The organism is Shewanella waksmanii ATCC BAA-643 (genome assembly GCF_000518805.1).
GTDB lineage: Bacteria > Pseudomonadota > Gammaproteobacteria > Enterobacterales > Shewanellaceae > Shewanella > Shewanella waksmanii.
Genome location: NZ_JAEH01000039.1, coordinates 1 through 57,671 on the forward strand (window position 1 = coordinate 1; position 57,671 = coordinate 57,671).

Annotated in this window: 46 protein-coding genes; 24 read left to right on the forward strand and 22 right to left on the reverse strand. The window is 45.9% G+C overall.

From position 1 onward, the window contains the following. The 3 genes from L865_RS23905 to ubiA all read left to right on the forward strand — a co-directional run. Positions 1-141, forward strand: a 141-nt coding sequence (locus tag L865_RS23905) for an IS3 family transposase (protein ID WP_037471254.1), incomplete at its 5' end; no start/stop codon positions are given. 525 nt (positions 142-666) lie between these two features. Continuing rightward, on the forward strand, positions 667-2,832 hold the full coding sequence (uvrD, locus tag L865_RS0114540) for a DNA helicase II (RefSeq protein ID WP_028773899.1): 2,166 nt from the start codon (positions 667-669) through the stop codon (positions 2,830-2,832). 115 nt (positions 2,833-2,947) lie between these two features. Continuing rightward, positions 2,948-3,808 carry a 4-hydroxybenzoate octaprenyltransferase gene (gene ubiA, locus L865_RS0114545; RefSeq protein ID WP_028773900.1) on the forward strand — a complete coding sequence of 287 codons (861 nt, stop codon included), beginning with the start codon at positions 2,948-2,950 and terminating at the stop codon, positions 3,806-3,808. 333 nt (positions 3,809-4,141) lie between these two features. On the opposite strand, the gene L865_RS0114550 is transcribed toward ubiA, so the two are convergent. The 10 genes from L865_RS0114550 to L865_RS0114595 form a co-directional block, all read right to left on the reverse strand. Further along, positions 4,142-5,314, reverse strand: coding sequence for a lipase family protein (locus tag L865_RS0114550; RefSeq protein WP_028773901.1), 1,173 nt, complete (start codon positions 5,312-5,314; stop codon positions 4,142-4,144). 30 nt (positions 5,315-5,344) lie between these two features. Continuing rightward, positions 5,345-5,935 (reverse strand): DUF6795 domain-containing protein, encoded by a 591-nt coding sequence (locus tag L865_RS23910; protein ID WP_084632548.1) that lies wholly within the window; start codon positions 5,933-5,935, stop codon positions 5,345-5,347. A gap of 420 nt (positions 5,936-6,355) precedes the next feature. Beyond that, complete coding sequence (locus tag L865_RS0114560; protein WP_157577591.1) at positions 6,356-6,871, reverse strand: DUF6795 domain-containing protein; 516 nt, start codon at positions 6,869-6,871, stop codon at positions 6,356-6,358. A 343-nt stretch (positions 6,872-7,214) separates the two neighbouring features. Continuing rightward, positions 7,215-9,635 (reverse strand): family 20 glycosylhydrolase, encoded by a 2,421-nt coding sequence (locus L865_RS0114565; RefSeq protein ID WP_028773903.1) that lies wholly within the window; start codon positions 9,633-9,635, stop codon positions 7,215-7,217. 38 nt (positions 9,636-9,673) lie between these two features. Further along, positions 9,674-10,597 carry a sugar kinase gene (locus tag L865_RS0114570; RefSeq protein ID WP_028773904.1) on the reverse strand — a complete coding sequence of 308 codons (924 nt, stop codon included), beginning with the start codon at positions 10,595-10,597 and terminating at the stop codon, positions 9,674-9,676. After that, on the reverse strand, positions 10,594-12,051 hold the full coding sequence (locus tag L865_RS0114575; protein WP_028773905.1) for a sodium:solute symporter family protein: 1,458 nt from the start codon (positions 12,049-12,051) through the stop codon (positions 10,594-10,596). The genes L865_RS0114570 and L865_RS0114575 overlap by 4 nt, the downstream gene beginning before the upstream one ends. 64 nt (positions 12,052-12,115) lie before the next feature. Further along, on the reverse strand, positions 12,116-12,502 hold the full coding sequence (locus L865_RS0114580; protein ID WP_028773906.1) for a RidA family protein: 387 nt from the start codon (positions 12,500-12,502) through the stop codon (positions 12,116-12,118). After that, positions 12,499-14,022, reverse strand: a complete 1,524-nt coding sequence (locus L865_RS0114585) for an N-acyl-D-amino-acid deacylase family protein (RefSeq protein WP_028773907.1) — start codon at positions 14,020-14,022, stop codon at positions 12,499-12,501. The genes L865_RS0114580 and L865_RS0114585 overlap by 4 nt, the downstream gene beginning before the upstream one ends. 4 nt (positions 14,023-14,026) lie before the next feature. After that, positions 14,027-14,902, reverse strand: a complete 876-nt coding sequence (locus L865_RS0114590; RefSeq protein ID WP_245608448.1) for a MurR/RpiR family transcriptional regulator — start codon at positions 14,900-14,902, stop codon at positions 14,027-14,029. Beyond that, a complete protein-coding gene (locus tag L865_RS0114595) occupies positions 14,902-16,170 on the reverse strand; it encodes an amino acid deaminase (RefSeq protein ID WP_051484628.1) in 1,269 nt (422 codons plus the stop codon). The genes L865_RS0114590 and L865_RS0114595 overlap by 1 nt, the downstream gene beginning before the upstream one ends. A gap of 225 nt (positions 16,171-16,395) precedes the next feature. Here L865_RS0114595 and L865_RS0114600 point away from each other — a divergent pair, with 225 nt between their 5' ends. From L865_RS0114600 to arrB, 3 genes are all read left to right on the forward strand, one after another. Further along, a complete protein-coding gene (locus L865_RS0114600) occupies positions 16,396-17,310 on the forward strand; it encodes an SMP-30/gluconolactonase/LRE family protein (protein ID WP_037471256.1) in 915 nt (304 codons plus the stop codon). Between the two features lie 440 nt (positions 17,311-17,750). Next, entirely contained in the window at positions 17,751-20,312 is a 2,562-nt protein-coding gene (gene arrA / locus L865_RS0114605; protein WP_028773911.1) for an arsenate respiratory reductase molybdopterin-containing subunit ArrA, read from the forward strand. Positions 20,313-20,323: 11 nt separating this feature from the next. Continuing rightward, positions 20,324-21,028: an arsenate respiratory reductase iron-sulfur subunit ArrB gene (gene arrB / locus L865_RS0114610; RefSeq protein ID WP_028773912.1), complete on the forward strand. Its 705-nt coding sequence runs from the start codon at positions 20,324-20,326 to the stop codon at positions 21,026-21,028. Between the two features lie 55 nt (positions 21,029-21,083). Here the strand turns inward: arrB and L865_RS0114615 are convergent, their stop codons facing one another. Continuing rightward, positions 21,084-21,440: a metalloregulator ArsR/SmtB family transcription factor gene (locus L865_RS0114615; protein ID WP_028773913.1), complete on the reverse strand. Its 357-nt coding sequence runs from the start codon at positions 21,438-21,440 to the stop codon at positions 21,084-21,086. A gap of 155 nt (positions 21,441-21,595) precedes the next feature. Then, positions 21,596-22,171 (reverse strand): nucleoside triphosphate pyrophosphohydrolase family protein, encoded by a 576-nt coding sequence (locus L865_RS0114620; protein ID WP_028773914.1) that lies wholly within the window; start codon positions 22,169-22,171, stop codon positions 21,596-21,598. Between the two features lie 299 nt (positions 22,172-22,470). On the opposite strand from L865_RS0114620, the gene nhaC reads away from it, so the two are divergent. Continuing rightward, positions 22,471-23,997 carry a Na+/H+ antiporter NhaC gene (gene nhaC / locus L865_RS0114625; protein ID WP_028773915.1) on the forward strand — a complete coding sequence of 509 codons (1,527 nt, stop codon included), beginning with the start codon at positions 22,471-22,473 and terminating at the stop codon, positions 23,995-23,997. Positions 23,998-24,025: 28 nt separating this feature from the next. Here the strand turns inward: nhaC and L865_RS0114630 are convergent, their stop codons facing one another. From L865_RS0114630 to L865_RS0114645, 3 genes are all read right to left on the reverse strand, one after another. Continuing rightward, positions 24,026-25,735 (reverse strand): winged helix-turn-helix domain-containing protein, encoded by a 1,710-nt coding sequence (locus L865_RS0114630; RefSeq protein ID WP_157577593.1) that lies wholly within the window; start codon positions 25,733-25,735, stop codon positions 24,026-24,028. A gap of 347 nt (positions 25,736-26,082) precedes the next feature. Beyond that, complete coding sequence (locus tag L865_RS0114640) at positions 26,083-26,940, reverse strand: delta-class carbonic anhydrase (RefSeq protein WP_028773917.1); 858 nt, start codon at positions 26,938-26,940, stop codon at positions 26,083-26,085. A gap of 1,104 nt (positions 26,941-28,044) precedes the next feature. Next, positions 28,045-30,102 carry a S9 family peptidase gene (locus L865_RS0114645; RefSeq protein WP_211237702.1) on the reverse strand — a complete coding sequence of 686 codons (2,058 nt, stop codon included), beginning with the start codon at positions 30,100-30,102 and terminating at the stop codon, positions 28,045-28,047. A gap of 181 nt (positions 30,103-30,283) precedes the next feature. Between L865_RS0114645 and L865_RS0114650 the strand changes: the two genes are divergently transcribed. Both L865_RS0114650 and L865_RS0114655 read left to right on the forward strand, forming a co-directional pair. Continuing rightward, positions 30,284-30,799, forward strand: a complete 516-nt coding sequence (locus L865_RS0114650) for a DUF2975 domain-containing protein (RefSeq protein ID WP_028773919.1) — start codon at positions 30,284-30,286, stop codon at positions 30,797-30,799. 2 nt (positions 30,800-30,801) lie between these two features. Next, positions 30,802-31,023 (forward strand): helix-turn-helix domain-containing protein, encoded by a 222-nt coding sequence (locus tag L865_RS0114655; protein ID WP_028773920.1) that lies wholly within the window; start codon positions 30,802-30,804, stop codon positions 31,021-31,023. A 131-nt stretch (positions 31,024-31,154) separates the two neighbouring features. Here L865_RS0114655 and L865_RS26030 read toward each other — a convergent pair whose 3' ends face one another. The 5 genes from L865_RS26030 to L865_RS23925 all read right to left on the reverse strand — a co-directional run bounded on the left by L865_RS26030 (position 31,155) and on the right by L865_RS23925 (position 38,654). Beyond that, entirely contained in the window at positions 31,155-34,319 is a 3,165-nt protein-coding gene (locus L865_RS26030) for a S8 family serine peptidase (protein ID WP_169732702.1), read from the reverse strand. Continuing rightward, a complete protein-coding gene (locus tag L865_RS24605) occupies positions 34,277-35,017 on the reverse strand; it encodes a S8 family serine peptidase (RefSeq protein WP_051484630.1) in 741 nt (246 codons plus the stop codon). The genes L865_RS26030 and L865_RS24605 overlap by 43 nt, the downstream gene beginning before the upstream one ends. Before the next feature lie 612 nt (positions 35,018-35,629). Next, positions 35,630-36,229 carry a TlpA family protein disulfide reductase gene (locus L865_RS0114665; RefSeq protein WP_028773921.1) on the reverse strand — a complete coding sequence of 200 codons (600 nt, stop codon included), beginning with the start codon at positions 36,227-36,229 and terminating at the stop codon, positions 35,630-35,632. Then, positions 36,222-36,650, reverse strand: a complete 429-nt coding sequence (locus tag L865_RS23920) for a cytochrome c-type biogenesis protein (protein WP_051484631.1) — start codon at positions 36,648-36,650, stop codon at positions 36,222-36,224. Before L865_RS23920 ends, L865_RS0114665 begins: the two co-directional genes overlap by 8 nt. Further along, entirely contained in the window at positions 36,651-38,654 is a 2,004-nt protein-coding gene (locus L865_RS23925; RefSeq protein WP_051484632.1) for a heme lyase CcmF/NrfE family subunit, read from the reverse strand. It lies immediately after the preceding gene. 490 nt (positions 38,655-39,144) lie between these two features. Between L865_RS23925 and L865_RS0114680 the strand changes: the two genes are divergently transcribed. The 11 genes from L865_RS0114680 (at position 39,145) to L865_RS0114730 (ending at position 50,191) form a co-directional block, all read left to right on the forward strand. Further along, positions 39,145-41,184, forward strand: coding sequence for a cytochrome c3 family protein (locus tag L865_RS0114680; protein WP_028773922.1), 2,040 nt, complete (start codon positions 39,145-39,147; stop codon positions 41,182-41,184). Positions 41,185-41,262: 78 nt separating this feature from the next. Next, complete coding sequence (locus L865_RS0114685; protein WP_028773923.1) at positions 41,263-41,691, forward strand: rhodanese-like domain-containing protein; 429 nt, start codon at positions 41,263-41,265, stop codon at positions 41,689-41,691. A 61-nt stretch (positions 41,692-41,752) separates the two neighbouring features. Further along, entirely contained in the window at positions 41,753-42,535 is a 783-nt protein-coding gene (bamJ, locus tag L865_RS0114690) for a BamJ family beta-barrel-assembly machinery protein (RefSeq protein WP_028773924.1), read from the forward strand. Between the two features lie 27 nt (positions 42,536-42,562). Continuing rightward, complete coding sequence (locus L865_RS0114695; protein ID WP_028773925.1) at positions 42,563-43,276, forward strand: tetratricopeptide repeat protein; 714 nt, start codon at positions 42,563-42,565, stop codon at positions 43,274-43,276. A 62-nt stretch (positions 43,277-43,338) separates the two neighbouring features. Beyond that, the gene (locus L865_RS0114700; RefSeq protein ID WP_028773926.1) at positions 43,339-44,046 is read left to right on the forward strand and encodes a 4Fe-4S dicluster domain-containing protein; all 708 of its coding nucleotides are present in this window, start codon (positions 43,339-43,341) and stop codon (positions 44,044-44,046) included. A gap of 2 nt (positions 44,047-44,048) precedes the next feature. Continuing rightward, positions 44,049-44,996 carry an NrfD/PsrC family molybdoenzyme membrane anchor subunit gene (nrfD, locus tag L865_RS0114705; RefSeq protein WP_028773927.1) on the forward strand — a complete coding sequence of 316 codons (948 nt, stop codon included), beginning with the start codon at positions 44,049-44,051 and terminating at the stop codon, positions 44,994-44,996. 68 nt (positions 44,997-45,064) lie between these two features. Continuing rightward, on the forward strand, positions 45,065-45,550 hold the full coding sequence (locus tag L865_RS0114710; protein ID WP_028773928.1) for a nitrous oxide reductase accessory protein NosL: 486 nt from the start codon (positions 45,065-45,067) through the stop codon (positions 45,548-45,550). A gap of 2 nt (positions 45,551-45,552) precedes the next feature. Then, complete coding sequence (nosD, locus tag L865_RS0114715; protein WP_084632551.1) at positions 45,553-46,884, forward strand: nitrous oxide reductase family maturation protein NosD; 1,332 nt, start codon at positions 45,553-45,555, stop codon at positions 46,882-46,884. Further along, entirely contained in the window at positions 46,884-47,834 is a 951-nt protein-coding gene (locus L865_RS23930) for an ABC transporter ATP-binding protein (RefSeq protein WP_051484633.1), read from the forward strand. The genes nosD and L865_RS23930 overlap by 1 nt, the downstream gene beginning before the upstream one ends. Before the next feature lies 1 nt (position 47,835). After that, positions 47,836-48,681 carry an ABC transporter permease gene (locus tag L865_RS0114725; RefSeq protein WP_028773930.1) on the forward strand — a complete coding sequence of 282 codons (846 nt, stop codon included), beginning with the start codon at positions 47,836-47,838 and terminating at the stop codon, positions 48,679-48,681. 220 nt (positions 48,682-48,901) lie between these two features. Then, a complete protein-coding gene (locus L865_RS0114730; RefSeq protein WP_028773931.1) occupies positions 48,902-50,191 on the forward strand; it encodes a winged helix-turn-helix domain-containing protein in 1,290 nt (429 codons plus the stop codon). A 63-nt stretch (positions 50,192-50,254) separates the two neighbouring features. On the opposite strand, the gene fre is transcribed toward L865_RS0114730, so the two are convergent. Both fre and ubiD read right to left on the reverse strand, forming a co-directional pair. Further along, positions 50,255-50,953: an NAD(P)H-flavin reductase gene (gene fre, locus L865_RS0114735; RefSeq protein WP_028773932.1), complete on the reverse strand. Its 699-nt coding sequence runs from the start codon at positions 50,951-50,953 to the stop codon at positions 50,255-50,257. 88 nt (positions 50,954-51,041) lie between these two features. Next, the gene (gene ubiD / locus L865_RS0114740) at positions 51,042-52,523 is read right to left on the reverse strand and encodes a 4-hydroxy-3-polyprenylbenzoate decarboxylase (RefSeq protein WP_028773933.1); all 1,482 of its coding nucleotides are present in this window, start codon (positions 52,521-52,523) and stop codon (positions 51,042-51,044) included. A 179-nt stretch (positions 52,524-52,702) separates the two neighbouring features. Here ubiD and L865_RS0114745 point away from each other — a divergent pair, with 179 nt between their 5' ends. The 4 genes from L865_RS0114745 to L865_RS0114760 all read left to right on the forward strand — a co-directional run bounded on the left by L865_RS0114745 (position 52,703) and on the right by L865_RS0114760 (position 57,487). Next, the gene (locus tag L865_RS0114745) at positions 52,703-53,209 is read left to right on the forward strand and encodes a hypothetical protein (protein WP_028773934.1); all 507 of its coding nucleotides are present in this window, start codon (positions 52,703-52,705) and stop codon (positions 53,207-53,209) included. Between the two features lie 378 nt (positions 53,210-53,587). After that, a complete protein-coding gene (locus L865_RS0114750; protein ID WP_028773935.1) occupies positions 53,588-54,844 on the forward strand; it encodes an HlyD family secretion protein in 1,257 nt (418 codons plus the stop codon). Then, positions 54,844-57,009 carry a peptidase domain-containing ABC transporter gene (locus L865_RS0114755; protein ID WP_028773936.1) on the forward strand — a complete coding sequence of 722 codons (2,166 nt, stop codon included), beginning with the start codon at positions 54,844-54,846 and terminating at the stop codon, positions 57,007-57,009. Before L865_RS0114750 ends, L865_RS0114755 begins: the two co-directional genes overlap by 1 nt. A 289-nt stretch (positions 57,010-57,298) precedes the next feature. Further along, entirely contained in the window at positions 57,299-57,487 is a 189-nt protein-coding gene (locus L865_RS0114760; RefSeq protein ID WP_028773937.1) for a class IIb bacteriocin, lactobin A/cerein 7B family, read from the forward strand. Positions 57,488-57,671 lie beyond the last annotated feature (184 nt).

Consider the following 57,671-nt stretch of genomic DNA (forward strand, 5'->3'; position numbering starts at 1 on the left):
AAAACCAGAGATGAAGCACGCTCAGAAATATTTAACTATATCGAATATTTCTATAATCCAGTGCGCCATCATGGTAGTAATAACGGACTGTCACCAATGAAGTTCGAAAAGCAGTATTTTGAGAAACTAGAAAGTGTCTAGATAACTAGGGGCTTACCAGTGATTTGAGTTAAGATTATTGCAGTCAAATGTGCAGGTGTCGTCATCCCTGAGTTTGACTGACCAGCTAATAATAAATCTTGATTCGCTTCGGACATACCCAGAAGTGACCTCATCTCGGTGTAGTCTGCGTGTATGTTTCTACTAGCTAATTTATAATAGTGAAAGGATATGTGGGGTCAGAGCAAACTAAATTTATGACTTGTACTGTTCTCAATGATAAAGCCTAGTTCGAAGAGACAAATAATCCAGTGTAGATGCGGCTGAGGGTATCGAAAACATGGATGTTTTCGTTAAGCGGCCATGGATGGCGCAAAGCGTCCCGAAATAGCATCTGCACATAAAGCCTGCTGCAGGCAATGGATATCAATCAAGGCGTTAGCCTTCGACACAGGTCCCCACCAGACGTGAAACCGTAACCATCCATCATCCCTTGGATAACCCAACTCTCTATCATCTCAACCACGGCTCCTGTTATACTGCTCGCTGAATTTTTTGGAGGCAGGAATGGACGTATCTTCTTTACTCGACGGCTTAAACGATAAACAGCGCGAAGCCGTTGGCGCACCTCAATCTAGCATGTTGGTACTGGCCGGCGCAGGCAGTGGTAAAACCCGCGTGCTAACCCACCGTATTGCGTGGTTAATGCAGGTTGAACAGCAAAGTCCATATTCTATTTTAGCGGTGACCTTTACCAATAAAGCTGCGGCAGAAATGCGTGAGCGGGTAGAGAAGGTCAGTGGCAGCAATATGGGGCGTATGTGGATAGGCACGTTCCACGGCTTAGCCCATCGTTTATTGCGCACCCATTACCAAGATGCCAACCTGCCACAGAGTTTCCAAATTCTAGATTCAGACGATCAATTACGTCTGATCAAGCGCATTCTAAAAAGCCTTAATTTGGATGAAAAGCAATATCCGCCACGTCAGGCGCAAGGCTATATCAATGGTAAGAAAGACCAAGGTTTACGTCCCAAGCATATCGACGCTGGCGGCTTTCCCATTGAGCAAAACCTATTGCAAATTTATACGGTATATCAAGAGTCTTGCGATCGAGCAGGCTTAGTCGACTTTGCCGAAATCTTGCTGCGCGCCCATGAGCTTTGGCTCAATAAACCCCATGTATTGCAGCATTATCAAGACCGATTTAAGAATATTTTGGTGGACGAGTTTCAAGACACCAATGCGATTCAGTATGCCTGGATTCGTGTGCTGGCTGGTAATAGCGCCAATGTGATGATAGTGGGTGATGATGATCAGTCTATTTACGGGTGGCGCGGCGCACAGGTAGAGAACCTGCACAAGTTTTTAGATGACTTCCCCCATGCTGAAACCATTCGATTAGAGCAAAACTATCGCTCTAGTGGCAACATCCTTAATGCGTCCAATGAATTGATTGCTAACAACCCTGACCGTATGGGCAAAAAGCTGTGGACCGAAGACAAAGACGGTGAACAGATAGGGCTGTATTGCGCTTTTAACGAGATGGATGAAGCGCGCTTTATTGTCGGCCGTATTACTGACTGGCAGGACATGGGCGGCGATTTGAGTGATTGCGCCATCTTGTACCGCTCAAACGCCCAGTCCCGTGTGTTGGAAGAAGCCTTGCTGCATAAAGGGTTGGCCTATCGTATTTATGGTGGCTTGCGATTTTTCGAACGCCAAGAGATTAAAGATGCCATGGGTTACATGCGTCTTATCAGCAATAAAAATGATGATGCCGCCTTTGAGCGGGTGGTCAATACGCCAGCCCGTGGTATCGGCGGCCGTACCTTAGATATATTGCGCTCTACCGCGCGTCAGCAAGAGCTGACATTGTGGCAAACCTGCCTGCGTGCACTGGATGAAAAACTGCTCAGTGGTCGTGCTGCTAATGCTATCCGCGGCTTTATGGACTTGATTGTGACCATGCAGCAAGAAACCGAAGACCAGTCGCTGCACCGCATGACAGATCATGTGATTCAAACTTCTGGCTTAAAGGCGATGTATGAAGCCGAAAAAGGCGAGAAAGCCCGCGCCCGAGTGGAAAACTTGGACGAGCTAGTGACCGCAGCGCGTACCTTTGTGATGCCGGAAGATTTAGAGGATATGGGCGAGCTTAATGCGTTTCTATCCCATGCCGCATTAGAGGCGGGCGAAGGCCAAGCCGATGCCTTTACCGATGCCGTACAACTGATGACCCTGCACTCAGCGAAAGGCCTAGAATTCCCTATGGTGTTTATGGCCGGCGTCGAAGAGGGGATTTTCCCAAGCCAAATGGCGATGGATGAAGGTGACCGTCTCGATGAAGAACGGCGCTTGTGTTACGTGGGCATGACCCGTGCGATGAAGCAGCTGTACATCACTTATGCTGAGTCACGCCGCATTTATGGCCGTGAAAACTTTGCAAGACCATCGCGATTTATCAATGAGATCCCCAGTGACTACGTGCAAGAAATTCGCATGAAAGCGAGCGTATCGGCGCCATCGCAGTCGCAGCGCTTTGGTCAAAGCCAAGGGCCTGCCAACGACACCGGCTTTAGTTTGGGGCAGCAGGTGATGCACCCTAAATTTGGTGAAGGCAAGGTCACTAACTTTGAAGGCAGTGGCGCCCAAGCACGAGTGCAAGTGGACTTTTTAGATGTCGGTAGCAAGTGGCTGGTGGTGGCATATGCCCGACTGGCAGCGTGTTAATTGGCTGATGCCAGGCATTGGTGCATTAAAGCAGTTGAATGTCCGCCAAGGTCAGTCATAATGCCTGCTGACAACAAAAATAATAAAGGCCGCAGCAGTATTAGGAGTGCCTAAATTGAATCTCAAAGTTAAGTTAGATATCTACTTGCGTTTAGCGCGCATGGACCGGCCGATCGGCACCTTATTGCTAATGTGGCCATGTTTAATGGCATTGGTATTAGCCGCTGGTGGGATGCCTGATATCAAGGTATTGGTCATCTTCATTATTGGTGTGGTGGTGATGCGTGCGTGTGGTTGCATCATTAATGATTACGCTGATAGAAACCTCGATGCCCATGTTGAGCGCACTAAATCAAGGCCGCTGGCAAGCGGCGAAGTGTCGGTCAAAGAGGCGTTAACCCTATTTGTGGTACTGGCGTTATTTGCCTTTGGCTTAGTGCTAATGCTTAACCCGCTGGTGGTTAAGCTGTCGGTGGTCGGGATAATTCTTACCATTATTTATCCATTTACTAAGCGCTTTACCAATATGCCGCAAATGTTTTTAGGCATAGTATGGAGCTGGTCTATCCCTATGGCCTATGCTGCGCAAACCGGTGAAGTGCCTGCTGAAGCTTGGTGGTTGTTTATGGCTAACTGGTGCTGGACAGTCGCATACGACACTATGTATGCCATGGTGGATAGGGATGATGATCTCAAGGTTGGCATTAAATCGACCGCGATTTTATTTGGCCAATATGACCGTCATATTATCGGGCTGTTTCAATTAGCTGCGCTGGGGTGTTTCATTACTGCAGGCTGGGCGGCTGACCGCGGCTTAATGTATGGTTTAGGTATTGCCACCTTTATCGGCTTTAGCCTGTACCAGCAACGACTTATCAATGGCCGTGAACGCGCGCCGTGCTTTAAAGCGTTTTTAAATAATAACTGGGCAGGGTTTGCCCTGTTTGTGGCCTTAGGTGTCGATTACCTTGTGTAATTGACAGTATCTAACAAAAACGCCTCTTATGAGGCGTTTTTTGTATTTGCAGTTTATCGCCAAGGTATTATACCAATCAGTATAAACATTTAGTCACTCAGCGAGAGTTTAGCGGTTCTGAGGCAAGGCAACGAGTGAAGAGCATAGTTATTCTACGGTTAAGCTCGTTAACACAGCATCAGAATCGCTAAAACTCGCCATTCTGGCGCGTTTTAGGCTACCTACTTCTACGTTGAATAACCTCACAAGGGAGCAACCATTGTTTCAGTTATTCGCCTTGAATTAGTTTGCCAAAAGCGCTCTGAGTAGATCAAATTCTTATACTGATTGGTATTACTGCTTATGCACCCACTTGAGCGCTTCACGCACGCCCGCATATAAACGCTTGAGCATCTTGTTAAAGATGGCGCGAATCGTGTGGTAAGTCAGATCGGCAACTAGGGTAACTGCAGAGCCCGCAAATGCCAGCATATGGCCTAATAGTCCTTTAACTTGATCGGCGGCTTTGGTGGCGGTTTTGGCAATGGTTTCTAAGGTGCGGGCAACTAAATCATAAAAAGTTGCACCGGCACTAATGGTAGCTTGCACCGCTACTGCTGCGTAATAGCCCGTTTCACGCAGCAAGGTTATCAATGCGGCACTGAGGCGTTCACTCCAATAGTCGCTGTAACTCGCTTGATTGCGGTTTTCATATTTTAAGCGTACCGGCTGTAAATACTCATTGGATTTACGTTGCAAGCTAGACCAGTCTTCACAGTTTGCGCTTACAAGGTAACCTGGGTTACCACCTTCTAATGGGCTCATGCCATGTGCCTCCATACTCAACCCTTGCGAACGATCAAGACGATATTCAAAGCCTTTGTAGGGTGAGTGGAAAAATGGCCACAGTGGCACTTTGGGTACTAGGTCAGCACCATGAGTACAACGGTAGTTGTTTGGCACTTTAGTGGTGTTTTTTAATGCGAAACCGAGCTGACCAACCCGCGGGGCACCAAAAGTGTATAGATTGACATTCTTTGTGTAGCGGCTCGATATCCAATCGGCTGTGAGCGTTGCTAATGCGCCACCTAAGCTATGGCCCACGCAGTGCACAGTACCTGTTGAATTATTGGTTTGCCATTGATTCAAAAACTGCTGAAATTGCGGCTTGAGTGATGAAAAAGCTCGCTGAAATCCACCATGTACCGGCTGGTTGTTATCGGCAGTATGGAGAGCAAGCTGCAAGTTGGTCCCCCAATCTGCAAGGGAGGGGAGGTGAGTACCGCGAATAGTTATTATCGCATCACCTTCGTGCTTGCCTTTGCCAATCCCCATAGCGGAAAACCCAGTTTCTTTATTAATGAAGTAGCCGCCAGTCTTTCCCATTACCTTATTTTCAAAAGAAAAAAACTGTTGAGTATAACGGGTTCCAAAGCCTTGAGTATTCAAAAGGCCTGTACCTGGTTTGACAAAAACATATGCACTTTGTGCTAGCTCTGAAGCTAATCTCGGTGAAAGGGCTGACATTGAACATTCCTTGTTATTGATTGCTAGTAGTTATAATTCACCATACTTTTCACGTTTTTCGGCCTCTAAAGCTTCGAGGCTCGGCCAGCGGCAGATGCTGTCAATCTCAAATCTAATTGCACCTTTATACTGTTCGTCTATGATTTGGTGGTAAATGACATCGTCCGACAAATCGCAATGTAATTGAGAGAGTCTTTCAATAAAAAAACTATTTTGTTTGATCCCTGTAGAGTTGGTGGACCATAGATATACTTCTTTATATTCAGGGTAGTTATCATCATATATTTGAATTACTTGCTGAATAATATTGGTACTGAATGCGTGAGTAGGATGTTTGGATTGTATGACTATGTCAGAGAAACTAAATTGACCCTTGTCGTCTGTCACTGTCTCATCCCACACGCCTTCTTCAGTCACATTGAGGTACAGATACCCACGACGCAATTTGAGTCCGGCCATTGGCTTGCCGTGAAGCACTATACTGCCTGACACAGCAGGGAATACTTCGACATCGACCGCTTTTTTAAACATTGACAGCATAGTTGAATCCTTGGTGAAAGCATGGCTCGCCAGCAGTAAAAAAAGTGCGGCGCCAAGCCCTAACAATCCTTTGTATCGCATAATATGACGACTCTTACTTAGGTAGCCTGCGACGATGTTGCTTTTAAAAATGCTCGCACCCACACACGGTGGCTTTTAGTAACGACTGCTATTGGCAACGACAGCCTTTTACAACGAACACTTTTTGTAATTAACACTTTGCAACAGGCCAAAACGGTAAAGATATTGATGCTGTTATGGCAAAAATATGCTCAATATTTTGCGTGAACAATTAATTTAAGTAAATAATTCTTTGGTATAAATAATCAACATTTACTTTTAACTATTATGTTCAACCCTGTTGGTCGATATATATTATTAGCTTGATTTTTTATTCGTTATTAACGTATTTGCAATCAATGTCATTAATGTGTCAATAACAATGTGTTTATATCGTTGATGCTTGTTTCAATTAAAGATATTCAAAAAAATTTAAAAGTATCAAACTTGCACCACAGCATTAGCGCGTTGCTGATTGGCTTCTTGTATGGTGAACATTGGCCAATGGCACAGGCTATCAACCACCAGTATTTGGCCGTCATCGCCGATGATATTGTGCCGCTGCTGTTGCTGATTTAAGTCACCATCGAGCATACCTAAACGTTGCTGGAAATGACTGATATGCGATCGCCCGATAGACTTAGCTGACCACAAATAACGGTCGTGGTACTCAATAAAGCGATTGTCGGCCACTTCAATAATTTGATGCGTGATGGCGTTATCAAGTTGATGAGCAGGCAGTACCGATTGGATGCAGTGTTCACTAAAGTAAAAACGGCCATTGATGTCGGTAGTGGTTTGCTCCCACACACCTTCTTTGGCTACACTGACATGGTAAAAACCACGGCGGATCTGTAAACCTTTGACGGGCTGATTGTGCAGGCATAAACGCCCAGCAGTGGCGGGAAATATTTCGACCTTGGTGCGCTTACTAAATAAGCTCAATAGTTTTCTCATAATAGATTTCAACTCAAGCATAGCGATGAATATTATTTCCATATTGATTTGGTCAGGATCAAATATGGGTCGCTATTTATCTCAATCTGAATATAAAAAGTAAATGATGAATTGGTCTATTGTTTATCAACGTTTTGATTGATGTGCTATGGGGTGTATTTAATCTAAATGCTGTTGTTTGGGGTGTAGTTAACGACTAGCTTTCGCTATTAAATAGCAGTTTTATAGGCAGAGGTGACAATAAAATAATGGCTTAGAATCTATTGCTAAAAGCATAAAGTCAGCAACTTTTCAGCGCTGACTTTGCTTATTAGTTTGTTAGGCCTAGTGGCTAGCAAAATCGCTAGCGGCAATAGCTAACTAGACGTCTTAAAGTATGGGCTGCGGCTATCACGTGTGGCTCTTGTTGTTGCAATAACTGCAGTAATTGGATGTCGATAGCGTCCGCTTGGGGCGAGCTTAGTGGTGGATGCTGGCACTGACTAGTGAGTCGCAAACCTATGTCAGTCACTTGACTCATTTGATTGGCTACCTCGTTAATATCTCCTAGGCGTGGGTGTTCAGCAATCAGCGTCAGCAGTGGTTGCTGATTAGCTTGCCATTGAAACAGTAACTGCTCCATGGCTGCCAGCGCCTGTTTAAGTGGTGCGTCTGCTTGTTGCAACTGCTGCTCAATGGCGATTAGGGGCAAGCTCTCTACTGCGAGGTAGTCAACAAAGTGATCTAGCGGTGCCTGCTGATGATACAAGTCTCGCTGATAGTTAATATGGTGGCGAGTATAGTAATGAGCAGGCTCTAGTGCTTGTGCCAAAATGTGTAATGGCTGGGCGTCGGCTGGCGTTGATTTTTCGCCAAGTAGTGCTTGCCAGCCCGCTTGCTGCAGCGCCTGATGCTGCAAACCAATAACCTCAGCGCCATAATGTTCCATGTCGGCAAGGCGCTGATACATGGCGGCTTCATCGGTTTGGTCTTTAGCTGACCAGAACCGCTCTGCAATGACATATAAACGTGGCCAGATGCGCACATCAATGTTGTTGGCGGTAATGAGCTCAGCCCATATGGTTGCTTCTCCGCCAAGGGTATTGGTGAGGCTTAAAGGGTGAGTGGCAGGGGCTAAGTGCAGCTTGTCTTGCGCCAGTTGATTAGCATCTTTTTCGGCTGTCAGTTGTCCATTGATGGGGTAGTAACTGTTACCGATAAAAGCAAAACCAGTGGCGTTTTGATGGTCAGCTAAATCCAACTCAAAAGCCACCGGCCCCATCCAAGTGTCGAGTGTCAACGCCACATTTGTACCTTGCTGGCTGACACTCACTTGGCGGCTAAACTTGTCATTAAGACGCACATAGGCACTCGGGCTATCGGCGGCTATCAGTAGCCCAACGCTTACCGCGCTGCCCTTTAACCTTGGGATAGTAAGCTGCCAATATTGCGCTTGCTGTTGCGGCGCAAATTTAGGCATGGCGAACGGGGTGCGTGGTGTCAATTCATTACGATAATGGTAACTAGAGTACTGCGGCTGATCGATGTAAAAGCCCGTTGATAATAATCCGGGGTGACCCGCAGCGGTGATCTTGGCTAATGAGTCCATGCCTCGCCAGGATTGTACCAGCGTATCTTTAGGTAACTGCGGGTGAAATACTTCATCCCAACCCATCATTTTGCGTTGATGTTTCGCTAAAATTTTGCTGATACGCTGGTTAAAATAGGCATGCAAATCTTCGCCTTCTTCGAAGTCATTGTCATGCATAAACGCAACAATGTTAGGGTTATTCAACCACTGTGTGGGTGGTACTTCATCGCCGCCTATATGCAGATAGGGATCGGGAAATATTGCCGCTAGTTCTGCGACGAGTTTATCGACAAATTGATAAACATCCGGGTTGGTGGGGTCAAGGATAGGTTCAAACACCCCCCAATGGCGCTCCATCTCGTAGGGGCCCGGTTGGCTCATTAGTTCTGGATAGGCCACGGCAATAGCTGAAGCATGGCCAGGAACATCCATTTCAGGTACGACTCTAATACCATGCGCGGCTGCGTAGGCGACAATCTCTTGCAGTTGCTGCTGACTATAAAACTCACCGTCGGCTGCGAGTTGTGTCAGTTTAGGGTAGTGTCTTGATTCAAATCGCCAGCCTTGGTCGTCGGTTAAGTGCCAATGTAATACGTTAAGTTTGGCTGAGGCCATACCGTCAATTTGACGCTTAATAGTGTCGATAGGCATAAAATGACGGGCACTATCTATCAGTAATCCGCGCCAAGGATAGCGAGGTGCATCTTCTATCTGCAACCCTTGAATTGTCATGAGGTTACGCTGGGGATACAGCCATTGACTGAGTGTGCTTAGGCCATGGTTGACTCCGAGCTCATTGGCAGCGCTTATTTGGATTTGTTGTTGGTTAATGTTAAGCGTGTAGCTTTCGTCATCGCCGAGTTTCACCGGCCGATGAGCCTGACTTGTCTGTTGAGTTATCAGCAGTTGTGCTTGGTCTTTCGCAACCTGTGTCAATTGCACAGGGCGCTGCAATGCCGCTGACAGTTGCTTGGTGAGTTTGAGCGTTAACGCTTGTTGTTGCTGTGCAGATAAGCCCACGCTTGCCCAGTTGATGGTATCGCCGAGTTTTAGCTGTGCTGTGGTGACTGTCATCGATTTTGGTTGCGGCATCAAGCTTGCTGCGGGAGATATCTCTGCAGGCATCGCAGCTGCATGGATTGGCAGTGCCAGTATTGAAACTAGTACGCCAATAGTGAATATTGCTAGGTTCATGAGTAACTCTCTTGTACGTCGTTTAATGGGGATAAGCATTAGGAATTTACCGTCATGAGATCTTGCATGGCGGCACTGGGGATTATCGCGCCAGGGTATTGAATCACTCTGCCAGCCAAGCGGTGGGCAAATTGCGCCGCTTGCTGCACAGGCAGTTGCTTGAGGCGTTGACTAAGGTAACCGGCGGCGAAAGCATCTCCAGCAGCGCAGGTATCCACCACGTCACTCATCTTGTCAGTGGCAATGGTTTCTTGGCCGTTGGCGGTAATGACCACACAGGGCTCACCGCCTTGCTTGATCACCACTTCAGGGATCTGCATTGCCTGAGTGCGGGCGATGATCTGCGCTAGGTTTTGCTCGCCATATAGCAAATACTCATCTTGATCGGTTAACAGGGCGATATCAGTCAATTGCATGATTTGATGGTAATAATGCCGCACATGACTATGCTGCCATAATACCGGGCGATAGTTGTTGTCGAAGACGAGCTTGCCACCTTGTTGTTTAAAGTCGGCGATACAACTTAATAAACGGTTTTTAGCCAGATCGTTCAGGATCGCTAAACTGATCCCGCTTAAGTAAAGGTAGTCAATCTGGCCGCTGCGCAAGCACTGCTCAAGAGGGGTATCGGCTTCGTTAAAATAAGCGGTGGCAGCGCTATCGGCACGCTGGTAGCTAAACTGGCGTTCGCCATGGGTATCAAGTTGGATTTGATAGCGGCCGGGCTTTTTATCGCTTAAGCGGGTGACCAGTTGTGTGTCTAAACCTTCATGGCACCAAGCGTTCAGTAATCGTTGGCTGTCATCATCAGTACCTAGTGCAGTCGCATAGGCGACATTGATGTTATTAGCGCTTACTCGGCGTAAGTAAACGGCGCTATTTAGGGTGTCGCCGCCATAGCTAAACAATCCACAAGGTTCGCCTTCTAACATGCACTCGCCAAAGAACACAATTTGAGTCATGACGCCTGTTCCTGTTCCATTTGCTCTCGTTGCTGGCTGAGAATGGCCAAGGCTTGTGCTTGGCTGACACCGCAAGCTGGCGTACATAGGCTGACGATGATGCCGCCGAGTAATGCTGCTATAAGCGATGGTAAAATTGGGTTGCCCCAGAAGCTAAGCCAATGTGGAATTTGGGTAACCACAATGGCGGTTAGGCTGCCCAAAATGAGGCTGGCCATGGCTCCTTGCCAATTAAAGCGCTGCCAGAAACGGCCAAGAATAGAGCAGCTACATAAGCCTGACATGAGTACCGCAATCATGGTGGTGATATAACTGATAATGTTATCTGAGCTCAGGGCCAGTAGTAGGGCCAAAGCAATGGTCATCGCTAATGCGATGCGTGAAAGTAACACCACCTGATTGGGGGTAGGCATTTGCCCTCTACCTAAATAGTACAGATCTCGCAGTACCACGCTCACCGCGGCAATGGCATCTGAGCTGGCGCTGGACATGGTGGCAGAGATACCTGCGATCACAATTAACGCACCTAGCCACAATGGCATGATGTTGAGCGCAATATGCGGGAAAGCGAAAGAGGCGTTGTTAAGTTCAGGGCTGGTGGCAAATGCCGCCATGCCGATAATGGCCGGAATGAAAGAGAAAAACAGGTACAAAATGCCGGAATAGGTAAAGGATTTTCGAATAGAGCTGACATCGCGACCCGAATAAATACGTTGTCTAAATGAAGGAGTAGCTAATACGCCAACCATCACAGCAGCGGCTAACGACAGCGCCGGAATGATGCCGATTTTTTCGGTGGCAAATAGTGACAAATTCTCTAATGGCTGCGCGGCAAGCATGGGCTGCCAGCCGCCAATAAAGTGAATGGAAAACAGTGCCATGAGGATAAAGCCTGAAAACAAAATTAGCGCTTGAATGGCATCGGTCCACACCACTGCGGTGTAACCACCAATAATCACATATAGAGTAAAACTGAGGGCGACAATGACCTTGGCCCAGCCAATGTCGATATCCATCAGCCACGCGAGATACATGCCGCCGCCAATAATATGCGCGCCCAACCAGCCGATACTGGCAATAAAAATGATCACAGCAATGAGATTTTTGATCTGCACTTTGGCGCCCACATAGTAGGCAAGCTCCTCGCTCATGGTCATAAACTTTAGTTGGCGTATTGGTGCAAAAAGCCAAGCCAACAATAAGATACCTACTGCGCCGCCCAAACCATATAAAGTGCCAGCCCAGCCATTGTTATAGGCAAACCCGACCGCCCCCATGGATGAACCTGTGCCCACCATGGTTGCCACTGTGGTGCCTAGCGTTAGTAGTAGAGGTAAATTGCGCCCGCCCAATAAAAATTGCTCGCCACCGCGCTGTTTGCGAGTGACAAACCAACCGATGAAAATCATCACCGCGATATAGGCAGCGAATGACCAGATAAACATGATTTCCATACTTGATTACCTTTAGGTTTTCTTATTGTTGATGGATAAAGTTATTGGACGAACATAGTGGTCATTACGCCTGCTTAAAGCAGCGCACGTCGACTTCGACCTTACAATCGACCACTAAATCAGCCACCATGCAGATCCGTGCGGGTGGGTTATCACCGAAAAATTGCTTAAACACTTTATTGAACGATTGGAAATAACGGGCGTCAGTTAACACCACGGTAACGTGCACCACATCTTCTGCGCTATAGCCCGCTTCGCGCATGATTTCAAAACAGTTTTCAATGGCAATAGTGGACTGTTCAATAATGCCACCTTCAACCACTTCGCCATCACGCATTGGGGTTTGTCCAGAAACCATTAACCAGCCACCGGCTTCCACTGCGCGAGAAAAGGGCAGATGCTGTCCGCCTGTGCCAACGCCACCTTCGGTGCCAAAACGGGTAATTGTCATTGTGTACTCCTTGATGCTTGTGAGCGCGGCAAAATGGCAGCGCTGTCATTTTTTGGGTTAGTAAAAGATCGTGTTAGTAGTTGTCCCGCCCCCACTTGCAATGCACCTTGTGCTTGCTGGTAGCTTAGCTGGCCATTGACCCAGACTTGCTCGATACCGGTCGCCGCCTGTTTGGGGTTTTCGTAGCTGGCGCTGTCGTTGACGGTTTCGGGATTGAACAGCACTAAGTCAGCAAAATAACCCGCGGCAATCTTGCCTCGTTGAGCCAAGTTAAACTGGCTGGCGGCTAGGCCGGTCATTTTGTAGATGGCTTCAGATAGTCCGAAACACTGCTTTTCGCGCACATAGTGACCCAATACGCGTGGAAAGGTGCCCCAAAGACGCGGATGAGGGTGCGGATCGCAGGGCAACCCATCTGAGCCAACCATAGTGGTTGGTTGCGACAAAATATGGCTGACATCGTCATCACTCATGCAGTGGTAAACCGCACCTGCAGGCTGCAATCGTTTTGCACTCTCGGTGAGTGATAATTGCCAAGTGTGGGCGATATCGGCGAGGTTTTGCCCGGCCATTTCTGGGTGTGGGGTTGACCATGTGATGAAGATGTCAAAATCGTCAGTCACTTGATTGAGATCTAAGGTGCTTGAACTGGCAGTATAAGGATAACAGTCACAGCTCACCTGCTGGTGTTGCTGCGCGTGGGCCAAATGCGCCACGATTTCTGGTGCACGTCCCCAGTTATCGACACCAGCACATTTAAGGTGCGAAATGACCACCGGCACCTGGGCGGCTTTGCCGAGATCAAAAGCTTCGGTCATGGCATCGAGAATACCCGCAAACTCAGTGCGTAAATGGGTGGTGTAGATTGCGCCATAGTCGGCTAAATCTTGACTGATATAGTGCACTTCTGCCGCGCTGGCCGCTTGTGCATTATGATAGGCAAGCCCCGTACTAAAGCCGAGCGCCCCTTGGCTGAGCGCTAAATTGAGCTGGGCGCGCATCTGCTGCATCTGCTCAGGTGTAGCACATTGAGTTAAATCATCCATTGCCTGCCAGCGCAGCGTAGTATGGCCGACCAACGCGCCAACATTCACAGCAGGCTGTGCCTTGGCAATGGCATTGGCATAATCAGCAAACGTGGCGTAAGTAAAAGCGTGATTGTCGCCAAGTAGATTAATTGGGTCCGGCAACGGTTCATCGTTAGCCAGTGCCGGACTTGCACTGATACCACAGTTGCCAACAATGACACTGGTGACCCCTTGAGATAACTTGCTCTGCATGGGTTTATCGCGCATGACTGCAAGGTCGTCATGGGTATGAACATCTATAAAACCTGGGGCTAGCGCTAAACCGTGGGCCGCAATAACTTGCGCAATTTGCAGATGCTCACAACAGCCAACATGGACAATCTGATCACCACAAATGGCAACATCAGTGTTTATTGGCGCAGCGCCGGTACCATCGAAAACTTGGGCACCTTGGATAACCGTAATAGCGGCAGGCTTAACCTGGGTTACCATAGCGCTAATCTCCCAGCGGTAAGCGACCATCGTTTTGGCGATGATCATCAAGGTGCAGTTTAATCCGGCGTAGCTTCTCGCGGGACTTACGTTGGTTGATGACCGCGACTTCACTGGCCAAAATATCAATAGCCGCCAGCATCACGTAGCGTGATGAGCTGGGCTTGAAAATGTAGTCGCTTTCATCGGTTTCAATCGGCAGGTGGACATCGGCCAACTCTGCTAATGGCCCCTGTGGGCAAATGGCAATCACTTTGGCGCCATATTCTTTGGCAATGGTGGCACTGTGCTGTACATCGGGGCTCACGCCACCTAATGACAAACATAGAATCACATCCTGTTTTTCAACGGTGGCGGTGGCCATACGCATCAACATAGGATCGCTATAGGCATTGCTCATCACTTCGAGTCTAAATAGTCTGTGGTGGCACTCTTGCGCCATGATGCTACTGCCGCCGCCCACCCCTAAGATCAGCAATTGTCTGGCTTGGGTGACGAGCTGACAGGCCGTTTGAATGCTCTGCTCTTCAATCAATCCTGCGTTACGAGACAGTGCATCGTGAATAGATTGGTAGATGGCGGGGATGTCTTTTTTTTCTACCTTAGTGTCTGAGGTGAAGCGCTCGCCCACAGCACTCGATTGGGCCAACTTGAACTTTAAGTCGCGTACATTAATACAATCTAGCGCCTTGGCCAGCCGGGTAATACTGGCATGACTGACTTGTATTTTGTCGGCCAGCTCGCCTATGGGGGCGTGCGCGGCATAATTAAGATTAGCGAGAATAAACTGCGCGACCTTTTGCTCTGAGGGTCTCAGTGCTGGTAGTCGCTGTTTAATGCAACTAACAATGTCCATGCGGTGGTCGGTTGTGGTTGTCATTAGAAGTGAGTCTCAATAATTTGGTTAACACAATAGTTGTCATCTTCTATGCCGACAAAGCGCCACTTATCGAGTGTCAGACATGGGTGTGAAGTACTAAAGCAGATGAGATCGCCAACTTGGATATCACTGTCTTGGGGAACGCTCATCATGCAGTGTTGATCCATGATGCGTACCATCTTCCAGTTTTGATTCACTGGGGTTGGCGCACTTTGTTGTGGTCGATAATGCAGCTCAGGAGTGGGTAAGCCGGCGTCAAAGGCGGCATCACGTTTACCTAGGCCGATGATTGCCATGCCCGCTTCAGGGACCGATTGCACGTAGGCCCACAGTTGCAGACTGCTGGTTAGCTCGGCATTGATGTCACAGGCTAATGTGCTGCGAGCTAAGACTTGTTGCTGTGCATCTTGGTAGATGCCGGTATCGTGAATTAAGTAACATCCCGGGCGAATAATGGCGGTTAAGCGCTGCTCAGGATCGTGCTTTATCAGGTGCTGGCTAACAATGTCGTACCAAGCTGAGCCAGCGCCGGTAATGATAAAGTTTTTCTGCGGCGCGAGGCGTTTGGCTAACTGTTTTGCTAATTGCACACTTTGGTCAACAAACTCGCCAATATCGTTAGCCGCATTGTCTCCATGGATCACACCTTCATAAAAGGCGATTCCGGCCAAGTTTAGCGCCGATGATTGCGCGATAAAATCGGCTAACTGGTGAGCTTGCTGGTGCTGACGAACTCCACAACGACCACCTGTCACCCCCAGCTCGATTAACACATTGACATTGAGGTTTAGCGGCGCAAAAAAATCGTTGATGGCGCCCAAATTAGCCAAACTATCAGCAAACACATACAACTGACCTTGGTGCTGACGTAGCACGTTAGCGACAATAGCAAAGTTATGTAAGCCAACGAGTTGATTGGCCAAGATGATGTTTTGCACGCCCGCATGGTGGGCACTCACTATTTGTTGCGCGTTAGCAACGCTCATACCCCAAGCCCCACTGGCTATTTGTGCTTGAAATAAAGCCGGTGCCATAGAAGTTTTGCCGTGAGGTGCAAGTTGTACGTGAGCGCTGTCGGCAAACGATTGCATCCATTGCAGGTTCTGCTCGATAGCACTGCGTTTGAGGGTGGCTGCCGGTAAACTCAACTGCTCTGCGAGGATCTGCCAACCTTGCGCCAATGTATTGAGGTCGCCCAGGCCTTTGTGAATACGATTTGGCGCATTGCCAGCGGCTTGCTGTGCCAAGTTTTGCGGGTCAAATTGCATCGACATATCCCTTGCTTATGGTGGCTCTCGCTGAGCAAATTATTGAGTTTTCAGCTGAAACAGGTTAGGTTTAGCTTATGTTATAAAATAACACAAAGCAATAACATTTGGTGTTACTATGTAACTTAATCAATGAGCGTCTATTAGCAATATCGGTTGTTTACGGGGTTATTTAGACTTAGAACAGCTGGCAATATCACTACAATCAAAGGGCAAATCACCACTATGGGATTAACAATAAAATTTAAACTTGTCGCGGGTATTAGCGTGTTAGCCAGTGCATTATCAGCACCTTTGTCTGCTCATCAAACTGACACCAGTGAGTCGCTTAAAAGCCAAGACTGGGTTGCCGCTGGCACTTTTACTCAGGGAGTTGAAGGCCCAGCATTGGATAAACAAGGTAACTTATACGCGGTTAACTTTGGCCAAGAGGGCACCATTGGACGAGTAGATAGCAATGGTCATGCGAGTTTGTATTTGAGTTTACCTGAAGGGTCTATTGGCAATGGTATTCGCTTTGATGCTAAACAAAATATGTATATTGCTGATTATATGGGACATAACATTCTTAAAGTGGCTGCTAACAGCACTGAAGTGAGTGTTTATGCCCACAATGCTGACATGAACCAACCCAATGATATTGCCATTATGGATAATGGTATTTTATTTGCCAGCGATCCTAACTGGGCCGAAAGTAGTGGCCAATTGTGGCGTATCGATACCCAAGGTCAAACACAGCTGTTAGAGCAAGCGATGGGCACCACCAATGGCATTGAAGTTAGCCCAGACAATCGCACTTTGTACGTCAATGAAAGCGTGCAGCGTAAAGTTTGGCAATATGATCTCAGCGCCGAGGGCGAAGTCAGTAACAAACGCCTACTGATTGCCTTTGATGACCATGGACTCGACGGCATGCGCACTGATAATCAGGGCAATTTATACATCGCTCGTTATGGTGCTGGCGTGGTGGCGGTAGTATCACCAGTAGGTAAGCTCATGTATACCATTGAACTCACAGGTCAGCACCCGACCAACGTTGCGTTTGGTGGAGAAGATGGCCGTGATCTCTATATCACCATGCAAAAACGCGGTGCGATTGAAAAAGTACGCGTTGCCAATGCTGGGCGTAATTTTAATTAAACTGCCGGGCCGTGATTAGGGCATTCAACTACCATTGCGGCCAATTACCACCAAATCATTACAATTTAATGACCAAATCCTGATTAATTTGGTCAACTAATGACAGTGACCTAAAGCACAAAATTGACTTGTTTATTTTATCTGCAAAAGCTTGGCTTAGATAGAGCAGGTTAGATCGCCATTTTGGTGATCTGAAACCCACTTTACTTGTTGTTAAATAAACAATTAATGTTATTTTAAGTAAAGTTTGACTGTTTCCTCTATTGCCTGCTAGAAGCCGCCGTTATCCCACTACCCACCACATGATTAAGCAGATGCTAAAGCGATAATCTGTGATTGATCGCACACCTTGAAACTACTTGTTCTGCCTCTTTAGGTGTATACATACGATAAATCGCATATGCAATATTGTATATATGAAGTTTGCCAAGGGTGATGATATGAGCAAAAAAATCCAAATAAGCCGCCGAGCTTTATTAAAGTCTAGTGCGGCGACAGCGGCGCTATCTGCTACGGGTTGTAGCACGACAGCGGTTGAGCCAATGGTTGAAGCCATTGAAAATGAGTTACCAAAATCTGATGCGTTGACGGGCACCGGTAAGTGGGTCGGTACCACTTGCCAAGGTTGTACCTCATGGTGTGCCAAACAGGTCTACGTGATGGATGGCCGCGCGGTCAAAGTGCGCGGCAATGTTAATTCTCAGGTTCACGGCGAGTCGAGCTGCCCACGCCAACACCTTAGCTTACAGCAGGTGTATGACCCAGATAGAGTCCGCACTCCGCTTATACGTACTAACCCTAAGAAGGGTCAGCAGCATGACCCAATGTTTAAACCCATTTCTTGGGATGAAGCATTGGATTTGTTGGCGGATAAAATCATTAATTTACGTAACGCCGGCGAAGCCAATAAATACGCCTTGCTACGTGGACGCTACTCGCACATTAATGAGTTTGTTTATAAACATCTCACCAACATGATTGGCTCGCCCAATAATATCTCTCACAGTTCAATTTGTGCAGAAGCCCATAAAATGGGGCCCTATTACCAAGATGGTAACTGGGGTTATAACCAATATGATGTCGCCAATGCCAAATTCATTTTGTCATTTGGCGCTGATCCCATCGCCAGTAACCGTCAGGTTTCTTACTACTCTAAAACTTGGGGTGATGCCTTAGATCAGGCCAAAGTGGTGGTGGTGGATCCAAGACTGTCAGCGTCGGCGAGCAAAGCCCATAAATGGATCCCTATTGAGCCTGCCAAAGACAGTGTTTTGGCGCTAGCTATTGCCCATGTCGCTTTGGTTGAAGGCGGTTGGCATAAGCCATTTGTGGGTGACTTTAAAGACGGTAACAATCAGTTTGTTGCGGGCAAAACGATTGCTGCAAGCCAGTTTGATGAAAAGTATACCCACGGCTTGATTGAGTGGTGGAACTTAACGCTTAAAGATTGCACGCCAGAGTGGGCGGCAGAGCAAACGGATATTGACCCACAAACCATTATCAGTATTGCTAAGGATATGGCGGCGGCAGCACCAGCGGTGCAGGTTTGGACCTCACGCGGCGCCGTTATGCACACTCGCGGGACTTACACCTCTTTTGCTTGCCATGCACTTAATGGCCTATTTGGTGGCATTGATAATAAAGGCGGACTGTTCCCTGCCAATAAAATCAAGTTGCACAAAAGTTTCCCTGATTCGAAACCCTATCTTGATGATATTGCTAAAAAGACGGTTAAGAGCCCGAAAATTGATCAGCGTGGCACCTTGGCGTTTCCTGCACTTAAAAAGGGCAAATCGGGTGGTGGCGTGATCACCAGCAATGCGCCAAATGGCATGCTAAGCGCCGATCCTTATGAGATCAAAGTGATGTTGGCTTATTTCAATAACTTCAACTTCTCTTCGCCAGAAGGGCAGCGCTGGAATGAAGCGTTGAGCCAGCTGGAATTCATGGCGCATATCACCACCAATATCTCTGAGTTCAGCTGGTTTGCTGACATTATCTTGCCTGCTAACCACCATATGTTTGAAAAATGGGGGGTATTAGATTCGATTGGTAACGGTGTTCATCAAGTTTCAGTGCAACAACCTTCTATCGACCGCTTGTGGAACACTAAGGATGATGAATCTGAAATTCCTTATTTGCTAGCGAAAAAACTGGCGGAAAAAGGCTTCGACAAGCCTTGGCGATACATCAACGAGCAGTTACTCGATCCTGAAACTCAGCAACCCGCAAAAAATGAGCAAGAGTTCGGTAAATTGTTGGTGCGCTATGTTACCGCGCCACTTTGGCAACCGGGTGCAGACAAGTACGGTGAAGACCTAGGTTCGTGGGACAAGTTTGTAGAAGCCGGTGTGTGGAATAGCCACCCATACAAGCTCAAGACGCGCTGGGGTAAGTTTAAAACCGAAACCAAGCAGTTTGAGTTTTACAGCAAAACCTTAGAGACCGCCTTAGGCAAACATGCCAAAAAACACAGCGTGAGTGTTGATGAGGTGATGGCGGCTTGTGAATATGAGGCCCGCGGAAAACTGGCGTTTGTGCCCCATTATGAAGCGCCGTATCGGTTTGGTGATGCGAAACAATATCCGCTATTGCTGGTGGATCAAAAGTCACGTCTCAACAAAGAAGGGCGTTCAGCCAATACCCCTTGGTACTACGAATTTAAGGATGTCGATCCAGGCGATAAGGTCGAAGTGGATACGGCTAAGTTAAACCCGATTGATGCACAAAATCTGGGTATCAAAGATGGCGATAACATCATTGTGAGTAGTCCGGTGGGTCAGTTGAGCTGCACAGCGGCGCTGTGGGAAGGGGTTAGACCCGGCACCGTGGCTAAGTGTTTTGGCCAAGGCCATTGGGCCTATGGACGTCACGCCAGTCTGAAGTTTGGTAGCCAAGTTCGCGGTGGCAATAACAACGATATTATCGCCGACAGATACGATAGGCTCAGCGGCGCGTCGGCCTTCTATGGTCATATCCGTATTCAAGTCAGCAAAGCCTAAAGGAGCATATTATGAAATTAGGAATGGTCATTGATCTTCAAAAGTGCGTAGGCTGCGGCGGATGCGATTTAGCCTGTAAAACAGAAAACAACACCGCGGATGGCATTAAATGGTCGAATCATATCAACGTCACTGAAGGTCGTTTCCCTGACGTGAAATACAGCTATGTGCCGACGCTATGTAACCACTGCGATAACGCCGCTTGCGTTAATGTGTGCCCAACTGGGGCGATGTACAAAGATAAGCGCGGCTTAACATTGCAGGATAACGATAAGTGTATTGGCTGCATGAAGTGTGTACGGGCTTGTCCGTATGGCGTCATCAGTTATAACCGACAAGTGCCGCATCGTGAGTGGCAAGATGACAGTGTGTTGGTGGCTCAAGGTACGGCGTCACCACATTTATTACTTAAGCAAACGGGCAGCAAAACCACCCCGTATGTTAACCCTGAACGTGGAGACACTTATCCGCAGACGCGTCCACGCAGAACGGCAGAAAAGTGCACCTTGTGCGACCACAGATTAGATCAGGGCTTGTTGCCTGCTTGTGTGAGTGCTTGTCCATCTGGGGCGAGAGTGATTGGTGATTTAGCCGATCCTAACAGTGAAGTTTCGCGTCTGATAAAGATGCATGGCAGCAAACAGATGAATCTGGAGGCTGGCACCCAACCGAATGTGCATTACATTCGCAGTTTTAATGTCAAAACTATCTATTAAGCTTTAGGGCTTTTGTGTCACTTAGACCTAACTTGTCAGATTCTGGCAAGTTAGGTTATTTTTTACATAAAATCATGGGGCGATTTTGGGTATCGCCAACAGCGTTCAGCTTACTCAAAGGGGTGGCAATTAATGCTTGGTTTGCTGAATAAGTTTCGTTGAGCACTTGCTGTGCCCACTGCGGCAAATTGGGATTAATTGAATAATAGATCCATTGCCCTTGACGACGGTTAACCACTATCTCTGCCGTTTTTAGTAGTGCTAAGTTACGCGAAATTTTCGGCTGCACTTCATCCAGTGCCTCACTAAATTCACACACGCACAATTCACCTTCTGCCTTGAGCATTAACAAGATGGAGAGCCGAATTGGATCGGATAGAGACTTAAATAGAGTGATCGGTGCTAACTGCATGTTGGTTCGTCAATTTATTAAGTGATTATTGGTGACTACGTTGCGCTGTACCGCTACGGTAGTCAATTTAGTCTAAGAAACGCTACCGTTAGGTCAATGTTACTTAGGCATTGCTTACAAGGCAACTGTCATCGACAGCAGCCTTGGCAGCGAGGTTACTTGACTAACTTGGCAAGGTCAGCCGGACGATAATAGACAGATTTAAGGACTTTGCCTTGGCGTACGACTTTACCATCCATATCGACGTCTTTAGCACATTTAGCAATGATAAAGTCGCCTTTGCTGCTGCCGACAATCTCTACCCCTTGTTTAGCATAAAACTCAACGGTTTCAGCCAACTCTTGCTCATTGCGACAAACTTTACTCATGTTGCTTGAATGCACTTCATCCCAGCAAGTGATGAAATCGATGTCGCGATTCTTGGCAACGTGTAGCAGCAGATCAATCAGATAGCTGATCTCTAGACGATCGCTAACTTGGCTGGCACCTAAGTGCACTAAACGGCCCATTAATACGTAAACCGAATCGACAATGGCATCGGCCTGTTCTACACGGCAATCAGCTTCAGCTAATTCTGTTAACTCTTCAATCGCCAATGACGTATGCAGCGTGTCGGCTTGGTCATCTAAGCTGCTGGGATCTTCAATTGGCAGATCGAAGGTCGAGCGAAACTGATGGATATCAGCATAAAGGTGATCATAGATAGGTTGAGTCAGTGCCGTTAGTTGCATGGTGTAAAAGCCTTTGAGCGGAAATCATTTAGGGGCAGATTTTAAGGGATAGCCGCAATAATTGAAAGGCACATGCTCGCTTTATTCGCCAAATAGAGGTGTTGAGCAATTCGTGTTTATGCTCATTAAATGCATAAACAATACGATTAACGCCTTAGTAATGAATTTTTAGTGATTAATAGCTGATAACGCCAGTATTCATGCGGGTTGCAGGCCAGCGTTGATTGGACAAGGTTGTTGCTTATATGTAAACATTGCTGGCTATTTAATACCAAAAAATAACAATAATAGGATTGACCATGGCAGCAGGATCCCCGCCTCAGGAAGAGGTTACAACGCCACAGGCAAGCAGTAAAAAACACCGCACTCCCACTTTGATAGATGCACTGACTCCTATGTTGGCATTGGTCGTCATGTTGGCGATGGCGGTGTATCTATTCTCATCCGACAGCTCTGCTGGCGCCAATCAAATCGCGCTGATTATCGCCGCATGTATTGCCATGATTGTCGGTGCCAAAAACGGCTATAGCTGGGCAGAGATGGAAAAAGGCATTGTAAAAGGTGTCGGCCTCGCCACAGGCGCGTTGTTGATTTTGTTTTCCGTCGGGTCGTTAATTGGCACTTGGATATTGTCCGGTACGGTGCCGACCATGATTTTCTATGGCATGAAGCTACTTAACCCTGAATACTTCTATGCGGCATCTTGTCTGCTATGCGCGATAGTCGCGCTCAGTATTGGCAGTTCTTGGACTGTGGCAGGCACCTTAGGTATTGCACTTATTGGCGTGGCGAGTGTGATGGGCTTAAGTGTCGAAATTGCGGCGGGCGCCATCATTTCTGGCGCTTACTTTGGCGACAAAATGTCACCCATGTCTGATACCACTAACTTGGCTCCTGCTGTTGCTGGCAGCGATCTTTTTGCCCATATTCGTCACATGGCTTGGACTACTACCCCGAGTATTATTATTGCGCTTATCGGCTTTGTTTTATTAGGACTCAGTGGCGGCAGCACTCAAGCTGAAAACGATCTGCAACAAACTATGGCGGTATTACAAGCGCAATATCAACCGAGCATACTGCTGCTGTTACCCTTACTGGTGGTGTTACTGCTAGCGTATAAAAAGATGCCCGCTTTTCCTACGGTGATATTAGGTACGTTAGCTGGGGCTGTGTGCGCGTTAGTGTTCCAATTTGATGGGGTGCTGGCATTAGCCAACGACAGCAATCTACCTATGCTGCTGGCGTTGGTTAAAGGCTTGTGGGTCGCCATGTTTGACGGCTATGTGGCCAACACCGGAAGTGAGGTATTAGATAACTTACTTAGCCGCGGCGGTATGAGCAGTATGGTGACCACAGTCTGGTTGATTATTTGTGCCATGGCGTTTGGTGGCGTGATGGAACGCACTGGGCTTTTGCAACGGATACTACAAAGCATCATGCAGTTAGTTAGCTCTGGCCGCAGTCTGATTATGACCACTTTAGTCAGTGCGATTGGCGCCAACTTAGTCACCGGCGATCAATACATTGCGATCTTGCTGCCCGGTAGAATGTTGAAAGTGGAGTATGGCCGCTATGGCCTAGCGCCGGTGAACTTGAGCCGCGCATTAGAAGACTCAGCAACCATCACTAGTCCACTGGTGCCTTGGAATACCTGTGGTGCCTACATGGCTAGCACATTGGGGGTCGCGACTTTGGCTTATCTGCCATTTGCGTTCTTCAATCTTATCTGCCCGCTAATCAGTGCCGCTTACGCTTACTATGATTTTAAAATTGTTAAGCTCACCGCCGAGCAACGTCAAGCGCTACAAGCCACCACACCGGCGTAGCGCTTTCCTGTATAGGTGGTTAAGCTAGCTATTGTTGAGCGAGAATATGTTTATCGATTTCGCTCAACAATTGCTGAAACTGCGGCTCCGCCACTTGCAGGGCAAAGCTGGGGTGATCTTCAATTAGCGATCTTTGCAGCACACCTTGATTGATCGCTTGAATAAGGAAGCGTTGGCTTTGGGAGCTGTCATTCGCGCTGGCATACAACATCGCCAATGCCAAGCTATCGCTGCCCCTGTCTGAACCGCTTGCCTGCTGATTGAGATAATGGCTAATCAATTGTTGCCACTTAGCCGCTAGCGTCGCATCTTGCTGCCACACAGCGGCATTTTGAGTGCCTACATGGCAGAAAAATCCCAGTAGCTGACCTTGTTGTTGACGCTGCGGGTTATTGGATGCGCTTAGGGATTGGGCCAGCTGCTGACTTTGTCGATAGTCACCTAAGTAATATTGAGCTTGGGCTAAGCCATAGGTAAACGCCAAATTTGCTTGGTTAGTTGGCTTAGTGAGTAGTTGCTGATAGTGACTGACAGCTTGTTGATAAAGGCCTTGGCTGATATACCACTGACCCATGCTGGTACTGGCAAGCTGCGAGTCAGGTTGTAGCTGCAGCGCTTTATTGAGCACGCCTTCAGCCTGCAGATATTGGTTAAGAGCAATATAAATAAGGCCGCGATGTACTAAGTTAACCGAGTGATTGCTATCAAGTTGCAAGGCTTTACTATTCCAACTGAGTGCTTGTTTTAGCTGGCCTATCTCTCGGTACAAGTAACTCACGTTGGCCATCGCTTCGGCAAATTGGCTGTGCTTATCAAGCGCTTTGAGGTTGGCATTGATCGCCTTAACTAGCCAGCCCTTGTTGTAGTAGGCCAGTCCTAGCGATTTGTAACCTAGGGCCAAATCGGGCTGTAGTGCAATGGCTTTATACGCCGCATCAATCGCCAAGGTTTGCCATTCATTAGGGCCATTAAACTGGTATACCCCCTGGCTATAGGCGTCGGACAAACCCGCATAGGCTTCGGCTTTTTGAGGGCTGAGGGCAATAACAGACTGAAATAGGTCGATGGTATGCAAGTTATCTTCTGCACGATAACGATGGTAGTAATCGAGGCCTTTTTGGTAGAGTTCGTTATCGAAGCTATGAGCTGTGGCACTTTGGGCGGTGGTTTGCTGGGTTTTTTGTAGGGGGGCGCTGGCAGACATTAGCAGTGCCATACAGACAAATAGCATCAGTAAGGTTAGTAAACCCAATGAGGTCATTTTCCAGTAAAGCGGATAATTGCTGCCTTTACTGGGACTAATATGAGTATCTGTGGCTAAAGCTAGCCGACTGGACTGACCGGTTTCTGCTATGGGAGTGGCATCGACGTTGGCAATAATGCGATAGCCACGTCCGCGAATGGCCTCGATATAGCGCGGTGCAGCGGCATTATCTTGCAGCGCACGGCGCAGCAATTTGACCCGTTGCTTTAAGGTTTCGTCACCAACAACCGCATCGGGCCACACCGCGGCAATCAATTCGCGCTGACTGACAATCGCTGGCGAGGCTTCTAATAATACCCATAGCAAACGATAGCTAAGCCATGGCAACTTTATCTCTTCACCTTGTTGGTTAACTAAGGTGCCCAGCTGGGTGTTGAGGGTGAGATCCGCAAACTGATAACGAATATTGATAGTGCCGTCCTTAAGCATTTTATTATTGTTTTTATCGGGCGTTATTGAGGAATTAATCTCCACTTTACTTAGCTTTCACCAATTATCAATGGCTTTCACCAAGCTTCACCGTCTATTACTGCGGCTTTCACCAATATTCAACTTCAATATTTATCAGTTAGTTAAGCTAGTAAAGCTAGTAGCAGGATAAAAGCAGCCATTACAGGCTTACGGATGATAGAAGGCGGGAAGAGCAATGAAAGCGACGCTGGTGTGCGGATATTTGGTGAGTGACTGTTTAGTGTGGATAGTAAATTGGTTATGGCAATGGTTACTGCAGCCTTTGGTACTGATTGGCTAGCAGAGTTATGCTGGAAACTATCCAGTATGCTTTACCATTCGAGGGTAAAACATACTGGAAAGGCCGTTTGCTAGTTTACACCGGCATTGGAAAGTAGCTTGGGATTGGTGACTAAGTTACGCACACCGTGGGCATGATCTTCATCAAATACGTTACCTGTTAACCATTGACCCACTGAGTGAATGTCTACTTTCATGACTTGAGGACGGACCCTCCAGCTAACTTGCAGTGGTGAGGCTTGCTCATTAAAGCTTGGCCCTGTTGTTGAGCCGGCATATTCAATGGCAGTGCCAGTATCATTAGGGATATTTAATGCTTGATGGTAGCCATTACGTTGGCCTAATTCAGTTAAGGTCATAAAGTTGGCGGCATCGGTGTCATTAACGAGCACAAAAACTTGGGTTTCCACTCGTAGCTGTGGATTGGCAATTGATTCGCTTAAACAAGCCCCTAGGGTTGGCCCAGGTGTTACATCGGCACTTGAATGAACGTAGTGTACTTCAATGGTGTCACCAGGGTTAAGACTGTGTTTTTCACCCCCAATAATATCCGATATAGGAGTAAGTTCCTTTTCGCTCAGTTCGCCTGCATAGACGTATCCAGAGTGATAACCTTTGCCGTTACCATTACCCGCATATTGAGTAAATTCCCCCCCTTGGTGCTCAGCGTTCTTATGGAAATGAATGTTACATAGATTCATCTTGCTATAGTGAGGCGCAGCAGCAAATGTGCGTTGATTTTCGCCTGCTAGGTTATCAATGTTTCTGGGGGATTGGGGGCCAAATCCTTGCCCAGCAGTATTTGCCGCTAGTGCTGATCGCTGGGCTTTAATAACACTATCTGCAACTGGCTGTTGAGATGAGCCAGCAAAAGCAGATAATGGCAAAAGCAGCGATATTGACGAGGCAAGAATTATATTTTTCTTCATGGGTTACCTTTTTAAATAAAGTTGATCGTGTTTCCTTTTTGGAATTTATTTAACTTTATCTTGTGATGTCAATACTCACCCAATAAATAATAATAATTAAATAATTATTATTTGTCTGTGCAACGTTATCTTAATATAGACTGTTGGCCTTGGTTGTAATATGGGGTTTTTATATTTTTTGCAGATTTTTTGTTTGTTTCACTTTTAGTTGTTGAAACCTGTGTTTACTGGTTGTTGTGATTGTAGCACTCTAGATTGAACATCTTTTAATATAGGTTTGTTTTATGGTTTTTTATTAGTTGTATAAATCTATTAGCTAAGTGAGCATGATTAAACCTGCTTAATTTGTATCAGCAGATGAAAATTATTGAAGTGAATTGTTACTGCCGTCATCAGGGTGCCTAGTGGCACATGCCCGCTATTGCACAAGACAGTCACTAGACAAAACAGTCACTACACAAGATAGCCACTGAACTAGCTAGCATGTCGCTGCTACTTCAGTCACTACACAAGATAGCCACTGAACTAGCTAGCATGTCGCTGCTACTTTCTAGCTGACAAAGGCTGGGGCAGAAATCTGGCGTCAACGGTTTTGTTGTCGAGGACTCCATTTTTACTGCTGTTGAGATTAATTTCGTTTTTTAATTATGTCTCACTGTAGATATCAGTGCCAGTTGTGGGAAATAACTTTGCATGTTCTATTTATGCGGCTAAAAGTAGTACTTTAAGGTAGCGTGAATACGCTAATATATTGAGTTTGTCGCCTGTCAGACTATAAGTGGAAGTGATTAAAGTAAACTGGTTTGTATCTTAGTTTAATCCGGGATGTCGGTTTTAATTAAGTTTGTTTTAAGCTATTTTTCGTGGATGGTTTTAGGTAAGGCTTACCTATTTTTGTTTTACCTATTAGTGTTGGTTGTGTCTGATAAATAATCAGATACTTTGGCGGCTAAATTAATATTGTTGTTTTTATTCTGCTCTAGGTGTCTTGGACTGGGGATTATCAAGGGTGTTTATATCGCGCCACAGTAAGTTGTGGAGGCATAAATAGTCTCTTAGGGGGAAGCCGCAGAGACCATTTATGCCCAGACGCGTCTATGGTACTTATAGCGCCTTAACATCGACGGTTAAACTTTGTAGGTGATCCCCCAGTGCGACGGACGGGGTTGGGCTGACTTTGCCACCTAAGTGTTTAGCAAAGAAGCGTTCCATGGCGAGAATATAAGCCAGTTTATTGTCGCGCTTTTGAAACCCATGACCTTCATCTTTCGCCAAAATGTATTCAACCGGTAGCGACTTGTTGACTAGGGCTTTGGCAATATTGTCAGACTCTATTTGGGTGACACGCGGATCATTAGCACCTTGTACCAGCAATAGCGGCGTTTTAATGTTATCGACAAAGTTAATTGGCGATCTGGCCTGCATATCGGTGCGGTCTGCGGCGACTTCTGGGTCACCTACCGCGTTATAGAACTGACCCAAATAGGGGCGATAGTAGTCCGGAAACGCTTCCATCAATGTAATTAGGCTTGATGGCCCAACATAGCTAATGGCGGCTTGATAGACATCGGGTGTGAACGTTACCCCGGCGAGCGCGGCATAACCGCCGTAAGATGCCCCCATAATGCCAACCCGCTGCTTGTTGGCAATACCTTGTTCAACCAGGTAGTTGACGCCATCGGTGAGATCGTCTTGCATACTGCCTGTGCCCCAGTTTTTGTTGCCGAGGTTCAAAAAGCGCTTACCAAAGCCCGTTGAGGCGCGAAAGTTTGGCTGCAATACCGCATAACCTCGGTTGGCTAACAGCTGTGCCACCGGATTGAAGTAACCAGAACCTAGGGTCCAATAATCCCGTGCCCAAGGGCCGCCATGGGGCAGAATGATTGTAGGCAGTTGCTTGCTTTGTCCTTGTGGCAAGGTTAAGTAGGCTTGAATCGTCACGCCATCCCGAGCGGTATAGTGGATGGATTGTTTGTTAGATAACAAGCTTGGGTTGATACTCGGTTGCTGGGCTAACAGTACAGAGACTTTTCCCGTGTTGGCATCATAGACATATTCATTGCCCAGATCGGTGTCGCTGGCAACATGCAGCTGCCACAGGCCGGTATCTTGGTTACGGTCGCTGACGGTGATTTCTACGTCTCGTTTGAAGTGATCGTTAATCGTCCGCCAGTGCTGTTTAAATTCCTGGTTTAAAGGGTAGGTACGTAGTCGACCGCCATAGTAAGAAACCGCAATCGGACTGCCAGCATCATCAAATAGCACCTCATGGACATCAGACTCATCGCGGGGATCTTGATGCAATGTGGTTAACTTGCCGGTTGTAAGATCGATACTCAGTAATTGTTGTTTATCGCGACCTTGAATGTTGGCTTTAACAAAGGCGATGTTGCGCTCAGTATTGATGCGCAATATATCAATCTCTTCGCCAAAGTCTGTGCTGAGCAACACACGCCACTGCCCCTGTTCATTAATATACAGGTTACGGGTGTTGTCTGGATTACTGTTGGCCGCTAATACGGGCTCGCCGCTATCGTTGACCTCTATTTGTCCGAAGCCTAGGGTATTTTCCATTAAAGGCGTGATTGAACCATCCTTGATGTTGAGACGGTACAGATCGAGTCGCTGCGCTTGGCTATGGTTAGCCATGACAATAAGTTGTTCAGGGTTAAGCTTTGGCTGTCTTAGCAACATATAACGACTGTCTACTTGGTCTGTTAACGGTTGAATTTGCGCCGAGATTGCCTTGGTCGCATCAAAAGTTAGCTTGTAAAGCTGAGTGTTTTCGTTGCCATCAGTATCTTTGGCAAAGAACAGTTGGTTGTCGTTGAGTGACCATTGAAATCCGGCAATGGGAGTTGAATATTGGGTGATGACTTGGGCGTCACTCAACGCCGCGCCGACAGGCATCAAATAGAGGTTTTTTGCCCCCTGATAGTCCTTTAAAAAGGCCAGCCACTTGCCATCATTGGATGTTTGAATATCGCTAATCCCTTGTTCATTAAAGAACGCCTCAATAGGCAGTACCGCAGCCGTGCTGCTCACTGGCGCAACGACGGAATGGGTTAGGTTTTGCTGCTGTTGGGTGCTGCAACCGCTCATCAATCCGCTGACGGCGCTGGCGGTCAGTAGCAGTGAAGAAAGTAATAATTTATGGCTCATAATCTGTTCCTTATTGATATAACGCATCCGCATCATCGTGGTTGATGACTGTATTGCTAAGTTGCTATTTAGCCTATTACATAAAATAATTATTGTAAAACGATAATTTAATATTATTTTGCGAATATTTTTTGTTGTGTGTTATGATTTGGGCATCAATGTGTAGGAGAAGATCGACGTCATGAACGACAAGATGAACAAATTGAGTCAGTTAAGTGGATATCTGCGGGGGTTAGTTTTGCTGGCGACTGCGGTTGTTATTGGCTACTTGGGTTATCAACTGGGTTTCAACGGTGAGCTTAGGTTAGGTAGCAGTGCGCTTTCAGAAGCACTTTGGCAAGACGATCGTGCCAGTCACAGTGTGCTACTCATGATGGTGCTACCGCAATTTGTCACCATGTTGCTAGGGGTGTATTGGCTGCAAAAGTTGTTGGCTTACTACCAACAAGGTCTGTTTTTTGCCACCGAACCAATGCGCTGTTACTTGTGGTTAATTTGGCTAAAAGTGGCGGACTTTTTCTTAGATATTGGCCGTAATATTGCGGTGGGTAATTACCACAGTCAGTTTTTTGAAACCACCGAGATAGAACTGACTATCGACTTTGGTAATCTCACCACCTTGCTGTTGATGTTAGTGATTGTTTACTTACTCAAAGCGGCAAAAGAAATTGAAGCCGAAAACAAAGAGTTTATCTAGCCATGGAAATTATTGTTAATTTAGATGTGATGATGGCGATGCGAAAGGTCAGCTCAAAGGAGTTAGCGAAAGCCATTGATATCACTGAGGCCAATTTGTCTTTGCTTAAGCGCGGTAAAGTGAAAGGGGTACGCTTTGAGACGTTAGCGAAGATCTGTGCCTATTTGCAGTGTCAGCCAGGCGATATTTTGGTGTTTAGCTCTCAGAGTATCGGTGGAAAATAAGCAAATTAGTTTTTGAATAGAAATGTTTTGGGCTAGGACATAATAGGCTATTAACGAATAACTTCTATTAAGATAGAGCCCCTGTATAGGTACAAGAACAGCGGCTCTATTGGGCTAAATTCGTTTATTGTTTACGTTTTTCGGCTAAAATTTAATCGGTAGCCGAGAAGCATCAATACACTAATCAGCCAATGCATGGCGCCGCCATCGTCATCTTTATTTTCAACGGTAAAGTTGATCGATTCTATAACGTTACTACTACTATCAGTAACTTCGAGACTAAACGAGTAGTTGCCTTGCTTAGTTGGTGTGATGACTATGTTTTCTGCTTGAGAGTCAAATTCAAGTGCTGCTCCAGCTGTTTGGGTCCATAAAAAGTTTAGTGAATCACCATCTAAGTCTATAGCGTTTGACTTTAAACTTATTGCCTGACCTACTTTGCTTCTCGCTACACTTTTTGTAAGTGACATAGTCGGCGCATCGTTAATGTTATTAACTACTATGCTAGCTTTAATTGGAGTAGATACATTCCCAGTTTGATCTTCTACAGTATAAGTAAACGTATCCACTCCGAAAAAATTGCTTACAGGAGTATAAGTCGCAATTCCTGAGTGAGAAATCACTACTGTACCATTATCTGGCGGGCTGACTAATTTGGGGTTACCTACGTTACCATTAGGGTGTATTTCAATGGCATCCAGTGCTTTGAAGGTAGTTCCATTACTGGTCGCAGACATTTGAGCAACCTTTCTAGCCGATGTATTGGCGTTTTCTAAAATATTAATTGTGACAGCTTGCTCTTCATCGGTTTCAATTCCTAATTGTGAGCCAAACTCGAACAGCTTCGCTTGGACTTGGTAATTAATTTCAAGCTGGCCCATATCGGCCACTTCAACTTGTACTTGCTCGCCACTTGTCACGGCTACAGATTCATTCTCACTATTGAAATAGAGTGTATCGCCGTTTGCTCCGCTAATATCTTCCGCTCCGATTGTTGCTTGGCTTGGCATCGCCGGAATATTAATGTAATTGAAGGTAATCTCTTCTTGTTCAGATGTGCTGATCCATATGCTAAATGTATACGTGCCAGCATTTGGCTCTTCGACTAGTTTTACATTGTTCCATTCAATGACTATCCATTCTTTGTCATTTTGTTCGGCCAAAGCAATCCCAACTTGACCACCTTGCTGGTTATTACGGTTGTTCTCACTGAGGGAAAAGTCAGCCCATAAAGGAGCTAATATATTATTGGGTTTCATTGTATCAGGGAGTGGCGTATTGTTGTTGGTGCCAGCAGTTGAACCACCACCGATTAAGACTAATCCATTATCTGAAATCGTGATTTTACTGTATATATTGGAGTTAAAAAGGAAATTTGGCGTATTTAGAGTGAAGGCAACGTCATCGCAATCCTGTTCACATTCCGGTGTGATGAGCGAAGGTAAGTTAAATATACTTGTGTTGGTCTGATTGGTTTTTGTTAAGTTGAGCTTTGGTATTTGAAGTTGTCCTGACCAAATGATTTTTCCTGCCGCTTCGTCAATATTGAGCCCATACTGTTGTCCATTTTTTATATTGATATTTACATCGTTTACTGAAGTGAGGACGGTACCATTAGGTATTTGAGCCTCTATGGTGATGCTATTATTGAACATTAGATTATTGAATCGAGCACTAATCGGTATTTCATCGTTAGCTAAAATCTTATTTTTAGGACCTGCAACCGAGATTAAGTTGGAATTACTACTATGTTGGGACAAAATTGCGACAGGAAGGTGAGCGTCAGTGTGTTCTCTGCTTTTTAACCATATATCACCCAAAATCCAGCTTTCATCTTCAGATAGAGATACGTCAGCTTTAGTATGGAACTGTGCAGATTCACCTGCTTGTAGTTCCAATGTTGAAGGTGAAATTTCTAGAAAAGTCTCTCCAATACTGCCGGCTTCGAAGGAAAGATCCCAAGTCGTTGTGTGTCCCGATTTATTGTGGACCGTATGAGAATAAGTACATAAGCCTACACAATCCGAAGCGAGAGAAGGGCGATCGAAGGTTAACACTGCTTGACTCGCTCTATCAAGGTCTAGCCGTCCAGCTCCTTTTGCGAAGACGGTTGCTTCAGTAAAGGTTTTTTCGTCTAAAATACCACTTGATGTCGCAGTGGATGTTAATGCGGTTTTTATGTCGTTTGCGGTCCAATTGGGATTTAGCTGTCGAAGCAAGGCGGCGGCTCCGGCGACATGGGGACTTGCCATACTCGTCCCTGAGAAGATAGCGGTAGCGGGTAATTCACCGTTTATTGCGGGAATAGCTGATAGAATATCTGTCCCTGGAGCTGTAATATCTGGCTTTAGTACCGAAAAATCCCCATTTGGACCACGAGAGCTGCTGTTTACAACAATGTCAGCATTGGTTGGAGCAATGAATCGCTCTATTTCGGCACTTATTCTTGCGGTAGTTTCTTGTGTGCTTAAAAAACTAGTGATGGCGTTGCCTGCTTCTGCTGTTATCATTATTACTGGCAATGAGTTGTTCGGCACGTATATGCTGAATGGTAAACTGCCGGGAGTATTGTGTATAACTAGTGCTTTAGCCCCTGCCGCTTGAACCATTGCTGCTTTTTTTGAAAAGTCACATGTCCCTCTAGAGACTAATGCTATTGCATTTTTAAAACTGTCATCGGTAAAAGGAGCACATGCCTCGGTATTACCTTCAGTTAGCTGCGAAGCAGCGATGATAGGTAGTTCAATGTTCCTGCTTAACTTTGAATTATAGGCAGGCATTGCCAAGTAGTCTTTGTTGTCTACTGTTAACTTATTAGCAAAGTAACGCCCTGTGGTGCTATTTGCTACCGTAATGCCTGATTCAATACACCCCGGACAGCCTATTGTTTGAGCACCACCTGAGCCATCGTTGCCTGCTGCGGTCACTATCACTACTCCCGCTTCCTCAGCGGCTTCATACATAGTTTTGAATGGACTATTTGCTGGATGGTCTCCAGCACTGCCTCCCCAAGAGTTATTTATTACATGGGCTCCATCATTGACAGCATCTTCAATGGCTTGCATTAACATTACATTAGAGCCGCGAGTATTAATGCAATCTTCAGTACTAAACAGTGCTTTGTAGGACATGAGGTAAGCTGCTGGTGCTACGCCTGATAGCGTTAGGTCAACTTTTTGATATGTGGTCGAAACTCGGTTTCCTACTGCTGTACCTGCAACATGAGTTCCGTGGCCATTGTAATCAAGAGGATTTAAATGCTCTTGATTGCAGACAGGAAATGTAGGGTATACCAACGTGCGATGATCAATTTGTTATTGCAAAAATTGGCATTTACCGTTGAGCAATAATCGTCTGTTGGCATGTTTGTTACTGGCGCCTGAAAATTGTCATCTGCGAACATTGGATTTGTGGGGCTGATTCCTGTATCTATCACGGCCACCCTTATGTCTTTGCCAGCATTCTCTATTCCAGAAACAGCATTCCACATTGCTTCGCTATTAATGATGTTGTTTGATGCATCCATCGTTGAATGATACATGACTTCGGGATAAACGGCTTTTACGCCAGGCAGGCTAGCTATTTGTTCCAGTGTTGCGTTGGCCCCCTCTATTACGACACCGTTAAATAGAGTTCTAAAGCTCCTTTCAAGTGTAAATCCAGCGTAAGTTTTAGCCAGACTTGAGGCAAAATGTTGCTGTTGTTGTTCTAGGTGTTGAGTATAATCGTTTGAACTTAAGGTGATTAAATTACCCGTATGCAGCTTGCTTGCTGGTGATTCCAACTCAACAATGAACCGCTTGCTTTCTTTTCCAAACTCTAGTTTTTTTGTTGTCTTTACTTTTTCATATTTTTCTGATTCAAATATTTCAAAATTTTGCTTGGCGAGTGCCGCATATGCTGGTAAATAAACTGCGATGAAGGTTGCAAAGGCTAAAAATAAATTAGAATATTTCAACTTGAATTTTTCATTAGTATTAGCGGGGAACTTCATTGTATCGTATCTCCTAAATTTAGCTAACTAATTTAAAGCTTAATAGAAGTTCTCTTCTTCATATGGATGAAGAATTTAAACTCTTAGTTAAAATAAAAGTTTTAGTTAAAATAAAAAATGGAGTCCATTCCATAAAGACGTTTGGGCGTCCAGTCCGCGAGGTTGATTGTCAAGCTTTGTATTGACAGCACCTAAGCCCTAATAACCAGCCAGTCAAGCCAGAGGTAGGAAGATGTTGAGTAACCAGCTGAATAAATCATGAGCTAAAATTCATTCAGCGAGCGGGCTACAACATTCTCAAAGCTGTCTAAACTAGTAGAAAGCAATTTGTAGGATTTTTTCCAGATAATAAAAATTAAAAATATAATTATCGATTCGATATATTGTGGGTTGGTGGTGGCGGTTGGTTTTTCGTGGTGATTTCAATGATTATTTTTAGGTGTAAATTAAAAGTCCGCCATTTTATTTTTGGTGGGCATATAATTAAACTTTGATGATATTAAATATTATAAATACTTATTTAAGTTTTTAACTGGGTGGTCTGGGAAAAATCCGTCCGGCAAAGGGGCAAATATCCGGACGGGAGCAATGAAAAGGGTGGCAGGGACTAAGTTATTGCAAAAATTCCTCTCGCTGGGCGTATTTTGCGGTTAAGGCTTCAAGGTAAGGTTGCACCTCTTTGTCGCCCCAATCTAAGTAACCGCGTAAAAAGCCGATAAGGTTGCCATCACCGTCGAGTACAAAGGTGGCTGGCACTACGTTCGCAGGTAAGACATTATCTAATGAGTATTGATCGCGATGATATGTTTGATAATCAGCTAAGCCGTGTTGCTGCAAAAACGGCATGATGTCAGCTGCTGACTCGTCAATAGACACAGGGATGACCACCAAATCATTGTCTTTATTGGTTTGTCTTATCCCCTCCATCATAGGTATCTCCTTGATACAAGGACCACACCAGGTCGCCCACAGGTTAATAAGCACTAACTTACCCTTGTGTTGCTGCAGGTTAATGGTTTGCCCGGTTAAGGCTGTTAACTCAATTTCAGCCATAGAACGTGCGTACTGCATTTCAATAAATCGCGACATGATCATGGGCTTAGGTAATGACTCGCCCGTGGCGTAAACTTTGTCACTGGGCATTGAGGCAATAGCCAGACTGCTCACACAAACAAGCATAATGGCGCTAAGAGTTAGGGATAATTTACGCATCTGTTTGCTCCTGCTTGGGGGCTGATTGGCGCCATAGACGTCGGCTGAATAGTGCGGCGATGATCACCAACAAAACTAACGAAATCGGGATCAGATAAAGTGGCGCAGTACCCGCAGATAAACTGGGCATATAGCGAATTTTCTCGCCATAGCGAGCCACCATAAAATCAATAATTTGCTGTTTGCTGCGACCTTGTTCCAATTGGATAAATATTTCGGCTTTAAGTTCGTTGGCTATCTGGTTTTGCGAATCAAATAAAGTTTGGTTAGTGGCCATCGGGCAACGTAAAGACTTAGCAATATCAAAGCCGAGCGTTTTAATTTCGGCTTCGCTGTAGTAGTTGCGCGGTTCGACAGCTTGGGTCGCTAACGGCAGTAACATTAGCGTAGCGAGTAGCATCACGAAGTGAAGTTTGCCCATTTAGCTAGCCTCCGCGGGAACTGATGGCTTGTTAGCGCCGTGTGTTTGAGTTTGTCTTGCTTTAATACGACCGGCCGAAATAGCGGTAAATCCGGCCAGCATCATGATCAGCGCCCCGAGCCAAATCCAACTGACTAACGGCTTATAGCTAAGGCGTATCAAGTATTCAGTCTCACTGAGTGGCACCCCCATAGACACATACATATCGGCAAATAGGCTGCGTTTTATTCCAGCGGCTGATAACTCCATGCCGTTAGTTTTAAAGGTCTGCCTTTGTGGATAGATATAACTGATGATGCGATCTTGGCTGTCTCTCAGACTAATATTGGCCTGAATGGCTGAATAACTGCGGGCATCGACCTGTTCAGTTTGCTCGTACACGAAGGTGTAGCCAGCCAGCTGTTTACCTTGGCCTGGTCCCATTCTAAGTAGCTCTTCTTGCTCAAAATTAGACACGACAGTAGCGCCTAATATTGCGACAGCCACCCCTAAGTGTGCGAGGCACATACTATAGAATCGTTTTCTACGCGGTGGCTGACACAGTCGGCTAACCGATAGGCTGGTGGTTTGTGTTAAGGCGCGGGCAATGGTTAATAGTAGGCAACTGACAATCCAGCACACCGAGAATACACCGCAAAACAGCCAGAAATCGAAGCCCTGTGTGACCATGTAGCTAGCAGATAGACTCAAGAGTGTGACGGCCATGGCAAGCAGCATCAGTTGGCGATAGGGTGGTTGTTTATCATGTTGCCATCGTAATAATGGTGCAGCGCCCATAAGTAGACTCAGTAGCCATACTATGGGAATAAACAAGCTATTAAAGTAAGGTGCCCCAACAGAAATACTGTGGCCAGAAACCACTTGGTAAATTAGCGGGTAGCAGGTACCGAGCAATACTGACAGTGCCGCGACCACCAATAAGAGATTGCCAATAAACAGTAAGGTTTCTTTGCTCACTTGCTCAAAATTAGGTCGAGATATGAGGCGCGGTGCACGTAGGGCAAACAGCGTGAAGCTGGCGCAGGCAGAGATGAGTAGCAATATTAAGATAGCGCTGCCCCGAGTCGGGTCAGCGGCAAAAGCATGAACTGACTGGACTACGCCAGATCGGACTAAGAAAGTGCCCAGTAAACAGAGGTTGAAGGCCACTATGCACAGCATAATGTTGCTGGCGTGGAAGCTGTTACGTTTTTCACTGAGGATCAATGAGTGCACCAGTGCGGTGGCAACAAGCCATGGAATAAAGGAAGCGTTTTCGACTGGATCCCAAAACCACCAACCGCCCCAACCAAGCTCATTGTATGCCCACCAAGAACCGAATGCATTACCACCAGTTAGGAAAATCCATGCCAGTATTGCCCAAGGTCGAATGCGTTTACAGTGCTGTTGAATCGCTGTTTTAGGTCCCAGTAGCGCCGCCATGGCACCCGCAAAGCAAGCGGTTAAGCCCACGTAACCTAGAAATAGCAAAGGTGGGTGCAATATTAAGCCAATATCTTGCAAGATGGGATTGAGGTCACGCCCTTCGACAGGAATTTCAGGCAACAAGCGTGCAAAGGGGTTGGAGGTGAATAGCAGAAACAGTAAAAAGCCACACAACACCATCGCCATCACTGCACTAACATGGTTGTCAAACTCGCTGCTAAGTCCGTTTTTAGGGCGAATCCATAGACTCCAAGCGGCAATAGCCGTGATCCAAAATAGCATTGAACCTTCGTGTCCTCCCCATACCGCCGCGACTTTAAATACCAAGGGTAATTGGGTATTGGAGCTGTTTGCTATATAAGCAACCGAAAAATCATCAATGATAAATAGATAACCTAAAATTGCGATAGCTAATATTAATGCGACAAAGCAAAGTTTAACTAAGGTATCTATATAGTGATTCGTTATCCGAGTATCTAGTGGTATTAAGTGATATTTAATTGCCAGCGGTGATAACGATGTAATTATAGCAATTACCGCGGCAATAATTATAAGTATTAAACCAATCTCTGCCATCATGATGGGCCACCATTCTTATGCTCTTTAAATCAATATCGCAATTCGTCGATTGCTGATTATTGATGAGTTACTGCTTATTTATATTTATACCTGAACACTAAATGGCATCGTCTGGGTTTTCTGTGAGCTTTATCAAGTAAATAATCTAGCTGTTTTCATGCGTTAATTTTTTACAACTAAAAGCCGGTATTCAGTTATTTTTAGATGTAAATTACGCGTTTTTACAACTGACTTATCCTATCTTGTGTTTTTTATCTGTCTGTTTTTGCTATGTTTTTATGTTTTTATTTTCTTTTATATTTAAATGAATTCTGAGTGTGCGCTAGGTCATGTTTTTTGCGGTTCTATTGTGAAGAATACTGTACTTGCTCAGTTGTTTAAGTCGTTAGATGAACGGTTAGTTTGAACAAAATCCAGAAGATAGTGTGCAACGGAATAACCACTGTTAGCTGGTAACAAAATATAAATTATAAATATTTAGGAGTGTATGATGAGACGATGGAAACACAAGGTAGCCTTAGGTGTGCTATTTTGCTTCGGTGCCATTGCTAACGTGAATGCTGCTGGCGGTAAATACAACAGTGTGCCTGAAATGGGTAAAACTGCTAAAGAAGCAATTGCTAACTATCAAGGCATGGAACAAGTTAATGGTGTTAAAACCTTACAGGGCTATGTTGTTCAAGAAGCCGAGTTATTTGATTTCCTATTTGAAAACCATCCGATGTTTAAATATCAGCAGTCGGGTAACTTAGTGGGTGATTACCATATTAGTGACCGCGGTGAAGAATATTTAGATACCGGCCACAGCCCCAAGTACAGTGAAAGAGTGGGCGCACCACGCGCCGTACAGTACCGTTTAGGTGCGAAATCTATTCTTGATTATCCCAACAACTTCGTTGGTCCAGAAAAGTGTGCTGAGTGTCATGCTACCCAGTACGAGAAATGGCAACGCTCACGCCATGCTAAAACGATTCGTTTCCCTGGCGATCACCCTGAGGTTGATAACGACCTAGAAAAAACCATGTACAACACCAAAGATACCTCTATTTTGCCAGATGGTATTACGCCTGATGTGATTTATGCCACCGTGGGTACGCCACGGACTAAGTATGGCTTCATTGATGCCTGGTTAGTACGAGGTACTTATCATATTGAAGGTGGGTTGTTGCGCGACGGTACCGGTAAAATGGTCGCGGGTGCTAACCAGTTCTCTCGTGGTTGGGCTGAATGGCTCACCCCTGAAATGTCTAAAAAAATTAACGATGTGATTCCTGAGTTCCCACTCACTATCGCAGATTTTGGTGCCTCAGGTTCACACCAACAAGGTATGAGCTCTTATGGTGCGAAATACCGTGAAGAGATGTTGTTCCAACCTGCGAGTTCATACTGCGAAGTGTGCCATACCTTCAAGTTTGATTTCCAAAGCAAGCAAGAGTACTTCGACGCACTGGGTGACCCTAAAAAGTTACAAGAACATACCATCTCTAAAGGTATTGCGTGTGAAGAGTGTCATGGCGCTGGTGGTCACTTAGATGGTGGTACCGGTGGTATGCAATCTAACTGTGAACGTTGTCACCAACGCTTCCAGTATGACGATACGTTGGCCGATACTCCACAAGCACAAGAAAAACGTGAATATGCGTTTGGTGTGAAGATGAAGTCACTTTGCCCATCATGTGGTACTGAAGGGTCGCAAATGTACAACTCAGTGCACTATGAAAAAGGCATGCGTTGTACCACTTGTCATGATCCGCACGAAGTCACTGATGGCGATTGGATGTCTGGATTCACTAAGCCTAAGTTGAAAAAAGACTGTACAGATTGTCACGCTGCGCAAACCTTAATTGCGAGCAACACTGACACCCATAGCAACCAAACTTGCCAAAGCTGTCACATGCCTAACATGGGTAGCTGTGAGAACTTCAAAGCGATGCAGTTCCCTGACCAAGCTGGTTTCGATGCTGTCCGTAAGTCACACATGTGGAAGATTGAAGTTGACCCAACTTTGAAAACGCTTAATCCACCAGAAGGTGAGCCACGTATTCAAGGCCCAGCAGGCGGTAAAGGCTGGACAGTGGCGAAGAACGAAGAAGGTCGCTCTTACCTAGATTTGATGTGGTCATGTGCTCGTACTGCAATTTCTGACCATGACGTAGTGGAAAACAAAGGTTGTCATAGCCAGTTCCAATCTGAGCTAGAAACCGGTCTGCACTACAAAGATCAAATGGAAATCTACGGTGAAGTCATGAAGTGGCAAAAACCGATTAAGGAAGTGTTCACTGAAGTTGAACAAGCCTTAGTCCGCATTGACCAACTTCTTGAAGTGACCAAGCTATCAACCGAAGACAAAACTCAAGTATTGATGCTTGCTGAAAAAGCGCAAGAAGCGGTCGACTTGATTAGGGCTGATGGTTCTTGGGGTGTGCATGGTTTCCGCTACAGCCAGAAACGTCTTGATGCGGCACTGACTTACGTCACTCAAGCACAAAACATCCTAGATAACAGCGGCTACTCAGCCAAAGCTAACTAGGGCTTAGTCACCCTGCCTCGGCATCTTAGCTGTGATGATTAAGGTGTCGGGGTCATTAGGTTCTAACTGGAGAATGAAATGAAAACCAAGCTTAGCAGCATCATGTTCAGCCTAATGTTTGTGGCAGGGATTCCCAATGTTTTTGCAGGTAGCGGCGAACCTATGGGGCCCGCGACTTATCACGAAATCCAGCTGCACACGATCTCTATGGCCGAGGCCGAGTCACTGTTGGGTCAAAAGGATGTGTTGTTTTTTGATGTGAATACATTGGAGTTGTGGGCAGAAGGTTTTATCCCTGGCGCCACCTTTATCAATGTTGATAACTGGCAGGACCTACTGCCAAAAGAGAAAGACAAAGTGATGGTGTTTTACTGTGCTAATCGGCTTTGTAATGCCAGTGAAATTGCCGCGAGAGAAGTCATGAAATTGGGATACACCAACGTACGGCAGATGCATGACGGCATCTATGGTTGGCGCTTGTCAGGCCGACCAACAGAAAGACCATAATAATAAAATTGATCAGTTGTTTACCGTTAAGAGCAATCGTTAATTAAAGAGAGACATCGATATGAAAATCAGCAAGCTAGTAATGCGTAAGACCACCATTGCCCTGTTATGTAGTTGCGCTTTTATGGCCCAAGCCGCGCAATCAGAATCAGAGATAAAAGATGAATCATATGCTTTAGGCGCATCGGTTGGTAAGTACATCTCCAGTAAGATTTATGATCAAACTGAGCTTGGCGTTGATGTTCAAGTGCAAACCGTCATTGATGGGGTGATTGATGCACTTAAAAATGAAACCAAAATGTCGGACGAACAGATCCTCACCCACTTAAATGCGCGTGCAGAACTACTCAATAATATTCGTGAGCAGCAGCTCGCTGAGCAATCAGCGCAAAGTTTAGCCGCTGGCCAAGCTTACCTTGCCGATAACAAAAGCCAATCTGGGGCAACCGAAACCGCATCGGGTTTGCAATATGAAGTGATCAAGCAAGGTGATGGCCGTATTCCGCTTGCATCTGATGTGGTCACCGTTCACTACAAAGGCGAGCTCATTGACGGCACAGTATTTGATAACTCTCGTGACCGAGACGAACCCAACCGCTTTGCACTGATGACAGTGATTGAAGGCTGGCAGGAAGGCATTCAACTTATGCCTGAAGGTTCTATCTATCGCTTGAGTATTCCCACAGAGCTGGCCTACGGCGAACGTCAGGTTGGTGTGATTCCGCCTAACTCAACTTTGGTCTTTGATGTGGAGTTGATGAAAGTCGAGTCTCCCGGTGAAAACTCTCATGGTATGGGGCTTTCAGGCATGGGGATGGGTGGCATGATGGGTACTGGCCACTAGTTTTTACGCCAACAGTAGAGAGAGTATATGAACAGTCTTATTTTGGGTATCGCCGTCATCATGACCGCCTTCATCACGCCGTTTTGGGTACTTCATCTCCGTACTCAGTGCCAAGGCCAAGCCCTGAACACTAAGGCAACCCCTGCATCATCTGAATCGAAAGCATCAGGTGCGAAGGTGCCATTAATACTGTCTGTTGCTCTACTGTTGGCGACCTTATTGACCTATAGCCAGATTGGCCGATTTGCCGACTGGGATAGGGGATTTATCGATGAAAATATCGATTATTTGATAGCTGCTGACATTAATAAAAATGCGCGTGCTGTAAGTGAGCAACCTTACAACAAGATTGCATTACTGAATCTTGCCCATGCCTATGCTGAGGGCGGTATGTACGCCGAATCAGTTGACACATTAAACCAATTATTGGCAGTAGAGGGCCAAGACGCTGAGTTACTTGGCATGAAGGCAAACGCACTCTACTACCGTGACGGTCGAGATATGAGTTTGGATGTATCGATAACGATTTCCCAAGCCTTGGCCGTAGACCCTTTCGAAGTTCAATCGCTACTGCTTTTGTCGACCCATGCCTACCTGAATAAGGATTATCAGCAGGCAATCGATCATTGGCAGACGCTATTGAGCAGCGAGAACCCAAGCATTAACCGAGCATCAATAAACAGTGCGATTTTGAAAGCTGAGCAAAAACTGACTAATCGTGCCGTGACTGCATCTGAGTAAAGAGTCACTAAAACGTATAAGTATAAATTGGGTTAGCGAAACGCTGACCAATGGAGGATGCTGTGAGTGAAAATATAGAGAGACGGAGGTTCCTTAAATGCTTAGGGGCCGGCTCTTTGATACTGGCGCCTTTGGGTTGCAGCTCAGTCAAAGAGGAGGACTCGAATAGCAATAGGCCACATTATGCGATGGTATTTGATCAAAATAAATGCGTCGGTTGTGGTGAATGTAAAGAGGCCTGCAATAAAGCAAACAATCTGCCTGAAGGTAAATCTCGTTTAATGATGGAGCAGCAGTCTGGTGGTGTCGAAGGGCAGAAATGTTCACATTGCGGCAAAACCGAGTGTGACTGTGAACGCAAGTATGTGCGGGTTTCTTGCCAGCAGTGCAAGAATGCACCATGTGTCACGGTGTGCCCCACCGGCGCCGCTCATCGAGATCCGGCTACAGGCATTGTTACCATGAATGCCGATAAATGTGCTGGATGCAAATACTGTATCGCCGCTTGTCCTTATGATGCGCGCTACATCAATAAAGATACTGACGTGGCTGATAACTGTGATTTCTGCCTTAACAGTAAGCTGGCTAAAGGCGAGTTACCCGCTTGTGTACAAGGTTGTCGCTATGACGCCCTGATCTTTGGTGATGTCAACGATCCTAATTCTTATATTAGTCGATTGCTGGCAGTGAAAGATTCAGTGCGGATTAAGTCTCACTTTGGTACTGAGCCTAGCTTGCGTTACATACCAATTGTTAAGCAGGGGGTGTAAAAATGGATGGAACATTAGAATTCACCATGGGGCTGTCTGACGGTATTGCTTGGCCCTGGCCCATTGCGGTGTACTTGTTCTTTGCTGGTATCTCTGGCGGGGCATTGTCGGTGGCACTGTTCATTCGCTTTTATAAAAAGCAGGTCACTAATACTGCGTTTTTAAAAGCATCGGCGTTAGTGTCGTTTATCACCATCTCTTTAGGCATGTTGTGTTTGGTGTTGGATTTGACCAACCCGCTGTTTTTCTGGCGAATATTGGTTTACTACAACCTCAACTCTGTTATGTCAATCGGGGTGATAGCCTTAACCGCCTACATTCCACTTGTGGCGCTCATTGCGATGTTCGCACTGGAAGAAGAGATTAAGCGCATTGCTATCTTGCGGCCGCTGTTACCGATTATCGACAAACTACGCGGCATTCGTCGTCCTTGTGAAGTCGCGGTACTGCTGCTAGCACTGTCTGTGTGTGCTTATACTGGCTTCTTGATCTCGGCATTGATCCGCTTCCCGCTGATCAATACTGCGGTATTGCCCGCCCTGTTTGTGGCATCGGGTTTGTCGGCAGGCGCTGCGGCAGCAAAAATGTTGGCAGTGGGCATGTTCAAAGAAGATCTGCATAGCCAAGACATGAAAATTCTGCATGGTGCAGAATGGCCAATCATGTTTGCTGAAGCGCTATTCCTGTTCATGATCATCATGTCATTAATGACCGGGAATGCGGGGGCGCAAACCGCGTTTGAGGCTTTCCATAGCGGTAGCTGGGCAATGGTATTTTGGCTCGGGGTAGTGGGGGTAGGCTTTATGGGACCTGTACTACTTAACTTCGCGACGGGTAAGCGTTTTAGTCATTCGGCGCAGGCGTTTTACCTATCGGGATTATGTGCAGTAAGCGGCATGATGTGCTTACGTATGTTTATCCTATATGCGGGGCAAAACTTCGCGATTTAATCTTCAAGTTAAGCTTCAGCTAGCCGCGGATGGCTAGCTGAAGTGCAAGTCGAGTTGTGGCAATGATGATAAAAAAATTACTACTAAGCGCGCTTTTAGGCATGTCCTTGATAGGTTGTGGAGCGCCAGAATCCAATGAACACCAGCATCACGTGGCAGGTATTGGTGAGCACGACCGCTGCCATATGTGCGGCATGATGATCAAAAAATACCCCGGACCTAAAGGGGAGCTCGTACTTAAAAGCGGTGAGCTAACACCAAAGTTCTGTTCAACCCGAGATATGTTTACTTTTGCATTGCAACCAGAAAATCAGCGTCAAATCAGCCACTTGCTAGTCCATGATATGGCGGTGACAGATTGGGATAATCCTCAAGACAGCCACTTTATTGATGCGACTCAGGCTTGGTATGTGTATGGCACTAGCCGCCAAGCGGTGATGGGTAGCGCGGTAGCCCCGTTTTCTAGTGAAGCAGCCGCACAGAAATTTGCACAGCAGTATGGCGGCGCAGTGCTTCGCTACGATCAAATCGATCTTACGTTACTGGGTGAATAATCATGTGGCCTTGGGCGCGACCTCAGCGAATACTGCCCGCTACATTGTGGTGCTGGCTTGCAATTAGCTTGTGGTTAACGCTGCAGCCGGCATATGCGAGCACTAAGCGGGTCGATAATAGCGAGCAGTTACGTCAGGCACTGCAACACGCTGAGGTGGGTGACAATATACACCTTAATGCTGGGCAATATATTGGCCAGTTTGAGATCACCCAGGCAGTCAGTTTGAGCGCTGATAAACAGGCGGTTATTGATGCTCAAGGCCAAGGTAGCGCACTGCGGGTCAGCAGCCCCAATGTCATCATTAATGGGTTAACCATTCGCAATTGGGGACGGGATTTATATCAACAGGATGCGGCAGTGCATTTGGCGAAAGGGGCCGATCAAGTGCAGGTAAAAAATTGCCAATTATATGGCCCAGGTTTTGGTATTTTCGCCGTCGATATTGAGCAGCCACTGCTTAGTCATAACCAAATTATCGGGGAGCGCCAGCTATACACGCTCGATAGAGGTGATGGTATCCACCTATTGCGCGTTAATCAGGCTCGAGTGGAACACAACCAGATTAGCTGGGTACGTGATGGGGTGTATTTAGAGTCAGGTATCGACAGTCAGGTTAATCACAACCGGTTCAGTGACCAGCAATATGGCATTCACTATATGTATACCAAAGCCGATTCAGCCAAAGCCAACCATGCGGTTGATGTTGATGGGGGTTACGCACTGATGAATGCTTACGGCATTAAATTAACGGACAACTTTGTCCGGGGGGCACGCGAGTTTGGCGTACTGCTTAATCTGACTAATGATGCCACCATTGCCAATAACGTCATTGTCGATACCTATGATCCAAACGCCAGTGGTGAACTGCTCGATGAGGGTAAAGGCATTTTTATCTATGGGGCCCGCGGCAACCTCATTAATGCCAATACGATTGGTAATAATCAAGTGGGTTTATCGATGGCAATGGGTGGCGAGTCGAATGTTATTTATGAAAATCAGTTTATTGATAACCAGATCCAAGTGAAGTACATCGGTGATGTTTGCGTTGAGTGGAGTCACCAAGGTCGAGGTAATTATTGGAGTGATTACCAAGGCTGGGATTTAACCGGCAATGGAATAGGTGAAAGCCTGCACTTGCCCAATGACAGTTTAGACCGGCTATTTTGGCTCTATCCTGAAGCGCGATTTTTGATGGATAGTCCCGTAGTTAAATTATTGAAATGGCTAGATAACCAAGTTCAGCAAGCGGCCCCAAAAGGGGTCACTGATAGCTATCCTATATTAGCCCCTGCGCTGGTGCCGCAAATTGCCCATCTGGGGAGAGAAGAGTAATGCATATAGAAGACTTAGCGGTATCGCTACAAGCAGTGAGTCATCAGTTTGGCGATTTCGCTGCCTTAACAGAAGTAGATTGTGCGCTGCAGCCTGGACAGCTGCTGGCATTGCTGGGCCACAATGGTGCGGGCAAATCCACGTTGTTAAAAGTGATTTTAGGATTGATTGACCCCAGTCATGGCCAAGTTACTGTGTTGGGGCAACGATTATCAGCGCACAATCGCAAGCCCATGAATATTGGTTACCTGCCAGAGAACATTAGCTTTTATGACAAACTAACCGGCCATGAACTGCTGAGCTACTTTGCCGCCTTAAAAGGGGTCGGTCAGGTTCGGGTCAACCGATTAATTGAAGAGTTTGGCTTGCAATATGCACAACATAAACCGCTGAAAGGCTACTCAAAAGGCATGAAGCAACGTCTTGGTATCGCACAAGCCATTTTGGCTGAGCCGCAACTGTTGTTACTTGATGAACCCACGGTTGGACTCGACCCGCAGGCGTCAGAATTTCTATATCAAAAAATACAATCACTAACTCAATTAGGTTGCGCAGTCATGGTCTCAACCCATGAGCTCAACCTGATTGAACCTCAGCTTGATGTGGCGATGGTAATGGGACAAGGGCGTAATTTGGCCACGGGGCCCATGGATAGCTTAGTTAAGCAAAGCCAGCTGCCGGTGACGATACGTTTTGATGACATGATTCGTCGTGTGACACGCTATAACCATTTGGCCGCTTTCTATCATAATGGTGCGCTGCGTTGTCCTGTGGCTGAGACTGAGTCATTGGTAGAGTATTTGACAACCCAGTGCCATATTTTCGATTTTGAGATTGAAAAGCCTGGCTTATCTGCGCTTTATCAGGAGTTGATGGCACCGATGCAGCAAAATGATGAGCAAGGTATTGTTTTCCAACCCGTCAACCAAACCGTATTGGTCGGAGCTTAATATGAATAGCCAAACATTAAGGGTTGCCCCAAATCCGGTGTGGATTATTGCCAATAAAGAGCTCAAAGACAGTTTGCGCAATCGCTGGGTGAGTGTGATCACCTTTATCTTTATGTTGCTGTCTTTCAGTGTGACTTTTGCAGGTAGTGCAATATCAGCAGAGTTGGCGCTGCCGAACTTACCAAGTTTGATCACCAGCTTGTCAACGATGACGGTATTTATCATTCCTTTAGCTGCCATACTATTGAGTTATGATGCTTACATAGGTGAAGAAGAGGCGGGCACGATGTTGCTGCTGTTGAGCTATCCGCTCACCAAGCAGCAAATCTTCATCGGTAAGCTAGTTGCCCATAGTGGCATCATGTTGGCAGCGATCAGCCTCGCTTTTGGTTGTAGTGCCGTCGCTATGCTGCTGTGGAGTGAGGCTAGCTCAGCCGCGGTGATAAGCGCTTTTTTTCAGTTCATAGTCAGTAGTAGTTTGCTGGCGGTGACCTTTATTTTGATCAGTTATTTAGTGAGTTTACACGTCAGCGAAAAAGCCAAAGCGGTGGGGACCTTGTTGTCGCTATGGTTTTTGTTGGTGCTGGTGTATGACTTGTTGCTACTGGCATTGCTGGTGGCAGATTTAGGCAGTAGTTCGCAAGCACTGGTCAATGTGTTGATGGCACTTAATCCAACGGATATCTATCGGGCGATTAATTTACTGGCTGTGGATTCGCCCATGGGCAGTTTGAGTTTACTGGCTGATACCGCATGGGGCATTGAGCTGTTGTACGGCTTGTCGATAGCTTGGGTTGCTTGTTTAGCTATGTTGGCGAGCCAAAGTTTTGCGCGTAAATCTATCTAATTGATTAATGATTAAATATTAGCTTTTCATCATCTATCAATAGTTGTTATTATTTTTAGGAATAATTTATATCAAGTTCACGTTCTGGGAATTGATTAGCTAAACTCGCGATTAATTTGAGTAAGTTGTCACAGATTCCACGGTAATGGAGCGATAATATAAAACTAATAACAACGATAAGTTTCATTATCTTAGCTGTGAAACAAGATTGAGGTGAAGCGTGGTAAAAGTTACTCCATACTTGGAGTTCGACCAAGAAGCGCAACAACTGCATGACCGCGTAAGTGATTGCAAAATTCACTTAACGTTTTCAGAGTCGGCGGTATTGGGGTATCTGTTAGCAACGCCTGATGCCATTGTTGCCAAAGAAGCGCTATTAGCAGCGGGCTGGCCCGATCGGGTGGTCGCAGCCACATCGTTAACTCAGTGCATCAGCACCCTGAGAAAGAAGCTCGAACCGTTTACCGAAGTGCAATTGAAAACCGTGGCTCGACGCGGTTATCAATTACATATCTCACCCAAATCCCATGTAAAAATGCTCGCGGTGAATGACGCTGAATCAATCAAAGAGGCACTGATCGACGTATCCTTGATGGTGAAAATCGGCGGTATTGTCGTGGCATTAGCGATTATTGCTTGGCTTTGGTACAGCAGCGATTACCACAAAGTAATACAGCAGGCGGGACTCTGGGACGCCAGCGAGCAAGTTGATATCAACTTAGGTGGCCAGCAAGAATCGTTAACCCTATTAGCCAAGCAGGGTGACTACAGTAAGCATGAGTCTATGTGGCAAAAGCATATTGCACCTGAGTTTAATTTTATTAAAGGCATGCAAGGCTTTAGTGGTTTTGCCCTGTCAGATGGTAATCACTATTCATTAGCGACTTGCCCAGATGGCAGTAATGATGCGTGCTCTGGTGAGAACCTGATTAATATTGCTGCCATAGATAAAACCCCAGCAGGACTGAACATGATTGAGTTTAGTGAACTGCGGCAAGTGATGGAAAATCGTATTCGGTATAACCGCTTGTTGATCCCTAAGAGCGAATCTTTTGCCGATATTAGTGATGTTGTAGAGCACCATTACCATGGCGATGTGTATTTTCCGGTAGCTAATGAGTTATTGGTGAGAGCGGATGTGAGTGTGTCGCTAGTTTATGAAGAGCCGTTAGCGGGTAATTTTTACTCATCGGCTTGTATTACCGATCAAGACTGCTTAACAACACCGATTAAATATCAAGTTCGCGGCCAATTTGTACAGTATAAACAATCAATTGGTGAACTTGAAGTTGATGTGTTCCACGTTAAAGTCACTCAAAAAGATTTGATAAAACCAGAAGTGGTGAGTGATTCGGCGATGCACTTTTATCGTGAAATACGTAAGCACAATATTCGCGATGAAGAGATGTTTTACTACCGTATCTATCGTGATGATAAAACTGCGGTATGGGTGGTGCCACTGCTGGGTAACCTAGTAGCTTGGACCAAGTATGACAAGGTTGCCTTATAACAATAAAAACCCAGCATAAGCTGGGTTTTTAGTCTTTATCGATTTAGGGATAAAGGGGCATAATTATTTGATGAATGCGAAAGCATCACCAAACAAGTGATCTTCTTCAACGCCTATTTCACGGAAAACTTCCCGCGCGGCACCCACCATATCAAAACGGCCAGCGATGTAGATGTCGTAGCCTTTGAGGCTAATAAAATCGCTTTTAATCTGGTCAAGCAGGTTAGCTTGTTTGCCATCCCAGTTTTGTTCAGCTTGCTCAACCACGGGCACAAAGTGCAACCAGTTGTGGTCCTTATGCCATTGGCGCGCAATGCTTTCGTAATACATGGCGTCTTGAGTACGGCAGCCCCAATACAGGGTAGTTTCTACTTTTTGGCCTAAGTTAATCTGCTGCTCAACGATGCTCTTGATATAAGAAAAGCCGGTGCCGCCAGCGATTAATAATCGAGGGCGAATATGCGCTTCACGCAGGTGCGCATCGCCACCAGGCATTTCAATATCAATGTATTCGCTGTTTTGCAGACGCTCGACCACTTGCATTGGGTAGCTCTCGCTTACTGCGGCTCCAATATGCAATTCAATTTGCTTGGCACCGGGGGCAGAGGCAATAGAAAATGGACGCTTATCTTTTTCACCCATGACGATGCAAAGGTACTGACCCGCATTAAAATCGATCAAAGTGTCAGGTGTCAGCGAAACCTGATAGACGGCATCATTAAATGCGGTGACGTGTTCTACTTTACAGCGAATGGTGTTCATATTAATCCTTTATTTGTCTCTCTTTGGAGACTTGTCTCTATACTATTTAAATTGGCGCGCTGGCCTTATCAGCCAGCAAATATAATCATTATAGGGTAGGGGCTTGATCGATCCCTAAATCATCCCACATGGCATCTACTTTTTGTTTAACCGCTTCATCCATGACAATGGGGGTTCCCCATTCACGGTCAGTTTCGCCTTGCCACTTATTGGTTGCATCCATACCCATTTTGGAGCCGAGACCGGCCACGGGGGAAGCAAAATCTAAGTAGTCGATGGGGGTGTTATCAATCATTACCGTATCGCGCTTAGGATCCATACGTGTGGTGATTGCCCAAATCACATCATTCCAGTCACGGCAATTGACATCTTCATCCACGACCACAATGAATTTGGTATACATGAATTGTCTCAGGAATGACCAAGCTCCCATCATCACGCGTTTGGCATGACCTGGGTATTGCTTGCGAATTGAGATCACCGCCATACGATACGAGCAACCTTCAGGTGGCAGGTAAAAGTCGATAATTTCTGGGTATTGCTTACGCAAAATTGGCACAAACACTTCGTTTAATGCCACGCCCAACATCGCTGGCTCATCGGGTGGACGGCCGGTATAGGTGCTATGGTAAATAGCATCTTTTCGCTGGGTTATATGGGTGACCGTAAACACAGGAAACGAGTCAGTTTCGTTGTAGTAACCGGTATGGTCGCCATAGGGACCTTCTTCAGCCATTTCTTCCGGGTCAATGTAGCCTTCTAGAATGATTTCGCTGGTAGCCGGTACTTCTAAGTCGCAGCTAATGGCTTTACACACATCAGTGCGTTCACCACGTAATAATCCGGCAAAAGCATATTCGCTCATTGAATCTGGTACAGGCGTGACCGCACCTAAAATTGTTACCGGATCTGAGCCGAGCGCCACGACAACGGGGTAGCGTTCACCTGGGTGTTTCTCTTTAAAGTCTTTAAAATCCAGTGCGCCACCACGGTGGTCTAGCCAACGCATGATCAGCTTGTCTTTGCCCAGCAGTTGCTGACGGTAAATACCCAGATTCTGACGCTTTTGTCTTGGCCCCTTAGTAATGGTTAATCCCCATGTAACTAGAGGGGCGACATCGCCAGGCCAACAATGCTGAATTGGTAGCTTAGTGAGATCGACATCTTCACCTGTTTTTACGATTTCTTGGCAAGGTGCATTCCGCACAGTTTTTGGCGGCATGTTTAGCGCTTGCTTAAACATAGGGATTTTAGAAATGGCATCTTTAAAACCACGAGGTGGCTCTGGCTCTTTCAAAAATGCCAGCAACTCACCCACATCGCGCAAGGCTAAGGGATCTTCTTTGCCTAATGCCATCGCCACGCGTTTCGGGGTGCCAAATAGGTTGGCAAGCACCGGCATGTCGTTACCGACTGGGTTTTCAAATAGCAGCGCAGGTCCTTTCGCGCGCAAAACACGGTCGGCGATTTCTGTCATTTCCAAATTAGGATCAACAGGATGGCTAATTCTCTTTAGCTCGCCATTGGCTTCAAGGTGATCGATAAAACTGCGTAAATCCTTAAAACTCATGTGGAATTACTCACTGCTAGATAATGTGATATGGCGCGCACTATAGCATTTTTCCACCATAGGGTTAATAGCTATTGCGCTGCAAAGTCGCCATAGCCTTGCCAGTGTTATCTGTAGATTGAAAGGCGTATACTAAAATACAATTATCATCGGCTTTTTCAGCGCAGCAGGAGGTCACTATGCGGTATTTATGCAAATGTCTGTTCAAGACCGTATTTGGCTGCAGTGTGCTGCTGAGTACGATGGGCTCAGCTGCGGGCAATTCACCTGCAGTGAGTACATATACTGGCGTCGTTGCTGGTAGCCATGTATGGCTGGGATCGGGCTGGAACAACTGGGATTATGGCGATCGCTGGCGCTGGGGAATAGGCGTTGGTAGCGGATCGCCCTACTGGAACAGCCATCGTTATTACTGGAACCGTCCTTATTGGAATCGCCCCTACTGGAATAACCGTTGGCGCTACCCTTATCGATATGAACGCCGAGTTCGCGACCCAGAATCCGCTACGCCGGTAGCCATTTCGCCACCGCAACGCACGACAACCAGTGTTGAGTACAGTGATGCCATTCATTCTCTGCCAGCCAATGCTCGAGTCATACAACGTGACAACCGCACCATTTATGAATGGCAAGGGGTTGAGTATGTGTATGACTGGTATAGCCAAAGCTACAAAAGAGTAAAATAGCGATATCAGTTTTCACATTAATTATATTTATCCATATTATTGTGGCTATTTTTAATTTCTTTTGGTTATAAATTATTTTTTTATTATTTTAAACTGGTTGATATCAATGTAAGCACTTCCTTATTAAGGTAAGTGCTCCACTTGTTTTGCTGTTGTTCTATTAAATGAAGTATTCCTCCTACTTGTTATTGCAGTATTTGTTACTTTTTATGTCTACTTTTTTCTTTTTTATGTTTTTTTCAGTGTATTACGTTGCTGCTTGAATGTTAGTTGTATGTTTTATTGATTTTGCCTTCCGCAATAGGGTCTAGGGGGTAATAGTTTCAATTCGAGAATGTTGATGTTGTTATTTAAATGTCGTATCGCTAGGGAGTGGTAATGTCAGGGATGTTTAGAAAGCAAGCTGTTGAAGCGCAAAAAAATAAATTGCATGGTGATATATCGCTAGCGCAACCTTTGTCTATCTATACAACTGCATTTATTTTACTCTCAGTTGTGACTGCAATAGCCCTATTCTTATCTTTTTCCAGTTATGCCCGCAAAGAAACCGTGCGAGGTTATATCGTCCCCGATAAAGGCGTGATTAAGGCTTATGCCAGTCGTAGCGGTAATATTGAAACATTATATGTAAAAGAAGGGGATATAGTCGCAAGTGGTCAGGCGTTAGCGACCATTGTATTAAACCGCGCCATGGTCTCGGGTGCAGAGCTAAGTGAAAACCTCATAGATCAACTGGAAAAACAAATATCGCTGTTACTTGAAGAGCAACATACCAATCAAGCTTTAAAACAAAAAGAATTAACCAGACTCAACATTGCTATTAAAGATATTCATCGTTCACTTACTGTGACTGAGCAACTTGAGCAACTTGAGCAATTACTGAAAGAAAAATTCACGCTACAACAGCGGCAGCATAACCAGCATGAAACGCTATTTACCGATGGATTCATCTCTACATTAGAGTACCAAGCTCAGCAAGAGAAATTTATCGCAGTAAGGCAGGAGTTAGAAAATCTGCAAGCTAACCGAGTTCAGCTGCAAAGTGACTTGAATAAAGCCAGCGCTGAGTTAGAACTATTACCGCACCAATATAAATTAAAGCAAAATGATGTTGATAGACGCATTTCTGATTTACATAGACAGATTGATGAAACACAAAATAACCACCGATATGTGATTAAAGCTACTGAGGCTGGAACCGTTGCTGCGATTCAAGTGGTTGAAGGGGAGCTAGCTAGCTCAAACAAACCTCTGCTTAGTATTATTCCACAAGGGGCGGTGTTGGTTGCTGAACTGCTGCTACCAACACGTTCTGCGGGCTTTGTTAAAAAGGGTGATGAAGCTAGGCTTAGGTTTGATGCTTTTCCCTATCAACGCTTCGGCTTTTTACAAAGTGAAGTCGTGCGGATTGATAAAGCCTTGCTACTTGATGGCGAAGCCAACGTCCCTATCGCTCTACAAGAACCGGTTTATCGCATTCGCACCCATTTATCGGCGCAATCGGTTAACGCTTATGGGGATAAATTTCCCCTTAAAAGTGGCATGTTACTCGAGGCTGACATCGTACTCGACAGGCGCAGCCTACTGGATTGGTTACTTGACCCCATTTACAGCTTGCAAGGGAGGGTAGGCTAATGACTGACTTATCAAGCCATCCTGGTAATGAGCAGCAAACTAGCGCAGTTAGCCTACTGGAGTTTTCCGGCAAAAAGCGTGTGCCACTGATTCTTCAGGCTGAAATGGCCGAGTGCGGACTGGCTTGCATGGCGATGGTGGCAAGTTTTCACGGTCATAAGCTAGATATGGCGGCACTGCGTAAACGCTTTACTGCTAACCTTAAAGGGATGAACCTGCAGCAACTCATTGAGTTAGCCGACAACGTTGGTTTAGCCAGTCGCGCGCTTAAATGTCCGATTGAAGATATTGGTAAGCTGTCACTGCCCTGTGTGCTGCATTGGGATATGAACCATTTTGTGGTGTTAACCGGTGTGACTAAACGCGGTTTGACCATCAATGACCCGGCACTGGGCAAGCGCAACTTATCGTTTAAAGAGTTTGCTGAGCACTATACCGGAATTGCGTTAGAGTTAACGCCTGCTAAAGGTTTTAAGCAGCAAGATGAGCGCCAACAGATGCGCCTGTCACAGCTGTGGAGCAAGATGACCGGTTTGGGCCGAGGGCTGCTAACCTTATTTGTCTTATCTGTGTTGTTGCAAGCCTTTGCACTGATTAGCCCATACTACATGCAGTGGGTGGTTGATGAGGTGTTAATTAGTCAAGACAAGCCTTTACTGATTGTACTGGCTATTGGTTTTGTGCTACTAGCGATAATTAACGTGGTGACCACGGGCGTACGCAGTTGGCTAGTGCTTAGGGTATCGAGCCTATTAAACATGCAGATGGGCGTGAACCTATTACGTCACTTATTGCGCTTGCCCATGCAGTACTTCGAAAAGCGCCACATTGGCGATGTGGTTTCTCGTTTTGGCTCGCTTGCACAAGTACGTGAGCGCTTGACCACTGGCTTAGTTGAAACTTTAGTTGATGGCGTGATGTCGATTGCTGTACTGGTGATGATGCTGCTCTATAGCGTGCAGTTAACTATGGTGGTGTTGGCTGCTATCACAATTTATACGTTGATTCGATTTGGTTTGTATCGTCCATTGCACCGCGCCACTGAAGAATCCATTCAAGCCAATGCCAAAGAGCAAACTAATTTCTTAGAAAATGTTCGTGGCATACAAACCATCAAGCTGTTTACCTGTGAGCCGCAAAGGCAAAACCTTTGGCAGAATCGCTACAGCGAAGTGATAAACGCCGATATTCGTTTAGGTAAACTGCAAATTAGCTTCGATGCCGCCAACAAGCTGCTGTTTGGTATCGAAAATGTCATTGTGGTCTACCTTGCCGCGACCATTGTGATGAGCGGTGGAATAACCATAGGGATGGTGTTGGCTTTTATTGCCTATAAAAATCAACTTACCGAGCGTGTTGCCAGTCTAATTGAACAACTCATTCTGTTTCGGATGTTGCGTTTACATTTAGACCGTATCTCCGATATTGCACTGCATCAACAAGAGCCGCATCGTGATGCCAGCCAGTCACTTAGTCATGTTATCGGCCAGCTAAGGTTGGAGAATGTCTGTTTTGGCTATGGTGACAGCGAAAAACAAGTTATCGACAATGTGTCATTAACCATCGAAGCCGGTGAGTCTGTTGCTATTGTGGGAGAGTCGGGCTGCGGTAAAACCACCTTAGTTAAGCTGATGCTTGGGCTACTATCCCCCACCCAAGGGCGAGTGTTACTTGATGGCCAAGATATTACCCAAATCGGTTTAACCCAATATCGCCAGCAGATTGCTGCCGTGATGCAAGATGACACCCTGTTATCTGGCTCTATTGCTGACAACATCACTTTTTTTGACCCAGAGCCAAACTATCTGCGTATGCAGCAATGCGCGCAACATGCGGCGATTGAAACCGATATCAGCAAAATGAACATGGGTTATAACACGCTAGTGGGCGACATGGGTAGCCAATTTTCAGGTGGGCAGGTGCAGCGTTTATTGCTTGCGCGGGCACTGTACCAGCAACCCCGTTTACTGTTTATGGATGAGGCAACCAGCCATCTTGATATTAACAATGAAGCCAAAATCAGCGAGCAGATAAAACAGCTGGAGATGACGCGAGTGATTATCGCCCACCGACCTGAAACGATTAAGCAAGCCGAGCAAGTATTAGTGATGCATCAGGGTAAAGTTTACACCCAAGCACAAATGCAACAGTTGCAGCAATCGTAGCAGTTAACGGAGTGATATAGCTCGCTCACTAAGAGTGAGCGGATCCAATGAAAAACATTAATAAAAAGAGCTAAAACAAGAAGCAATAAAAACAATCAATGAAAAGGATTTTAGCCGATACCACACAGATGCAATCACATTGCAGTGGTAAAGGTTAAAAGTAAGGGCGGCGCTACTTTAGCCGGAAACGCTGCCCTTAGTCAGTCGCTTAAGCACTTGATAAGGCTCAATGCCCATTCAAGCGCTTAGGCAAACATAACGTTAAATAGTTTAAATTAAGGAAGATATTATGCAAGAACTTACAAAAAATGAAATTGAACAGGTTAATGGTGGTGCAGTTCCTGTTATTGCTGCTGGGCTTGCTCTTGCATCGCATATTGGGGTTGGTGGTTCTGCAACAACAGTATTAGGGCATGTAATGAGTGGAGCAGGGTTGGCACTCGCAACTTGGAGCTTTGCTGAATATATGATGGAATAAATCTTAGCAGGGGCTATTAAATAGCCCCTGTTACTTTGAAATGGGTATTGTTATGAAAAAAAGATGGAATATATTAACATTTTACATTGGATGTATATTTATTGGGCAGATCTTTGCTTATTCAAGTGGAGTTGAGCTTTCAAGTGTAGTTAAATCTGGTCTATTTTTTTTAGCGTTGTTACTA

Coding starts and splice junctions, on each gene's coding strand:
- L865_RS0114655 (WP_028773920.1), top strand. CDS start 30,802: ATGGAAATTATTGTTAATTTAGATGTGATGATGGCGATGCGAAAGGTC.
- arrB (WP_028773912.1), top strand. CDS start 20,324: ATGAAATTAGGAATGGTCATTGATCTTCAAAAGTGCGTAGGCTGCGGC.
- L865_RS23930 (WP_051484633.1), top strand. CDS start 46,884: ATGCATATAGAAGACTTAGCGGTATCGCTACAAGCAGTGAGTCATCAG.
- L865_RS23925 (WP_051484632.1), bottom strand. CDS start 38,654: ATGATGGCAGAGATTGGTTTAATACTTATAATTATTGCCGCGGTAATT.
- L865_RS0114585 (WP_028773907.1), bottom strand. CDS start 14,022: ATGGTAACCCAGGTTAAGCCTGCCGCTATTACGGTTATCCAAGGTGCC.
- fre (WP_028773932.1), bottom strand. CDS start 50,953: ATGAACACCATTCGCTGTAAAGTAGAACACGTCACCGCATTTAATGAT.
- nhaC (WP_028773915.1), top strand. CDS start 22,471: ATGGCAGCAGGATCCCCGCCTCAGGAAGAGGTTACAACGCCACAGGCA.
- L865_RS0114560 (WP_157577591.1), bottom strand. CDS start 6,871: ATGAGAAAACTATTGAGCTTATTTAGTAAGCGCACCAAGGTCGAAATA.
- ubiD (WP_028773933.1), bottom strand. CDS start 52,523: ATGAGTTTTAAGGATTTACGCAGTTTTATCGATCACCTTGAAGCCAAT.
- L865_RS0114745 (WP_028773934.1), top strand. CDS start 52,703: ATGCGGTATTTATGCAAATGTCTGTTCAAGACCGTATTTGGCTGCAGT.
- L865_RS0114595 (WP_051484628.1), bottom strand. CDS start 16,170: ATGCAATTTGACCCGCAAAACTTGGCACAGCAAGCCGCTGGCAATGCG.
- L865_RS0114650 (WP_028773919.1), top strand. CDS start 30,284: ATGAACGACAAGATGAACAAATTGAGTCAGTTAAGTGGATATCTGCGG.
- L865_RS0114590 (WP_245608448.1), bottom strand. CDS start 14,902: ATGACAACCACAACCGACCACCGCATGGACATTGTTAGTTGCATTAAA.
- nrfD (WP_028773927.1), top strand. CDS start 44,049: ATGGATGGAACATTAGAATTCACCATGGGGCTGTCTGACGGTATTGCT.
- L865_RS0114755 (WP_028773936.1), top strand. CDS start 54,844: ATGACTGACTTATCAAGCCATCCTGGTAATGAGCAGCAAACTAGCGCA.
- L865_RS0114665 (WP_028773921.1), bottom strand. CDS start 36,229: ATGCGTAAATTATCCCTAACTCTTAGCGCCATTATGCTTGTTTGTGTG.
- L865_RS0114680 (WP_028773922.1), top strand. CDS start 39,145: ATGAGACGATGGAAACACAAGGTAGCCTTAGGTGTGCTATTTTGCTTC.
- bamJ (WP_028773924.1), top strand. CDS start 41,753: ATGAAAATCAGCAAGCTAGTAATGCGTAAGACCACCATTGCCCTGTTA.
- L865_RS0114600 (WP_037471256.1), top strand. CDS start 16,396: ATGGGATTAACAATAAAATTTAAACTTGTCGCGGGTATTAGCGTGTTA.
- L865_RS0114620 (WP_028773914.1), bottom strand. CDS start 22,171: ATGCAACTAACGGCACTGACTCAACCTATCTATGATCACCTTTATGCT.
- L865_RS0114725 (WP_028773930.1), top strand. CDS start 47,836: ATGAATAGCCAAACATTAAGGGTTGCCCCAAATCCGGTGTGGATTATT.
- L865_RS0114570 (WP_028773904.1), bottom strand. CDS start 10,597: ATGACTCAAATTGTGTTCTTTGGCGAGTGCATGTTAGAAGGCGAACCT.
- L865_RS0114615 (WP_028773913.1), bottom strand. CDS start 21,440: ATGCAGTTAGCACCGATCACTCTATTTAAGTCTCTATCCGATCCAATT.
- arrA (WP_028773911.1), top strand. CDS start 17,751: ATGAGCAAAAAAATCCAAATAAGCCGCCGAGCTTTATTAAAGTCTAGT.
- L865_RS0114685 (WP_028773923.1), top strand. CDS start 41,263: ATGAAAACCAAGCTTAGCAGCATCATGTTCAGCCTAATGTTTGTGGCA.
- L865_RS0114575 (WP_028773905.1), bottom strand. CDS start 12,051: ATGGAAATCATGTTTATCTGGTCATTCGCTGCCTATATCGCGGTGATG.
- L865_RS23910 (WP_084632548.1), bottom strand. CDS start 5,935: ATGCGATACAAAGGATTGTTAGGGCTTGGCGCCGCACTTTTTTTACTG.
- uvrD (WP_028773899.1), top strand. CDS start 667: ATGGACGTATCTTCTTTACTCGACGGCTTAAACGATAAACAGCGCGAA.
- L865_RS0114580 (WP_028773906.1), bottom strand. CDS start 12,502: ATGACAATTACCCGTTTTGGCACCGAAGGTGGCGTTGGCACAGGCGGA.
- L865_RS0114565 (WP_028773903.1), bottom strand. CDS start 9,635: ATGAACCTAGCAATATTCACTATTGGCGTACTAGTTTCAATACTGGCA.
- L865_RS24605 (WP_051484630.1), bottom strand. CDS start 35,017: ATGAAGTTCCCCGCTAATACTAATGAAAAATTCAAGTTGAAATATTCT.
- L865_RS0114750 (WP_028773935.1), top strand. CDS start 53,588: ATGTCAGGGATGTTTAGAAAGCAAGCTGTTGAAGCGCAAAAAAATAAA.
- L865_RS0114550 (WP_028773901.1), bottom strand. CDS start 5,314: ATGTCAGCCCTTTCACCGAGATTAGCTTCAGAGCTAGCACAAAGTGCA.
- L865_RS23920 (WP_051484631.1), bottom strand. CDS start 36,650: ATGGGCAAACTTCACTTCGTGATGCTACTCGCTACGCTAATGTTACTG.
- L865_RS0114760 (WP_028773937.1), top strand. CDS start 57,299: ATGCAAGAACTTACAAAAAATGAAATTGAACAGGTTAATGGTGGTGCA.
- L865_RS0114695 (WP_028773925.1), top strand. CDS start 42,563: ATGAACAGTCTTATTTTGGGTATCGCCGTCATCATGACCGCCTTCATC.
- L865_RS0114640 (WP_028773917.1), bottom strand. CDS start 26,940: ATGAAGAAAAATATAATTCTTGCCTCGTCAATATCGCTGCTTTTGCCA.
- nosD (WP_084632551.1), top strand. CDS start 45,553: ATGTGGCCTTGGGCGCGACCTCAGCGAATACTGCCCGCTACATTGTGG.
- L865_RS0114645 (WP_211237702.1), bottom strand. CDS start 30,102: ATGAGCCATAAATTATTACTTTCTTCACTGCTACTGACCGCCAGCGCC.